Below are 56,863 nucleotides of genomic sequence, written 5' to 3'. Positions count from 1 at the left end.
CTCGTTCTGACGACCGAAAGCGATGCAGAGAAGAAGAACCGCGCCCGCCAGGCCGGTGCGACGGGCTGGATCGTCAAGCCGTTCGACCCTGCCAAACTCATCGATGCCATTGAGCGCGTAACCGCCTGATACGGGACATTTCACGATGGATATGAACGAAATCAAGGAAATCTTTTTCCAGGAATGCGAGGAGCAGCTCGCCGAACTGGAATCGGGGCTTCTTAAATTGAATGACGGCGACCGTGATCCGGAAACCGTCAACGCCGTTTTCCGTGCCGTTCATTCTATCAAGGGCGGGGCAGGTGCCTTCGGTCTCGATGATCTCGTGGCCTTTGCGCACGTCTTTGAAACGACCCTCGACTGCGTGCGTTCCAACAAGCTGGAACCGACGCAGGATGTTCTCAAAGTCATGCTGCGCTCTGCCGATGTGCTGGCAGACCTCACCAATGCCGCAAGAGACGGTGGCAGCGTCGATGAAAGCCGCACCCGTGGCCTCGTGAAGGAACTGGAGGCGCTGGCAAACGGCGAAGCCGTTCCGGCATCCGCGCCCGCTCCCGTCGCAGTAAAGGCGCCGGAATCCGTGAAGGCCAAACCGACGGATGAGAGCGGCTTCGAGCCGATCCCCTTCTCCTTCACGGACTTTGCCGACGAAACCACGCCGCTGATGGAAGCGCCATCCTTCCAGATCACCTTCAAGCCGCATGCATCGCTTTATTCAAAGGGCAACGAGGCGGCGCTTCTGCTGCGCGATCTTTCCCGCATTGGGGAGATGAGCATCAATTGCGACATGTCCGAGCTGCCTTCGCTCGACAAACTCGATCCTGAAGCATCCTATCTCTCCTGGACGGTTTCGATCACGACCGACAAGGGTGAAGAAGGTATCCGCAGCGTCTTCGAATTTGCCGAATGGGATTGCGATCTCGAAATCACGCCAGTTCTTTCGGAGGCCGCTGCCGACGAGGAAGAACTCCCGATGATCCCCGTGCCGTTCGACCTTTCGGCGCTTGATAGCGGCGCGGAAGAGCAGCCCGTTGTTGAAGTCACCACGGCGGAAGCGTCTTATGTTGCAGTAGCTGTCGAAACGGCCGTCGCAACGACGCAGATCGCCCAGAGCGTCAATGCCGCCATCGAAAAGCGTGAAGCTGCGGCAGCACCTGCCGCAGCGCAGGCAAACGCCAATGCCGCTGCCAATGCAAGTGCCGGCCAGACCATTCGCGTCGATCTCGACCGTGTCGATCGCCTGATCAATCTCGTCGGCGAGCTCGTCATCAATCAGGCGATGCTGTCGCAGAGCGTCATCGAAAACGATGCGAGCGGTACGTCAGCCGTCAATATGGGTCTCGACGAGCTGCAGCAGCTGACGCGCGAAATCCAGGACAGCGTCATGGCGATCCGTGCGCAGCCGGTAAAACCGGTGTTCCAGCGCATGTCGCGTATCGTTCGCGAAGTCGCCGACATGATCGGCAAGCAGATCCGTCTTGTCACCGAAGGTGAGAACACCGAAGTCGACAAGACGGTCATCGACAAGCTGGCCGAACCGCTGACGCATATGATCCGCAATGCCGTTGATCATGGCATCGAAACGCCCGAAAAGCGCGAAGCCGCTGGAAAGAACCCGGAAGGCACTATCAAGCTTTCGGCCAAACACCGCTCCGGCCGCATCCTTATCGAGCTTCAGGACGACGGTGCCGGCATCAATCGCGAGCGCGTGCGCCAGAAGGCGATCGACAACGATCTCATCGCTGCCGATGCGAACCTGACGGATGAAGAGATCGACAATCTCATCTTCGCCCCCGGCTTCTCGACCGCCGACAAGATTTCCGACATTTCCGGCCGCGGTGTGGGCATGGACGTGGTCAAGCGCTCCATTCAGGCGCTCGGCGGTCGCATCAACATCTCCTCGCGCCCCGGCCAAGGCTCCACCTTCACCATGAGCCTGCCGCTGACGCTTGCCGTTCTCGACGGCATGGTGGTGACGGTTGCCGGCCAGACACTGGTGGTGCCGTTGACCGCGATCGTGGAAACCCTGCAGCCGGAAGCGAAGAACATTCACTCCTTCGGTGCGAACCAGCGGCTGATCTCCATCCGCAACTCCTTCTGCCCGCTGGTGGATGTCGGCCGCGTGCTGAATTTCCGCCCGACCCAGGCCGATCCGGTCGAAGGCGTTGCTCTTTTGGTGGAATCGGAAGGCGGCGGCCAGCGTGCCCTGATGGTCGATGCGATCCAGGGTCAGCGCCAGGTTGTCATCAAGTCGTTGGAGGCCAACTATACCCATGTTCCGGGCATTGCCGCCGCAACGATTCTCGGCGACGGGCGCGTCGCTCTCATTCTGGATGTCGATGCCATCGTCAGCGCCTCGCGCGGACAGCCCTTGAAGCAGGAAATGTCGCTCGCGGCGGCGGGTTGAAAGCGGATTATTCATGGCAGCACTTAATTTCAACGACCAGCGCCAGTCTCCGGATGACGTTCTTGCCAGCGGTGAGTACCCGCTGACGAGACGTGACCTCTCGGAAATCGCGGCGATGATCTATGCCGATGCGGGCATCTATCTCAACGACACCAAGGCGTCGCTGGTTTACTCCCGCCTGTCGAAACACATCCGTAATCTCGGCCTTTCGGGCTTTCGTGAATATTGCGTTCTGGTGTCATCTCCAGATGGCGCGCAGGCGCGGCGCGAAATGCTGTCGCACCTGACCACGAATTTCACCCGCTTCTTCCGCGAAAACCATCATTTCGAACATTTGCGTGACGAGGTTCTTCCTGGCCTCATTGCAAGGGCTAAGAGCGGCGGGCGTGTTCGCATCTGGTCCGCTGCTTGCTCCGACGGACAGGAGCCCTATTCCATAGCGCTCACCGTGCTCGCCATGTTTCCGAATGCAGCCGATTACGACTTCAAAATCCTGGCCACGGATATCGACCCGAAAATATTGGCGCAGGCCCGTGCCGGGGTCTATGACGATAATGCGCTCGAAACCGTGTCTCCCGCCCTGCGCAAGCAATGGTTCACGGAAGTGGATGCTGGCGGCCGCCGCAAGTTCCAGATCGACGACAAGGTCAAGCGCCTCATCACCTTCAATGAATTGAACCTGATGACGCAATGGCCCTTCAAGGGCAATTTCGACGTCATCTTCTGCCGCAACGTCGTCATCTATTTCGACGAGCCGACGCAGATGCGCATCTGGTCGCGTTTTGCAGGCCTGCTGCCGGAAGGTGGTCATCTTTATATCGGTCATTCCGAACGTGTCTCCGGTGACGCCAAGAACCTGTTCGATAATACGGGTATCACCACCTATCGCTACATCGGTCACGCTTCGGGGAGGAAGGCATGAGCGCACTCGCACGGGTACTCGTCGTCGATGATAGTCCGACCATGCGCGGCCTGATTTCGGCTGTGCTCAAGGCCGATCCGGAGGTCGAGGTCGTCGGGCAGGCCGGCAACGCCATGGAAGCGCGTGCCGCCATCAAGCAGCTCAATCCCGATGTCGTGACACTCGACATCGAGATGCCGGAAATGAACGGGCTGGAGTTTCTCGAAAAGATCATGCGCCTGCGGCCCATGCCGGTCATCATGGTCTCGTCGCTGACACATCGCGGGGCGGACGCCTCGCTCGCGGCACTCGAAATCGGCGCCTTCGACTGTGTCGGCAAGCCGGCACCAGGCGATGCGCGCCCCTTCGGCGATCTGGCTGACAAGGTGAAGGCTGCCGCGCGCTCCCAACACGCTGCTTACCGTGCGGCGCGGCCGGAAGCCGCAGCCGCGCCGCAGCCGGTTCCGGTCAGCGAATATCGGGCGGGGCGCAAGGTCGTGGCCATCGGTTCGTCCACGGGGGGTGTCGAAGCGTTGATCGCGGTGCTGCAGAAATTCCCGGCCAATTGCCCGCCGACCGTAATTACCCAGCATATGCCGCCCACCTTCACGAAGAGCTTCGCAGAACGGCTGAACCGCATCTGCGCTCCCGTGGTGGAAGAGGCGACGGATGGTGCCCGCCTGCAGACCGGCAAGATCTACCTCGCGCCGGGCGGCGAGCGTCACCTGCAGATCGCCAATCGTTCGGCGCCCTGCTGCCGGCTCGTGGAGCGCGATCCCGTCAACGGCCATCGGCCCTCCGTCGATGTGTTGTTCGACTCTGTAGCCGAACTTGCCGGACGCAACGCCGTCGGCGTCATCCTGACCGGCATGGGGCGCGATGGTGCCGCCGGACTTCTGAAAATGCGCCATGCCGGTGCGCGTACCGTCGGCCAGAACGAAAAAACCTGTGTCGTCTATGGCATGCCCCGTGTGGCCTACGAGTTAGGCGCGGTTGAACAGCAATTGCCGCTGGGCTCCATCGGCGAAGAAATCCTCAAACTAACCACTGCCCGCAAAGAAGGTGCTGACTAATGTCTCTCGCAGAAAAGATCAAAGTTCTGATCGTTGACGATCAGGTGACCAGCCGGCTGCTCCTCAGCGATGCGCTGACACAGCTCGGCTTCAAGCAGATCACCGCCGCAGGTGACGGCGAGCAGGGAATGAAGATCATGGAGCAGCAGCCCCATCATCTCGTCATCTCCGATTTCAACATGCCGAAGATGGATGGCCTCGGTTTCCTGCACGCCGTGCGGGCCAATCCGACCACCAAGAAGGCCGCCTTCATCATTCTCACCGCGCAGGGCGACCGCGCGCTGGTGCAGAAGGCTGCCCAGCTCGGCGCCAACAACGTGCTGGCCAAGCCCTTCACCATCGACAAGATGCGTGCTGCCATCGAAGCGGTTTTCGGATCGCTGAAATGATTGAAGCTGCAGCCAAGCGCGTACATATAATTCAGGGCGAGTATAAGGTCGTCAGCGATCCCGATGTGGTGCTGACGACGATACTCGGTTCGTGCGTGGCTGCCTGTCTGAGAGACCCCGTTTCCGGCGTTGGAGGAATGAACCACTTCCTGCTGCCGGGAACCGGTAGCGTGACCGGCGGAGATGCGACGCGTTATGGCGTGCATCTCATGGAACTTCTGATCAACGGCCTGCTGAAGCAGGGCGCCCGTCGTGACCGGCTGGAGGCCAAGATTTTCGGCGGCGCGAAGACGATCGCCAGCTTCTCCAATGTCGGTGAGCAGAATGCCATATTCGCCATGAAGTTTCTCAAGGATGAAGGCATTCCAGTCATAAGCTCCTCCACGGGCGGGGAACATGGCCGCAAGATCGAATTCTGGCCGGTCTCGGGCCGCGCCCGCCAGCATCCGCTCAGCGGCGCGGAAACACAGAAGACGGTGGCCATGGAAACGCGTCCGGTGCCGGCGCCCAAACCCGTCGCCAACGATATCGAATTTTTCTAGTACGGAGTTTCCAATGCAGCTTGCAGAGCACACCGCCACCACTCCGTTCGAAGAAGCCCTGCCGGATGTTCTGATGCGTGTGGTATCGGAACTGCACGATGTCGCCTATCTCATCGAGCGCATCGAGCCGCAATTGCTTGAGGTGACCAGCGGCCAATTGTCGAGCGAAGGCGTCAAGCTGCTGCAGGGCATCGACCTTGCGGTCCAGAAGACGCGTGGCCTGGCCGAGTTCATAGACACCATCACCGGCTCCATCCCGGGTGACTGGATCGTGGATGTCTCCACCGCGCTCAGCCTCGTCAAGCTTGCTGAAATGCAGAAGGCGCTCGGCGCGGCCTTCCGCCACGGCCATTCCCAGCCGCTCGACAAGGCCTCCGGCGACTTCGACCTCTTCTAGCGCTGTTTCCAGCGGCGCCTGCCTCTTCGCAGAATGCGGAGAAAGGCAACGCTCGCGCAAGCTTCGCACCCTATTGTCATCACGGGGCCAAAAGGTCTCGGACTCTATGAATGACGGTGCGGAACAGAATGAATCTGTTAAATCAAATCCCTCAGGTCTTGAAGAATGTCGCGGCGCTGGGGCAGACGCGGCTGCTGATGTTGGGCGGCGTGGGCGTTGTGTCCATGGCCATTATCCTCGCTGCAGCGCTTTATGTGAACCGTCCCGCTTACGAGACCCTTTATGTGGGGCTTGAAAAGAGCGACCTCAACAAGATCAGCATTGCGCTCGCCGAGTCGGGTCTCGACTTTCAGGTGGGGACCGATGGTTCCAGCCTTCAGGTCCCGGTCGGGCTTACCAGCAAGGCGCGGCTGCTTCTGGCTGAACGTGGCCTGCCCGACAGCGCCAATGCCGGTTATGAACTTTTCGACAATGTCGGTTCTCTAGGCCTGACCTCCTTCATGCAGGAAGTGACGCGCGTTCGCGCCCTTGAGGGTGAGATCGGCCGCTCCATCCAGCAGATCGATGGCATCGCAGCCGCACGCGTGCATATCGTCATGCCTGACGTCGGCAATTTCCGCCGCGGCGAACAGAAGCCCACCGCATCTGTCATGATCCGTGCGAGCGCCTCCGCTGGCCGCAAGGCCTCCGCTTCCATTCGTCACCTCGTTGCCTCGGCCGTTCCCGGCCTTGAAGTCGACGATGTGACCCTGCTCGATTCCACGGGCCAGCTTCTGGCGTCCGGTGACGACGTCACCAATGCCGCCATGAACCGTTCGCTGACGCTGGCGCAGAACGTTCAGCAGGAAATCGAGACCAATATCGACAAGGCACTGGCGCCCTTCCTCGGCATGGACAATTTCCGCTCGAGCGTGACGGCGCAGCTCAATACCGACAGCCGCCAGATTCAGGAAACCGTCTACGATCCGGAATCGCGTGTCGAACGGTCGGTGCGGACCGTCAAAGAAGACCAGAAGTCGCAGGAAACGCAGCCCGACACGGCCGCGACGGTGGAGCAGAATGTTCCGCAGGCCGCACCTCAGGGCGGCGGCAGCACGCCGCAATCGTCGGACGAATCGGCGAAGAAAGAAGAACAGACCAACTACGAGATCAACTCGAAGACGGTCGCCACGGTGAAGAACGGCTATACGGTCGAAAAGATTTCCGTCGCGGTGGTCGTCAACAAGGGGCGTATCGCAAAGATGGTCGGTGAACCCGCCGATCAGGCCAAGATCGACGCCTACCTCGCCGAAATGCAGAAGATCGTCACCTCCGCCGCCGGCATTTCGTCCGACCGTGGCGACATGGTCACCCTGACTGCAATGGATTTCCTCGAAACCCAATTGCTTGACGAGGCCGCCAGCGGACCGGGTGTCATGGAAGTGCTGAGCCGCAATTCCGCCGGCATCATCAATTCCCTCGCCTTTGTCGCGGTCGCCTTCCTTGTCGTCTGGCTCGGTGTACGCCCGCTGGTCCGCACGGTTACCGGCAATGGCGCGGCTGCAGGCCAACTCAGCCAGGAAGCCGCCGGTCTCGAACTGCCGGACTTCTCTCCCGGCATGGATGCGGGCGCGGGCGGTCTCATGGAAGGGTTCGGGGCGGATTTCGGCTTCGACAGCACCGACGATCTTCTGGCGGGCGGCGATGGCGAAGGCACCTTCAACCGCCGGGTACGCGAAGGGCCCGAACGCAGGCTCTCTCGCATGGTGGAAATCAGCGAGGAAAGAGCCGCCAAGATTCTGCGCAAATGGGCAGTGGAAAAAGCAGCGTAATATCGAAAAGGCCGGAGTTTTACCCGGCCTTTTTTCCGTTTTTGGGCTTTTCGCTATCCTTGGCGGACGCATCGTGGCAATCTCGTTTTAGGACAGTGTTTACAAAAAATTCAGCAACGATACAGTTTGCTGGGAATTGGCTGAGAATGCCGTTTATGGATTGAACAGCTTTTCAGTATGTTTTTTTAGCAATAGACGAACGGTGAAATACGTGGAAAGGCTGGTGTCAGGTAATGGCAAATCCCAGTCCGTTCCATAAAATGAAATGATTCGGTCTCCGGGGGCTTGCCGTCCCATTTTGGTAAGCTTCTCGAATGGAATGATTCCATCCCGAGGTATAATCTCCCACTGGGAGCAAGAGGGCGTAGGCGATTGAAAGTCGATGTTGATATCCGCAGGCTGTCTGCCAAGCCTATGGAGGGCATGGGTAAGCCCCTGCCGCGTGATCAGCTTGCCAAGAACGTCGCAGCCACGGCTGCTGCCGGTAACGTTGCAGGCGCGCTTGATTTGCTCGTGACTTACGCTGGCGCCTCGCACTACCTGCTGGCGCGGGATGACCTTCTCGAAGAAACCGGGCTTAAATTCATAGTCACATCCGATTGGCCTTTCGATCTGGTGCGCCGGTTGGGCGTTGAGCTTGCCAATAGCCAGAACCGTTCGAGCGAAATGGAAAAATGCCTTTCGCTTCTGCAGCCGCGGCTGCTCTTGCTTCCAGAGGACGTTTCGGTTCCCTATGGCATAGACCGGCAGTATTCTGCGCTCTCTTTCTGCGTGGGGCGCATTCGCCTTTCTCTCCTGCTGCTGTTCCCCGAGGAAGCGGTTCCGTCGCCGGAACGCCTGCGTGAAATCGCGCTTCTGACGGGCTATTGCGTCAGTTTCGGCATTGCCAGCGAGGCAAAAGCCGTGCGCGATATCGACCTCACCGAGCGCGAGCTGGAGTGCCTTTTCTGGATCGCGGAAGGCAAGACGAGTGACGAAATTGCGATGATCCTTGGCATTTCACGCAATACGATCAATAATTACATCACAAGCGTGATGCGTAAAACTGCGACAAAAACCCGCTCGGAGGCAATTGCCTACGCCGTGCGCAACAACCTCGTATGATGGTCGGACGGATGGTACAGACGAAAGACAATGAGGGTACTGGTCAAACGGGCATGTTTTACCGCAGCCCTGTCGTGACGAGCCGGTCGGATCTGTTTCCGAAGCTTGTCGCCATGCAGAAGCTGGTCGGCGCGCGCAATTTCGTGGTGACGAAGGCGGCCGCTTCCGGTTTCCCCAACAAGAAGAAGCTGACCTGCGAGCTGGAAAACTGGGGCATGAATGCCGCGGAGCAGAGCACGCAGTTCATTCGCGCTGTCGGCGATATTCTTCTCGATCACATCGAGACGTCGCTTCTGCCGGTCATCTGGCGCAACAAGAATGCCGGCGGTTTTGCCGATCTCCCCGACGTGCCTGCGCTTCTGCGCCGGATCGAGAACGATACGTTGCCCTATGCGGGTCTGGCGCTACCGGTGCGCCTCGGCACCATTGGTAACGGCTATATCGTCTTCTGCGGCACCAATCTCGTTCTCGACAATGAAGTGGTGATCGAACAGCACATCAAGTGCTGCGAGATCATGGTCGATATGCTGGCGCTGGACGAGCGCAAGGCGGCGCCCTCGGAAGCGTTGAGCGAGAGGGAAATCGCCTGCCTGCAACTGGCGGGCGATGGCCGTATCAGCGAAGAAATCGCGGTCAAGCTCGGGCTGTCGGTCCACACCGTCAACGCCTATCTTGGTTCGGCGACTATCAAGCTTGATTCCGTCAACCGTATCCAGGCGATCGCGAAAGCCATCCGGCTCGGCTACATCCATTAACGGCGGGCGGGTCTACCGCCCACTTCGCCGGCACTTCGCGTTTTTTTAACAGTTGCCCATTAGAACTTTTATAAGTTTGGCTTTGGGGAACTGTTTCATGCACAACCGGCTCTTTAAGTCCGTTGCTGGCAAGGTCGTAGCTTTGACGATCGGTCTGATCGCGCTCAGCGTGGCGGCGGTTGGTTTTTCGACTTACATTCGCTTGAAGGACAATATCATCACCACCGCGCTGCGTGATACGCACAGCGCAATGCGCAGCATGGCGATCCTTTACGAACTGAAAGTTGGTGGTGTTGCCCTCGAATTGGTGGATGGCGACCTCAAGAGCGTGGGCCGCGCCAGCATCGGAACGATGCGCGATAATGATCTCGTTGACCGCACCGCAGCCGGAAACGGTGGCATCTCCACTGTTTTTGAAGCCAGAGGCGGCGAATTCATTCGCATGACCACCAATCTGAAGAACGAAAAGGGCGAGAGAGCAGCAGGAACCAAGCTTGCGACCGATCATCCCGCTTTCGAAAAAGTCTCCAAGGGTGAATCCTATTTTGGCACCGCGACGCTGTTCGGCACCAGCTACATGACGGGTTATATGCCCGTTACGAACAAAACCGGCGCAACCGTCGGCATTCTGTTCGTGGGTGTTCCCATGGATGTCTACGATGCGCAGATATACAGCCTGCGCGACATGATGCTGATCTGTGGCGGGCTCGCCATGCTTGGCGTCGGTTTGCTCGCCTATTTCGTCATCAAGCGTACGCTTCAGCCCCTGGGCAAGCTGACCGATGCAGTGAAGTCCCTTTCGGACGGCAATCTCGATACACCGATCCCCTATGCCACCAACACCAATGAGTTTGGCAACATTGCCCGCGCTTTGGTGATTTTCCGCGAAAATGCACTTGAGAAACTGGCGATTGAGGGCAAGAGCGCCGAGGAACGTGCTGCGGCCGAATCCGAACGTTACCGCAATGACGCCGAGAAACGGGAGCTGGACGGCCAGATCGAATTCGCGGTCGACGAGATTGCGTCCGGTCTCGGCAGGCTATCGCGTGGCGATCTTAGCCGTACGATTGATACGCCCTTCTCGGGTCGCCTCGACCGGCTGCGCACGGACTTCAACAGTTCCCTGCTCAACCTGCGGGATGCGCTGGGTCAGATCCGGGAGCGTACGCTCATCATTCAGCACAGCGGTATCGAAATCGAGCAATCTTCGGTCGATCTGTCGAAGCGTACCGAAAACCAGGCCGCCTCGCTGGAGGAGACCGCTGCCGCTGTCGAGGAAATCACCGCTACCGTCAAGTCATCGGCTGAAAGGGCGCGCGAGGCCAATGAGGCCGTTCGCATTACCAAGCAGAGCGCCGACAGCTCCGGTTCGGTCGTCAGCAATGCCGTCGACGCCATGGGCCGCATCGAAGACGCCTCGCGCAAGATCGAACAGATCATCGAGGTCATCGATGACATTGCTTTCCAGACCAACCTTCTGGCGCTCAATGCCGGTATCGAGGCCGCACGTGCTGGTGAGGCCGGCAAGGGCTTCGCCGTCGTGGCGCAGGAAGTGCGCGAGCTTGCACAGCGCTCCGCCGACGCAGCCCGCGAGATCAAGCAGCTCATCAACCAGTCGACGCATGAGGTCAGTTCCGGGTCGAAGCTGGTGCAGGAGGCGGGCACGGTTCTTTCCGCCATCAGCCAGCAGATCGTTACCGTCAGCCAGCATGTCGAAACCATTGCGACGGCAACGCAGGATCAGTCTTCCGCACTTCACAACGTCAACAGCTCCGTCAACCAGATGGACCAGATGACCCAGCAGAACGCAGCGCTTGCCGAACAGTCAAGCGCGGCCAGCATGATACTGTCCGGTGAAGTCAAGGCGCTTCTCGAACTCGTGCAGCGGTTCCAGATGGAGCAGGGCTCGGCGACAGGCCGAGACCGGTACAATCAAGCGGCCTGATACGCCGGTTTTTGAAGATAGATACCGCTCCCGGATCGCAAGGTCCGGGAGTTTTTACTCGGCCGCTGCCCGCACGGTACTGGATATCTGGTTGATATAGGCGCGCAGCGCCGCCGGTTTCACCGGTTTGTGCTGGACGGCAATCCCGTATTTTTCGGCATCGCTGCGCACTTCCGGGCTGCGATCCGCCGTTACCAGCAGAGCCGGGATCGTTTTGCCATAAAATGTCCTGATGAGGCGGATGGCGCTGATGCCATCGCCATCATCAAGATGATAATCAGCGACGATGACGTCGGGTGCTGCGGTCAGAGAAAGAAATGGTTCTTCCAGCGCCGCTACGGATCCCGCTGGTAAAACGTCGCAGCCCCATCCCGTCAGCAAGAGCGTCATGCCCTCAAGGATTTTCGGCTCGTTGTCGATGCACAGCACCCGCACGCCCTGGAGGCGATCGCTGGCAGCAGGATTGGCGATGGGGCCGCCCGACTTCGCGGGTGCGACACGATCTTCCTCACGCGTGAGGTGAATACGGAAGGTCGTGCCCTTGCCCGGCGTGGAAATCAGTTGAACCGGATGGTGCAGCATGCGCGACAACCGGTCGACGATGGAAAGACCAAGGCCGAGCCCCGAGGCCGTTTTTGCACCTTCGTCCAGCCGGGCAAATTCCTTGAAGACCGTGCGGAACTTGGAGGCGGGTATGCCGATGCCGGAGTCCGTCACCTGAATGACCACTTCGCCGCCCCGGCGGCGCGCGCCGACAACCACTTTGCCCTTCAACGTGTATTTGATGGCGTTGGAAACCAGGTTCTGTATCAGACGCCGCAGGAGGTTGGGATCAGACCGTACCGTCAGCGAAGTCGGCATGACCACGAGGTCGAGGTTCTTCTCCTGCGCCATCGGCGCAAAATCGGTCTCGATCCGCTTCAGCAAGTCGTTCAGCGGAACGGATGTCATGCGCGCCTTCATCGAGCCGGTATCCAGACGGGAAATATCGAGCACCGCGCCAAGGATGGTCTCGACCGATTCCAGCGCCGAGTCGATATTCTGCACGAGTTCGCTTTCTCCAGATTCTCCGAGGCGTTCGACCAGCGAGGATGAATAGAGACGGGCGGCATTCAGTGGCTGGAGAATATCGTGGCCGGCGGCGGCGAAAAACCGCGTCTTGCCGATATTCGCCTCGTCGGCTGCCGCTCTCGCCTCAGCCAGCGCGCGGTTGACGCGGGTCAGTTCGGCGGTCCGCTCCACCACGCGCTGTTCCAGCGTTTCATTCGCCTGTTTCAGCGCCTGATCGCTTGCCACCCTCTGGGTAATGTCGGTGAACGTTGCGACAATGCCCTTGTCCGGCATCGTGTTGGAGCGCACCTCGATGATGCGTTCGCCGCCCGCCAGCACCAGAGGGAATGGCAGGTCCATGGTCAGAAAGCTGGTGATCAACTGTTCCGTATCACCGGCCGGCATGTCGCCTCGTTCCTGCAGCATGGAGACGATATCGGTTAGTGGTACGCCCACCTGGCCGAACTGCTCGGGCAGGTCCAGAAGAGTGCGAAAGCGCCGGTTCCAGATCGTCAGCTGCTGGGAGCTATCGAAAACGGCGATACCCTGGTCCATCTGCGCCAGCGCCGTCTGCAACATGTCCTGATTATACTGCAGCGCTTCGCTTGCCTGGTCGAGCAGCCACGCCGTGTCTGCGCTGGTGTCTTCCGCCTTCTGCAGAATGATCGAGAGCACGAGGCGGGCGGAGGAAGAGCCGATGGCGCTGCCGAGTAACTGTTCGGAGAAGTGAATCAGCGCCATGTCCGCCGGCTGGTCGTCATTCAGCTTTCTGCCGGCCGTTTTTTCATAGGTGGCCAATGAACGGAGCATGCGCTCCTCGCCGAGATAGCGGGCGATCGCGCTTTTCAGATCGCCGACGCTGACACGGGTTTTCCAGCCGCGGGTGGCGAATTGCGATTTTGAATGACGCTTGACGAAGATACCGGACTGAATGCGTTCTACCGGTCTTGGATTGCGCGAAAGCGAGCCGAGCACAAACGCCATGCTGTTGACGAGAAGACTGAGAATGACTGCATTCACGAATGGATCGGCTTCAGGCCCGTTGAACACGGTGCTGCCGGAAAACAGGAAGCCGAGAATATTCGCCGCAACCTCGGAATTGTCAGGCCCGCCGAAGCTCGGCAGGAAAAGCAGATAGGCCCAGACGAAGAAGCCGGAACTCAACCCCGCGATTGCGCCGCGCGCATTGGCCCGCCGCCAGAAGAGGCCGCCGAAAAGGGCAGGGGCCATCTGGGCAATTGCAGCGAAGGCCAGCAGGCCGATGGAGGCGAGACCCGTGGCGCTGTCGGCGGCGCGATAATAACCATAACCTAGCAGCATAACGGCAAAGATCGCCGTTCTGCGGATGTTGAGCAGGGTCTTGGCGAAGTTGTCCCGGTGCGGTGAGCGATTCAACAGCTTCTGTCGCAGGAAGATCGGCATGACAATGTCATTGGAAATCATGATCGACAGCGCGACCGACGCGACGATTACCATCGCGGTCGCGGCCGAAAAACCGCCGATGAAGGTGATCAGGGACACGACCGGCATCTGATGGTTGAGCGGCAATTGCAGCACGTAGAGATCGGCGTCGCCATTGGCGCCGAGCGTCAGAATGCCGGCAAGAGCGATCGGCAGTACGAAGATGTTGATGGCGATGAGATAGAGCGGTAGCAGGAACCCCGCCATGCGCAACTCTTCCGGCGTCCGGTTTTCCACGACTGTGACATGGAACTGACGCGGCAGCAGGATGATGGCGAAGCCGGAAAGCAGGGTCATGACGATCCAGCGGCTGACGGGCGTGTGATAGGAGATGGCCTGCATCGCCTGTTCATTGGCGGAGGCGAGCTGCCATAGATGCGCGGGACCATCGAAGAGCACGAAGAGCACATAGAAGCCGACGGTGCACATGGCGACGAGCTTGACCAGCGATTCCATCGAGATCGCCAGTATGGAGCCCGTCCTGATGTTCGGTTGCATCCGTGTGGCGGGTGCCGAACATGACGGCGAAGCCCGCCATGACAATGGTGACAACAAGCGGCAGATCGAGGAAATAGAGGTTGCCGCTGCCGATGCCGTAATCACCGGGGTCGACCATCGTCGCCACCGAGCTGGAAACCGCTTTCAGCTGCAGCGCGATATAGGGAATGGCGCCGACGAGCGCGATGATGGCGACAATCATCGCCACGGTGGAATTCTTGCCATAACGGGCGGCAATGAAGTCTGCAACCGAGGTGAGTTTTTCCGTTTTGGCAAGCTCAACGATGCGTCGGATGATTGGCATGCCAAGGGTGAAGGCAAGGATAGGCCCGGTATAGATGCCAAGAAATTCCAGTCCCTTGTCGGCTGCAAGCCCAACACCACCGAAATAGGTCCAGGAGGTGCAATAGATCGCAAGGCTGAGCGCATAGACGAACGAACGCCCCTTTTTCGGCGCGTTTCTCTTACGGCTCTTCCTGTCCCCGTAGCTCGCAACAGCAAACAGCAGAAGGATATAGGCGAAAGCCGAACCGAATATGATCCACCCAGGAAGCACGCATCCTCCCATGCAAGAGTTCCCTGATATCAAGCATAGGCGAAATCCGCGCCATTGAGAATGAGCGCGGTCTGATCATAAAGTTCAAGATCAGCGCGCAAAAAACCCGATAAATGCAATCTTGACGAATTCCAAAAGTGTAAGGGAATCTGTATGGTTGAAGGTGTAGGGACAGTCACATAGCTTCAGCTCGCAAAGCACGAGAGGGACAATCTGAATGCTTAACGAATTTAAAACCTTCATTGCCCGCGGCAATGTCATGGACCTTGCCGTGGGTGTTATTATCGGTGCCGCTTTCAGCAAGATCGTCGACTCCGTCGTCAACGATCTTATCATGCCTATTGTCGGCGCAATCTTCGGCGGGTTCGACTTCTCGAACTACTTCCTGCCACTGAGCTCTAACGTCAATGCCACCTCGCTCGCCGCAGCCCGCGAGCAGGGCGCCGTTTTCGCTTACGGTAACTTTCTGACCGTTCTCATCAACTTCCTCATCCTCGCCTGGATCATTTTCTTGATGGTGAAGGGCGTCAATAAGCTTCGCGATTCCGTCGAACGCAAGAAGGTCGAGGAAAAGCCGGCAGCTGCCCCGCCGCCGGAGGACGTGAGGCTGCTTACCGAAATTCGCGATCTGCTGAAGACGCGCTGAGCCAGATATATCTGGTTTAACCGCCGGCCCATGCGGCCGGCGATCTCCTGCCGGGATGATCCATAAAGAAAATCCATGGCCGCCTCACGGATTATCATGCACATGGCGGGTGCGATGCGATAAGAAGGCACCAAACGGAGTGTCTTTAATGTCCATTTTGAACAGTCTGAGTGCGCGCTCTCTGGCGGCTCCCGAGAGCGGTATTGTCGAAGTCGTGAATTATGCCCGGGGGCGGGACAACCTCCTGCCGCTGTGGGTCGGCGAAGGCGATCTGCCAAGCCCCGACTTCATCAATCAGGCCGCCATCGATGGTCTGAACAATGGCGAGACCTTCTATACCTGGCAGCGCGGTATTCCAGAACTGCGCCAGGCGCTGAGCCGTTATTACGAACGCCATTTCGCGGCATCGCTGCCGCCGGAGCATTTTTATGCGACCGGTTCAGGTATGCAGGCGATTGTGCTTGCCGTTCAGGCATTGACGTCACCGGGCGACGAGATGGTGTATCTTTCACCCACATGGCCGAATATCGTTGCCGCCATCGGTGTGGCAGGGGCGAAGGCGGTTCCGGTCGGCATCGATTTTCGTGATGGCCGCTGGGATCTCGATATCGACAGGCTGGAAAGCGCGATTACCCGCAAGACGAAGGCGCTTTTCATCAATACGCCTTCCAACCCGACTGGATGGACAGCGACGGCAGACAATCTCCGTGATGTTCTGGCGCTTGCCCGCAAACATGATCTTTGGATCGTCGCCGACGAGATTTATGCGCTTTATCATTATTCCGGCAGCCGCGCGCCGTCCTTCCTCGATGTGATGGAGCCGGACGACAAGATCGTCTTCGCCAATTCCTTCTCGAAGAACTGGTCGATGACCGGCTGGCGGGTCGGCTGGCTTGTCGCCCCGCCAGTCATCGGCCAGGTGATCGAAAACCTTATCCAATATTCCACGTCAGGCGTGGCGCAATTCATGCAGCGCGGCGCGATCGCGGCCCTCGAGAAGGGCGATGGTTTCATTCGCGAGAATTACGAGCGCGCTTTGACCTCACGCGATATTCTCTGTGACGCCTTGATTGCAACGAACCGTGTCGAAACTCTGAAACCGGATGGCGCTCTTTATGCCTTCCTCAAGGTCGATGGAGTGACGGACAGCCGCGCAACCGCGATTGATATCGTCGATAAGACCGGCGTCGGCCTTGCGCCCGGAACTGCCTTCGGCCCAGGGGGAGAATTGTTCCTCCGCGCCTGCTTCCTGCGCAACCCCAGGCAGATAGAAGACGCGGCCGACAGGCTGGCCTCTTACATCCTTAGTCGGTAAGCCTCGCTCACCGGCATCTCTGCCCTTTCGCGGCGCCTACATAGCATCGGCACGCCTCTGTCCGGCTCGCCTTTGGGCATCACGCCGAAGCGCGAAAATTACAACCCCACGGCGTAGCCATCGACGTGCGGGTTTTTTTGTGCTAATGCGCCCTCGTTCCGTCTATGAGAACATTTTCATACAATAAATAAAATGCCTTGCATCGCACTAACCAATCGTAAGCCACCTTTTCACAGAGGCGGAGGATTGGTTGGGTATTCGCTGTGCAAGTAATCAATGATGAAGAATTATTGGCTTTGATGAGCTCAAGAAAAGCAAACAGGGAAGTAGTGTCATGGCTGTTCTGGTCACGGGTGGGGCCGGTTATATAGGAAGCCACATGGTGTGGGCTTTGCTCGATGCCGGGGAAGAAGTCGTCGTTGTCGATCGGCTTTCGACCGGATCGCGCTGGGCCGTCGCGCCAGCGGCGCGTTTTTATCTCGGCGATGCGGCGGATCCCGCGTTGCTCGACCAGATTTTCGAAGAAAACCAGATCGAGACCATTTTCCATTTCGCCGGCTCCGTCAGCGTTCCCGAATCCATCAGCCGGCCGCTCGAATATTACGAAAACAACACCGGCACCACCCGCGCGCTTGTCGCTGCCGCGGTGCGGAATGATATCCGCAATTTCATCTTCTCCTCCACAGCCGCTGTGTATGGAAACCAGCCTTTCGAAGGCCCGGTGCCGGAAACGTCGGTCCTCAGCCCCGAAAATCCCTACGGTCTGTCGAAACTCGCTTCTGAAATCATGCTGCGCGATGTCGTGCGCGCACATGACTTCAACTACGTGGCGTTGCGTTACTTCAATGTGGCCGGAGCCGACCCCCAGGGTCGCGCCGGACCTTCGCCAACAGGCGTCGCTAATCTCATAAAGGTGGCATGCGAAGCTGCAACCGGGCGCCGGGATCACGTGGAGGTTTACGGGACGGATTATCCTACAGCCGATGGCACCGGCGTTCGCGACTATATCCATGTCAGCGACCTCATCGAAGCGCACATGCTGGCCATGGCCCATTTGCGCGCCGGCGGCGGCACAAGAACGCTCAACTGCGGTTATGGCGTCGGTTATTCGGTGCTTGACGTCCTGCATGCCGTGCAGCGGGAATCCGGACATGATTTTCCGGTCATCCACTGTCCGCGCCGGGCCGGCGACATCGCCACCATGGTGGCGGATTCGGGACGCATCCAGTCGGAATTTGGTTGGCGTCCGCGCTTCAACGATCTTTCGACCATCGTCCGCACCGCGTTGCAATGGGAGGCCAAGCGCCAGGCCCAGAAAAACGAGATGATTCCGCCGATACGGCGTAAACTGGCGGCGATAGGATGAACCGGCTGCGCATTACCTTGCCCTGTTTTTCTTGACTGAACGATAGTCAGTCGGGCGGTCTGACGCGCTGGCGGGGCGAAGCCATCGACCACGATCGAAGAAACTGCGTGTCAGCTTCAGCCCGGCCGAAGTTTCGGTCGCGAGCAAAATCACATTCACGCGGTGCGGCGCAGTGGATTCCGGCTTCACGGAGGCCGAAATGCCGAAGTGTCGCGCCTGATACGGTTGCATCTTCTGCGCCGGTTCAAGCACCGAGCCAATATCTCTCCAACGGGTCTGCTCGATAATCATGGCAAGTGCTGCCGCAAGCTTCGCGTTGACAGCGCGTCCGGCCGATGTCTGCGGCGCAACTGCCTTCAGCCTCACGGACCGGATTTCCCCGGAAACCTCACCGCGGATTTCCAGGAAAAGCGATGCCGCGCCAGCCGGGTCCGCCGTCGTTGCCTCGCCCAGATCGGCCATACATTCGAAGCTGCGGTTATTCACCGGACTAGGGTGCCAGCCTCGCGGGCTGGTGAAGCCTTCGGCCGTGAACCGGTCGCAAAGGTCTTTGCCGGAGATGATGAAATCGCGGGCGAAAGACGCTCTGGCGCCATTGCGCTCGAATTTCAGCAGGTGAGGTGGCAGATAAATGGTTCTCGCGGCAGGCTTCTGCCGTTTGACGGGTTTTGCCCTGGCAGATGGTACGGCGGAAAGAGGAGCGGGCGCCAGATTGAGATAGGTGAGCAGGCTTCTCAGATGCTTTTTGTCATTGGCGAGCAGAACCGTGGCCGATATGGCGAAACAGACGACGAGCACCGCAACAAGCAGCGCGCGGAGACTGACTCTCTTTTGCGGGCCTGCGTCCATCATGGGACCCTGTTGGCTGTCTGTTATAGGCATCAGCCGGTTTGGAGCGAATTATCGGACCATTGGCGGTCCGGCGAATATCAATTGCGAGTAAAAGTTCTAAAATATCTGGTTCCGCCGAAATGTCCGGCGGATGTCCTCAGTCGGAGGAATTCTTGTCACTATCCCGTCCGCCGGCGCTGCTCTCATCATCCGCTACGGGAATGGCGTAGGAACCGTTCAGCCAGCGGGCGAGATCGAGCGAGCGGCAGCGATCCGAGCAGAACGGGTAGTCTTCCCGCGTCGATGGTCGGCCGCATTCCGGGCACGGTTGGGATTTGCGGAGCGGCGTAACGTTTCCAGCGCCTTCGGTGGAGGATTTTGCCACAGCCTATCCCTCCAGCCAGCCAGACGTCACCTCGAACCCTTCACCGGCAAGAAGCGACATGGTCTCATAGAGCGGCAGACCGACGACATTGGTGTAAGAGCCCGTCAATTTCTGCACAAACGCGCCGGCGATGCCCTGAATACCATAAGCGCCCGCTTTGCCGCGCCATTGCCCGGAGGCGATATAGGCATCGATCTCACGGGTCGACAGGCGTTTGAAGCGTACCTTGGTCTCCGCCACTTTCTGCCGGATCTTGCCGCCCGGGGTTACGAGGCAGATGCCGGTATAGACCCAATGGCTGCGCCCGGAAAGAAGATGCAGGGCCGCTGAAGCCTCTTCCGTATATTCGGCCTTGCCCACGATACGTCGACCGACAGCAACGACCGTGTCGGACCCCAGAACATAGGCGTCCTTCCAGGCCTGCTCGTTTTTCAGCGCCGCCTGCGCCGCTTCCGCTTTCTGCAAGGAAAGACGGCGGCAGAGCGTTCGCGGATGCTCGAGCTTGACGGGCGTCTCGTCAATATCCATCGGCATCAGGCGAGCCGGCTCGATGCCGATCTGATGCAGCAGCTCCAGACGCCGCGGCGATCCAGAAGCCAGAACGAGCTTTTGTTTTGAATTCGTCATTGCGCTGCCGGGCGTAGGATGCGGAAACGGATTACTTGAAGCGATAGGTGATGCGGCCCTTGGTCAGGTCGTAAGGCGTCATTTCGACCAGAACCTTGTCGCCTGCGAGAACGCGGATGCGGTTCTTGCGCATGCGGCCCGCCGTATGGGCGATGATTTCATGGTCGTTCTCAAGCTTCACGCGGAATGTTGCGTTCGGCAGCAATTCGGTTACGATGCCCGGGAATTCAAGGACTTCTTCTTTTGTCATGTAAGGGTTTTCTTCCTGTTGATAGTGCCGGACCGTGTCCTGTCCGGGAAAATTGCGCGGAAACTACACAATCCCGGCACATTTGTGAACCTCTAAAGCATCGGCTTGAAAATCGCGATCGATTTTAACAGGCCGAGGCAGTTTTCAGTCTTTTGAAAGCGTATCCGCCACCGGCTGTTGTCGCTTCGGCAGGCGTTCGGCAATCAGTTTTGCAAGATGGTCCCGCACCTCACGATAGGCGTCGAGTATTTGCTCCCGCGTGCCAGTGACCACCGTCGGATCCATGGTGGGCCAATAGACCACATCGAGAGAGTTCGAGCGCGTCAGTTCCAGTGCGGCGTGATGAGCTTCTGGTGTTAATGTAATGATCAGATCGAAAAAATCATCCTCGATCTCTTCCAGAGTACGCGGTTTGTGCTTGCCGAGCGAAAAACCCTGCTCCTCCAGCACCGCATCCACGAAGGGGTCGCGCTCGCCCGCCCGCACACCTGCCGACTGGATGTAGATGCCGGGCGCGACCAATCGTTTGGCGATCACCTCGGCCATGGGGGAGCGGATGGAATTCATGCCGCACATGAACAGGACCGATTTCGGCGCTCGTCCCTCGTTTGGCGCTGCGGCAGGATCGCTCATCTCTAACCCCGCCAATAAAGCACACAGACAAGGGTGAAGAGCCGGCGCGCCGTGTCGAAATCCACCTTTATCTTGCCGGACAGCCGGTCCATCAGCGTCTGCGACCCGTCATTGTGGATGCCGCGCCGGCCCATGTCGATCGCCTCGATCTGGCTCGGCGTGGAAGAGCGGATCGCCTCGTAATAGCTTTCGCAGATCAGGAAATAATCCTTGATGATGCGTCGGAACGGCGTCAGCGACAGGATATGGGTGGAGACATCCCTGTCGTCCTCGGTCTTGATGGAGAAAACCAGTTTGGAATCGACGAGCGATATATAAAGCCGGTACGGCCCGCCGTCATGTCCGGCAGGCTCAAAGGTATTTTCTTCGATCAGGTCGAAAATAGCGACGGCGCGTTCATGCTCCACGTCGGGCGTGGACCGGCCGATGCTGTCGTCCAGTACCACGTCGCAGAGCCGGAAGTCGCCTGACGCCATCGTTTAACTTTCCGGGTTGAGGCGGATGGAGACGGAGCGCGCATGCGCGTCCAGCCCCTCGGAACGGGCAAGGGTGATGGCTGCCGGCGCAAGCTGGCGCAGCTGCTCGGGACCAAGCCGCAGGATGGACGTGCGCTTGACGAAGTCCAGCACCGAAAGGCCTGAGGAAAAACGGGCCGAGCGCGCCGTCGGCAGAACATGGTTGGAACCGCCCACATAATCGCCGATCACTTCGGGGGTGTGGCGCCCGACAAAAATCGCCCCGGCATTGCGGATGTGGGCCATTAGCGCATCCGGGTCATCGATGGCAAGTTCCAGGTGTTCGGCGGCGATCCGATTGGCCAACGGAATGGCATCGGTGAGCTTTTCGACCAGAATGATCGCGCCGAAATCCGCCCAGCTCGCCGCTGCTGTTTCGGAACGCGAGAGACGCTTCAGCTGCCGTTCGACGGCTGCTCCCACCGCCTTGCCGAGCTCGGCATCATCGGTGATCAGGATGGATTGCGCACCACGATCATGCTCCGCCTGTGCCAGAAGATCGGCAGCAAGCCAGTCGGGGTCGTTATCCCTGTCGGCGATGACAAGCACTTCGGAAGGGCCGGCGATCATGTCGATGCCGACAGTGCCGAAGACCTGACGCTTGGCGGCCGCCACATAAGCATTGCCCGGGCCGACGATCTTGGCGACCGGCGCGATGGTTTCAGTGCCATAAGCCAGTGCCGCCACAGCCTGCGCGCCACCGATGCGATAGATTTCCTCGACGCCCGCAATACGCGCGGCAGCCAGAACGGCCGGATTGACCGCGCCGCCATTCGCGGGCACGACCATGACGATGCGCTCCACACCGGCAACCTTGGCGGGCACGGCATTCATCAGCACTGAGCTTGGATAGCTGGCCGTGCCGCCTGGCACATAAAGGCCCACGGCCTCGATTGCGGTCCAGCGCGAGCCGAGGCCGACGCCGATATCGTCCTCGTAGATATCGTCCTTCGGCATCTGTCGCGCATGGTGTTTTTCGATACGCCGGGCTGCGAGTTCAAGCGCTTCGATCACGCTCGTGTCGACGGTGGCAATCGCCGCATCGATTTCATCAGTCGTTACCCGCATCGGCACCGCGGCAAAATCGATGCCGTCGAATTTCCGGGAATAATGGGCAAGGGCCGCATCGCCGCGATGTCGGACATCATTGATGATGTCGCGAACGGTCGCATTGACGTCTTCGGAAACTTCTCTCTTGGTTGTCAGGAAGGCAGCGAATTTCTGTTCGAAATCAGCCGATGCCTGCTCCAGCCAGATTGCCACGCCATTACCCTTTCATTGTCCCCACGGGGTGCACGACTTACCGCAGAACGATTGCGGCTCTGGTATGTGGCATAAATCGAAACGGGACGGAAAGGCAACCGTCCCGACAGTCCGGAAAGCTTATTCGCTGTCGGGATGATGCGGTTTGGTGGCGGTTTCCCACGCACCGCTCACATCAGTCAACTGCGCCTCGATGCATTCGACATCAAGCGCGATGGTGCCGCCGCCGGAAAGGGCCAGTTCCACAAGGCCATCCGGGCCTTCGCCATTCGGTGTGAAACGTATCGCCAGAAGCGAAAGAACCTGCTCCCTGTCGGCCAGGTTGATGGACTGCGAACGAACGGCGGAGACACGCTTCAGGAAAACAACTGTGCGGCAGCGTTCCGGCGGCAGGTGCTTTTTATCGGCGCTTTCCCAGACGAAACGGTTGGCGGAAAAGGTGAACTGGCCGTGTTTCGGCTCGAAGGCAACATCCTTCAGCTTGAAGACACTGTCCTGCATATGGGTCGAGATGACGGAGAGATCTTCAGTATCCAGCGCGAGCAATTTCAGGCCGCTCATCTTTTTCTTCCTTCTTGTGCGGTGCGGACCGCTATTTCCATGACTTACAATGGAAATAGGCAGTCCCGGCCCGCTGTGCAACGGGTAGAAAACGGATGAGCGGCGGTGAATGGATCAATCGCTGACGCGCTCGACCAACGCGCCGCAGCGGGTGAGCTTTTCCTCGAGGCGTTCGAAGCCGCGGTCTAGATGATAGACGCGCGACACCATGGTCTCGCCCTCGGCCACGAGGCCGGCAATGACCAGCGACACGGAAGCGCGCAGATCGGTCGCCATCACAGGCGCACCCTTGAGGCGGGAAACGCCTTCGATGCGAGCCATCTGACCGGAAAGCGAAATCTTCGCACCGAGCCGGGCAAGCTCCTGCACATGCATGAAGCGGTTTTCGAAGATCGTTTCGGTAATGTGGGAAACGCCCTGGGAACGGGTCATCAGCGCCATGAACTGCGCCTGCAGGTCTGTCGGGAAGCCGGGGAACGGTTCAGTGACGACATCGACCGGCTGAATGCCATTGCCGTTGCGCACCACGCGCAGGCCGGTTTCCGTCTCGCTGATCGTGGCGCCCGCGAGCCTGAGCGTATCGAGTGCATTGTCGAGCAGCGATGCGCGCGTGCCTTCCAGCACCACATCACCGCCGGTCATGGCCACTGCCATGGCATAGGTGCCGGTTTCAATACGATCGGGCAAAACCCGGTGGCGCGCGCCGGAAAGCGAGGTGACGCCTTCGATGGTGATGGTGGAGGTGCCGGCGCCTTCGATCTTCGCGCCCATTGCGATCAGGCAGTGCGCCAGATCGACAACCTCGGGCTCGCGGGCGGCGTTGTGGATGACGGTTGTGCCGCGGGCAAGGCTTGCAGCCATCAGCATCACATGCGTTGCGCCAACCGAAACTTTGGGGAAGGTATAGACCGCGCCGATGAGGCCGCCCTTGGGGGCCGAGGCATTGATGTAGCCGCCATCGATCTCCATCGTCGCGCCGAGCGCCTGCAGGCCCTCGATGAACAGGTCAACGGGACGCGTGCCGATGGCGCAGCCGCCAGGCAGGGAGACGCGGGCGCGGCCCTCACGCGCCAGAAGCGGGCCGATGACCCAGAAGCTTGCACGCATCTTGGAGACCAGCTCGTACGGAGCGGTGGTATCGACAATGGTGCGGCAGGTGAAATGCACGGTACGGGAATAAGCTTCGCCCTGGCTTTCGCGGCGGCCATTCACGGAAATATCCACGCCGTGATTGCCGAGGATACGGATCAGCTGCTCCACGTCAGCCAGATGCGGCACGTTTTCGAGCGTCAGCGTATCGCTGGTCAGCAGCGATGCGATCATCAGCGGCAAGGCGGCGTTTTTGGCGCCGGAGATGGGGATGATGCCGTTGAGCTTGTTGCCACCCGTAATTCTGATGCGATCCATGCGTCCCTACGGGCCTGTGCCCGCCTTTCTTTATCGTGCCTTGCGGAAAGGCGCGTCCTTAGACGAATTTCCGCGGCGTTTCAATTTTATGCTGTGAATTCTCTATGAGGATGATTCGTCCGTTTTTGCGGCAGGCAGGCCAATGGTGTCGTCTGCGTCGCCGGCACGGCGCGCGCGAACCTGTTGTTTGCGCTTCAAAAGATTTTCGCGAAGTTTCTTCGCGGCACGCGCCTTCCGTTCCGCCTCGCGCTGGCGCGCCTTTTCGCCGGGCCCCGCCTGCGGCTTGCCGCTGGCCGCCGCGTCGGATGCGCCCGCGGAAAAGTCCCCGCAGAGCGCTGTCTTCACCTGTTTGTCGTGATGTTCGGTCATAGATTCAGCAATATCTGAAAAATGCTGTTTTCAACAGGGGGGGCGCTTTTTTGCGCCGCTTGATGAAGAATATCGTTTTGCGACTTGCGCTCGTCAAAAACCTGTGGCAATAGGCCGCCACGCTTGATGCTGAAGTGATCGCTTCGGCACCGGATGCTGCTATAGCTCAGGGGTAGAGCACTCCCTTGGTAAGGGAGAGGCCGAGAGTTCAAATCTCTCTAGCAGCACCATTTTACCTTAACAATTCAAGAAGTTGCGCGCTTACTCAAGCCCTGCACCCCGCATGTTGCTCACCGCATTCCGGAGTGTTGCCGCTTGGTGAAAGCTTCGCAAAAGCGAAAACCGCGCCCCTTGCGAAGCGCGGTTTCCACATCCGAATATTCTGTTGCTGCCAGAGCGGGACGAAACCGCCCGTAGCCAACGGGCGCCGCTTACTGACGGAATAGCGACAGGATATTTTCGGAACTGGTATTGGCGATGGAAAGCGACTGGATCGCCAGCTGCTGCTGCGTCTGGAGAGCCTTGAGCTTGGTGGATTCCTCGTTCATGTCCGCATCGACGAGGCGGCCGATGCCCTTGTCGATGGAGTCTGTCAGCTTGGAGACGAAGTCTTCCTGCAGATCGAGGCGCATCTTGATCGAGCCGAGATCGGCGCTTGCGCTGATGAGCGATTCCAGCTGGGTGTTGACGAACTGGATCATGTTATCGAGACCTTCGTTTTCGGTCAGCGGCTGTCCCTTTGAATTGGTCAGGCCGGCCAGGTCCTTCGTGATGTCGAGGTCGATCAGCGAGTAGTCGAGCTTCTGCGCCATCTGCGAATCCGCTGCGGCGGTTTCCAGATAGATATTGTTGCCGGACGTTCCACCGGTGCCGATCGCGGTTACCGTGGTACCGGCAGGTGTCGGCGCCGTGTTGTTGGCCTTCACGTAAAGCGCTTCGCCGGCGGCGTTTTCACCGATCTTGAAGTAGGTGCCGTTGTTTCGTGCAGTGGTGGCGGCAGCGACTGTAACGAGGCCGGTTACCGGGTCTGCGGCGGAAACCGTGGTTGTCGTGCCCGAGGGGAAACCGAGAAGCTGCGCTTCGGTAAACACCTTTGCGGTATAGGGTGTTGTTGTGGGGACACCTGCGGGCGTCGTTGTCGTGATCTCGAAATCGCGAAGAGCGCCGGTATCGGAGTAATAGGCGGCGCTGTCGAGAATGCCGTTTTTCGTCGCGCCGGTGGTCGTATCGAAAAGCGCGGTCTTGTTGTCGACCTGGATGTTGATGGTCTTGACGGCGACATTACCTGCACCGTCACGGATGAAGGAGCCGACGACCTGCTTGGTGATGGGCGTCAGATTGCCGGACGCGTCGCTGATCTTGCCCTTCAGCCAGTTTTCACCGGAGAAGGAGGCGGATTCGCCAATGCTCTTCAACTGGTCCTGAAGCTGGCGGATTTCTTCCTGGATCTTGGCCTTGTCAACGCCTGCTTCGCGGGCGGCAACCAGCTTCTTGCTGATTTCCTTGACGACATCGACGGTGGTTTCCATGGCGGAATAGGCGGTATCAACCTTTGCGGCGCCGAGGCCGAGAGCGTCCTGTACGGCGGAGAGGGCGCCATTATCAGAACGCATGGTGGTCGCGATCGACCAGTAGGCGGCATTGTCGGATGCGGTCTTGACGCGCATGCCGGAGGAAACGCGCGACTGGGTTTCTTCCATGTTGCTGCCGATGGCGCGAAGAGTCTGGAGGGCGGCCATGGCCGCAACGTTGGTCAAAATGCTGGTCATAATGATTTGCCCCTTGATTGGCTGAAATGAAAAGGGACATTCCGGATTGCCGCCGGGAACGATCGAGCGGCTTGATGCCTGTTAACCTCTTTTTCGTCTTGGTTAACCAATCGTTTCGATGACCAGTTTTTAGGGCGCGAATGGTTAACAAAGCCTAAACCTGTATTAATAAAATTAGGAAATAATAATTTCTATTAACGATAACAAAAAAACCGCGCCGTTTCGGGCGCGGTTCGCATTTGACGATCGAGTGTCGGAATTAACGGAAGAGCGAGAGAATGCTCTGCGAGTCGTTGTTGGCGATCGACAGGGCCTGAACAGCGAGCTGCTGCTGGGTCTGAAGGGCCTTCAGCTTGGTGGATTCTTCGTTCATTTCCGCGTCGACGAGGCGGCCGATGCCCTTGTCGAGCGAGTCGGTCAGCTTGTTGACGAAGTTTTCCTGCAATTCGATGCGCATCTTGACCGAGCCGAGGTCGGCGGCGGCGGATGTCATGCTCTGGAGCTGCTTGTCGACGAAGGAAACCATGGCGTCGAGCGCCTGCTCGGGCGTCAGGGTCACGGTGGCGGGACCAACGAGATCCTTGGTGATGTCCAGCGAGGTCAGGGAGTAGGACAGTGACTTTGCGAGCTGATTGTTGGCGCCGGTTTGAAGGTAGACGTTTTGGCCATCTTTCGTGGTGCCGATTGCGGAGGTGCCGAGCGCTTTCTGAGCGGTGTCGATGGCGGCGGTACCCGTCGAGGCAGTCGCTGCGGTGCCGTCGCCCATGACCTTGACATACTGATCGTCACCGATTTTCAGGTATGCGCCGTTTTCCGGTGTGCCAGCGCCCAATGCGACAACATAGAGGCCGGTGGTCGCGTCCGGGGTAACAGTGACCGGGGTTCCTGCCGTTGCAGGGGTCAAGCCCTTAAGCTGTGCTTCGGTGAAGACGACGGCTGCCTTAACCGTGGTGGCCTTTGCGGCGCCGACGCCTGTCGTGATTTCGAAGTTCTTGTATGAACCCGTCGAGGAATAGACGGCGTAGGCATCGAGAATACCCTGCTTGTCTTTTGCCGCGCCGGACGAGGTGTCGAACAGAACCGTCTCGTTGCTCAATGCGACATTGATGGTCTTGACGGAAACGTTGCCGCTGTTATCGCGGATGAAGGAGCCGACGACCGCCTTGGTGATGTCGGAGAGGTTGCCCGTGCCATCGCTGATCTTGGCCTGCAGCCAGTTCTCACCGGAGAAGGAGGAGGAGCTGGAGATGGACTTCAGCTGGTCCTGCAGCTGGGAGATTTCTTCCTGGATCTTGGTCCGGTCGACGCCTGCTTCGCGGGCGGCCACCAGCTTGTTCTTGATCTGCTTGACGACCTCGATCGAGGATTCCATGCCGGCATAGGCGGTGTCGACCTTGGCGGCGCCGAGGCCGAGGGCGTCCTGAACGGCGGAAAGGGCGCCATTATCCGAACGCATCGTGGTCGCGATGGACCAGTAAGCGGCATTGTCGGAAGCTTCCCGGACGCGCTGGCCGGAGGACACGCGGTCCTGCGTGGCTTCCATGTTCTGGCCGATGGAGCGCAGGGTCTGGAGTGCAGTCATCGCTGCGATGTTTGTCAAAATACTCGTCATGTAAATTGCCCCTGTAATGGCTGATTAGAAAAGGGACATTCCGGCTCACCGGGAGCGGCGTACAGCATCATGCCTGCTGACCGGCTACTTTCTTGAAGGTCAGCCCGCCGCTTCGATGGCTTCAGCTAAACGCTGTCGAATTAAAAAATACTTAAAGTAGAAAATAGTTGAGAATAAAATTTATACGTGCATACCATCTAAAAAACTGAAACGTAATATTTGCCATCCGCGTCGGACGGGCTGCCTTGAACGGTCTTCACGATCATCGCTTTGAAACGCGGGCGATAAAACGAAAAAACCGCGCCCTTTCGGGCGCGGTTCGCATTTGACGATCGGTGTCGGAATTAACGGAAGAGCGAGAGAATGCTCTGCGAGTCGTTGTTGGCGATCGACAGGGCCTGAACAGCGAGCTGCTGCTGGGTCTGAAGGGCCTTCAGCTTGGTGGATTCTTCGTTCATTTCCGCGTCGACGAGGCGGCCGATGCCCTTGTCGAGCGAGTCGGTCAGCTTGTTGACGAAGTTTTCCTGCAATTCGATGCGCATCTTGACCGAGCCGAGGTCGGCGGCGGCGGATGTCATGCTCTGGAGCTGCTTGTCGACGAAGGAAACCATGGCGTCGAGCGCCTGCTCGGGCGTCAGGGTCACGGTGGCGGGACCAACGAGATCCTTGGTGATGTCCAGCGAGGTCAGGGAGTAGGACAGTGACTTTGCGAGCTGACCGTTGGCATCCGTTCTCAGGTAGACGTTTTGGCCATCTTTCGTGGTGCCGATTGCGGAGGTGCCGAGCGCTTTCTGAGCGGTGTCGATGGCGGCGGTACCCGTCGAGGCAGTCGCTGCGGTGCCGTCGCCCATGACCTTGACATACTGATCGTCACCGATTTTCAGGTATGCGCCGTTTTCCGGTGTGCCAGCGCCCAATGCGACAACATAGAGGCCGGTGGTCGCGTCCGGGGTAACAGTGACCGGGGTTCCTGCCGTTGCAGGGGTCAAGCCCTTAAGCTGTGCTTCGGTGAAGACGACGGCTGCCTTAACCGTGGTGGCCTTTGCGGCGCCGACGCCTGTCGTGATTTCGAAGTTCTTGTATGAACCCGTCGAGGAATAGACGGCGTAGGCATCGAGAATACCCTGCTTGTCTTTTGCCGCGCCGGACGAGGTGTCGAACAGAACCGTCTCGTTGCTCAATGCGACATTGATGGTCTTGACGGAAACGTTGCCGCTGTTATCGCGGATGAAGGAGCCGACGACCGCCTTGGTGATGTCGGAGAGGTTGCCCGTGCCATCGCTGATCTTGGCCTGCAGCCAGTTCTCACCGGAGAAGGAGGAGGAGCTGGAGATGGACTTCAGCTGGTCCTGCAGCTGGGAGATCTCTTCCTGGATCTTGGTCCGGTCGACGCCTGCTTCGCGGGCGGCCACCAGCTTGTTCTTGATCTGCTTGACGACCTCGATCGAGGATTCCATGCCGGAATAGGCGGTGTCGACCTTGGCGGCGCCGAGGCCGAGGGCGTCCTGGACGGCGGAAAGGGCGCCATTATCGGAACGCATCGTGGTCGCGATGGACCAGTAAGCGGCATTGTTGGAAGCTTCCCGGACGCGCTGGCCGGAGGATACGCGGTCCTGCGTGGCTTCCATGCTTTGGCCGATGGAGCGCAGGGTCTGGAGTGCAGACATGGCTGCGATGTTTGTCAAAATGCTCGTCATAATAAATTGCCCCTTGAATGGCTGATTAGAAAAGGGACATTCCGGCTCACCGGGAGCGGCGCACAGCATCATGCCTGCTAACTGGCTGATTTTAAAAGGTTAGCTCACCGCTTCGATGGCTCTAGCTAACTGCCTTATGGTTAACAAATACTTAAAGTAGTAAAAATCTAGCGATAAAATTTATACGTGCATACCATCTAAAAAACTGAAACGTAATATTTGCCATCCGCGTCGGACGGGCTGCCTTGAGCGGTCTTCACGATCATCGCTTTGAAACGCGGGCGATAAAACGAAAAAAAACCGCGCCCTTTCGGGCGCGGTTCGCATTTGACGATTGAGTGTCGGAATTAACGGAAGAGCGAGAGAATGCTCTGCGAGTCGTTGTTGGCGATCGACAGGGCCTGAACAGCGAGCTGCTGCTGGGTCTGAAGAGCCTTGAGGCGAGTCGATTCTTCGTTCATTTCCGCGTCCACCAGACGGCCAACGCCCTTGTCGAGCGAGTCGGTCAGCTTGTTGACGAAGTTTTCCTGCAGTTCGATGCGCATCTTGACCGAGCCGAGGTCGGCGGCGGCGGATGTCATGCTCTGGAGCTGCTTGTCGACGAAGGAAACCATCGCGTCGAGATACTGGTTTTCCGAGACTGCCGAGCCGTCACTGTTCTTGAACGTGCCGGTCAGGTCCTTGGTGATGTCCAGCGACGTCAGCGAGTAGGTGAGCTGCGTTGCGAGCTGGGCGTCAGCGCCTTCTTCCAGGTAGATCTTGGTGGTGCCGTCGAGGCCCACGGCAATGCTGGTCTTGGTTGCCGGAGCTGTCGGCGCAGTCGTGTTGATTTTCACGTACTGGTCGTTGCCAAGATTGAAGTAGGTGCCGTTGACGTTGGGGACCGTCGTGTCGGCGTTAGCGATCGTGACGATACCCGTTGCGGCGGCGGTGGTGAAGGTGACGGCGGTACCGGCAGTTGCTTCCTTCAGGCCCTTCAGCTGAGCTTCGGTGTAAACCTTGGCTGCGGCAACCTTGGTTACCGGCTGTGCGGCGCCTGCGCCGTCCGAGTCATTGGTGATTTCGAACAGCTTGTAGCTGCCGGTGGAAGAAAAGTAGGCAAAGGAGTCGAGAACGCCCTGCTTGTCTTTTGCAGCGCCCGAAGACGTGTCGAACAGTACCGTGTTGCGGCTCAGGTCAACGTTAACGGTCTTTACGGAGACATTACCGGCGGCATCGCGAATGAAGGAACCAACGATCTGCTTGGTGACGTTCTTCAGTTCGCCGGCACCGTTGCTGATGGTTGCCTGTAACCAGTTTTCACCGGAGAAGGAAGAGGAGCTGGAGATCGACTTCAGCTGATCCTGAAGCTGCGAGATTTCTTCCTGGATCTTCGACTTGTCTACGCCGGGTTCGCGAGCAGCGACCAGCTTGTTCTTGATTTCCTTAACGACGTCAATGGACGATTCCATACCGGAATAGGCGGTATCAACCTTGGCAGCGCCGAGGCCGAGGGCATCCTGCACGGCAGAAAGGGCGCCGTTATCGGAACGCATCGTGGTCGCGATCGACCAGTAAGCAGCGTTATCGGAAGCTTCGCCGACGCGCTGGCCGGAGGAAACGCGGTCCTGCGTCGTTTCCATGTTCTGGCCGATAGAACGCAGGGTCTGGAGTGCAGACATGGCTGCGACGTTAGTGAGAATGCTCGTCATGGTAGATTTGCCCCTTGAATGGCTGATTAGAAAAGGGACATTCCGGACTCACCGGGAACGGCGCACAGCATCATGCCTGCTAACCGGCTGATTTTTAAAGGTTAGCTCACCGTTTCGATGGCTTTAGCTAACCTTTATATAGTTAATGAACACCTAAGGATTTTCTAAAAAATGCATTCCGAAGATTTGTTTTGCAACCCTTACGCGTGCGCGCGCGTATTCTGAAATGTTTAAAAAAAAATGAAGCCGCACCCGTTGCCGGATGCGGCTTTGTCGACAGGTGGTGTGCTCGGGTCAGCCTCCCTTGCACTCGCCCCATTCACGCGATCGCGAGACGGTCAGCCCCCGCTTGCAATCGCGTCATTCATGTCATTCTGGTCGCGGCTATCCGCTGTCCGTGGGTAAAATCTGACAGCCGGTGCTTTCCAAATCACTAATTTAGACGAGTACCAAAGCGCTTGCTGGGATCGTGGTAAATCCTTCGAAAATAAGGATGGTAAACAAATTCTGCCGGGGATTTGGCAGTATGCAACAAACAAAACCGCGCCCTTTCGGGCGCGGCTTGCATTTCGTCATTTACGATCCGATTAACGGAAGAGCGACAGGATGTTCTGCGAGTCGCTGTTGGCGATCGAGAGAGCCTGGATTGCCAGCTGCTGCTGTGTCTGCAGAGCCTTGAGGCGGGTGGACTCTTCGTTCATGTCGGCGTCGACCAGGCGGCCGATACCCTTTTCCATCGTGTCGGACAGCTTGGTAACGAAGTCTTCCTGCATGGAGATGCGGTTGGAGACTGCACCCAGATCAGCAGCGGCGCTGTTGAGGGTTTCAAGCTGCTTGTCGACGTGGCTGATGAGCTTGTCGAGGATGTCGTTGTCCGTGGCAGCGGCGGTGCCGAGCATCGTGGCGCCGGCGCCCTTGTAGATCGACAGGTCCGAAATATCGAGGTTCGAAATGGACTGCTTTACACCGTCTGCGACTGCAGCCTTGTCGAGAATGCCCGTGCCCTTGCCGTCCGTTACAGCGCCGGTGTCGAACAGAACGTTCGAGCCGCTGAGCTGCACGTCAACGCGCTGAACCTTGACGGCGCCAGCGGAGTCACGGGTGAAGGATGCGACAACCTGCTTCTTCAGGTTCGCGATAGCCGCGTCGTCGGTGCCGGCAGCGAACGCTACGCCATCGTTGGACGCCTTGGTCTTCAGCCAGTTTTCGCCGTTGAAGGTCGCGGAGTCGGCGATGGAGGTCAGCTGCTTCTGGAGCTGGCCGATTTCCTTCTGGATCTTTTTCTTGTCGGCGGTCGGGTCCTGGGCAAGGATGAGCTTGTCCTTGATTTCCTGAACGACCTTGATGGTGGCTTCCATGCCCGCATAGGCAGTGTCGACCTTGGCGGCGCCAATGCCGAGAGCGTCGGAAACGGTGGAAAGGGCGGAATTGTCCGAACGCATGGTCGTTGCGATGGACCAGTAAGCAGCGTTGTCGGCGGCGGAGCTTACCTTCTGGCCGGTCGAGATGCGGCCCTGCGTCGTTTCCATGTTCTGGCCGATAGAGCGCAGGGTCTGGAGTGCAGCCATAGAGGAGGCGTTGGTGAGAATGCTTGCCATAGTATTTGTCCCTTGTGTTTACGAGATACTGGAGTTGGGGACATTCCGGACTGTGTATTACCGGTCACAACGTTTCGGCTTCATGCCACTCGGTTCAGAATTACTTGCTTCTGGAAACCAAACCCGCTGTGTGTGAGGCGAATTTCGCAGTCAAAACTTACATAATTATTAATTTACGAATGAAGAAATATTAGAAAATACATATGGTTACTGGTTTGTTTCTATGAAAGGTAAGTTTTTAATTTAAAATTATAGTTATTCATCCGCTAGCGAAGCTGGTAACCAAAGTCTTAAAACGCCAAAACCCCGCGGCCTTGGGCACGCGGGGTTAAGAAACAGGGTTAATGGGTGTCAGTTCGGCACGAATGCCCGTCAGTTGAACGATCTGACGAGGCTGCCGACAAGCAGGTTCCAGCCGTCGATCAGCACGAAAAACAGGATCTTGAAGGGCAGGGAGATGGAAGTCGGCGGCAGCATCATCATGCCCATGGCCATGGTGATGGTGGCGACGATCAGATCAATGACCAGGAACGGCAGGATGATAAGGAAACCGATCTCGAAACCGCGCCGGATTTCCGACAGCATGAAGGCCGGAACCAGCACTCGATAATCGACGACGTTGTCGGTCATCACTTCCTGGCCGCGTTCGCGGGCAATATCCACGAACAGCTTCAGATCCTTGTCACGCGTATTGGCGTTCATGAAGGTGCGAAAGGGCTCGGCGATGCGCTGCACGGCCTGCTGCTCGTTGATCTGGTTCTGCAACAGCGGTTGCACGCCGTCGGTCCAGGCTTTGTCGAAGGTGGGCGACATGACGTAGAAGGTCATGAACATCGCCATCGACAGAAGGATCATGTTCGACGGCGTGGAAGCGAGCCCCATGCCGGAGCGCAGGATAGAGAAAGCGATCACGAAGCGCGGAAAGCTCGTGACCATGATCAGGATGCCGGGCGCGACGGAAAGAACCGTCAAAAGCCCGAAGGTGCGGATGATCCATGCCGCGACAGACCCGTCTATCTGCGTGTTGAACAGATCGGACGGAAATTGCTGGGCATTGGCAAGGCCCGGCAAAGCGAGGAGGACGGCGATGGTTACAAGAAATCGAATCATTCGATGACAAAGGTCCGGAACATGACCTTGGATACGCGCCCTTGAGAGCGCAGGTCAACTCGTTCCTGAATGTCATCCTTAAGATATTGAAAGCCGCGCGGCCCTTCCAGCTGCTGAAGGGAAACGGTGCGGACATAGGCCATGATATCCTGATGGATATCCTCGGCCAGTCCGACTTCCACCGGCCCCTTGAACATCAGCGCCACCTCCAGCCGCACCCAGTTCGTCGAGGGGTAGGCGAGATTGGTGGTGATGGGATCGAGCTGGACGATACCGTTCGGTTCCGCCGCGATTTTCTCGACACCCTCTTCCTTCTTCTCGCCATGACCACCGGCCGCAGCGGTGGCATGGGCCTCGGTTGCGGCAATCTTCGGTGCGATCATGCCGCCGACGAGCCAGCCTCCGCCCACGCCGAGCAGGGTGAGGATCACAACACCTGCGATGGTCATGATCAGAGGGGAGGATTTCTTCTTGCCCTCTGCCTGTTCGTTTTCCATGGATCAGTCCGTTCCCCGTGTGCGGCGTCAGAGCGGCGAGAACAGGTCGACGACCTGCTGCCCGACCGGAGGCTGCTGCACTTCCGTCAGACGGCCGCGACCGCCGTAGGAGATGCGCGCTTCGGCAATGCGCTCGTAGGAGATCATGTTCTGAGCATCCACATCCTGCGGCCGGACGATACCGCCAACGTTGAGGATGCGGATTTCATGGTTCACGCGCACTTCCTGCGAGCCGCTGATGATGAGGTTGCCGTTTTCGAGAATACCCGTCACGACGGCGGCCACGAGCAGCGTCAGCTTTTCAGACCGCTTGGTCTTGCCCTTGGCCTGGGTATCGGTGTCGGAGCCGTATTTGATGTTGGAATCCGCGTCCGGCGTCCAGCCAAGGATCTGGGCTTTGGCCTTCCAGTTCAAGCCGCTGGAGTTGGTGCGGTTACGCTCGGTTTCGTTGTCGAAATCGGCCTTGTCGTTGATCTGGATGTTGACGGTCAGGATGTCGCCGATGTTCAGCGCGCGCAGGTCTTTGAAAAGTGCGCCCTGGCTGTCGCTCCACAGTGAATAGCCGCTTGCCATGTGTTTCGGCTGCTTGGGATACATGCCCATCTGCGGTGTCTGGCTGAATTGCAGACCGCTGCCGATCGGGCTCATCGCCGGTGCGTTACCGATTTCCTTCAGGGTCTGGTTGTTCTGGCAGCCTGCCAGGAGAGCGAGCGGCAGGAGGAGGGCCGGAAGACGACGCGTGCTCATGAAGGATCCTTCGAAGTGTTTTTGTCGATTGCCTGCGACATGATGCCGGCGACGGTGGCAGCTTTCTGCGCGTCCATCTCGCTGAGGATGAGGCCGGATTGACGCGGCGGCAGCTGCATGATGATGGCGGCAGCAATCTCCACATGCATCTTCTCAAGCTGCGGTGCGGCGGCATCCGCCTTCATCGTCTTGTAGATGTCGACGAGGTTGCTTTTGGCCTGGTTGAGGAAATGTTCGCGGCGCGCCAGCCAGTCTTCATATTCAGCCTTGCGGTTTTCCAGCACGGAAATGCGCTCGTTCACGTCGGACTGGAGCTTCTCGAGCTCCTGCTTCTGCATCAGGTAACGCTGATCCCGGGCCGCATCGGCAATGTTGGTGCAGAATTTCTGGATTTCATCCTGCGTGCTGAGTTCTGAAACCACGTTCTGCTGGCTCTCCGCGCCGGCGGCCGGCAGCAGGAACAGCAGCGACGCGACCGCCGCGAAGCGGACGAGGCCATTCGAAAGCGGATTTTTGGTCTGACGTTCCATCATTGCAGCACAAGCTCCGCCTGAAGGGCGCCGGCGGATTTGATGCCTTGCAGGATGGCGATGATACCATCCGCCTTGAGCCCGATGCTGTTGAGACCGGCAACCAGCGTGCGAAGGTCAGGCCCTTCGACAATGGCGACCTTGCTGCCTTCCTGCATGGCCATGATATCCGTCTGCGGCTGCACCGCCGTTTGGCCACGCGAGAAGGGTGCCGGCTGAATGACCTGCGGTGATTCGGTCACCTGCACGGTCAGCGTGCCGTAGCTGACGGCGACGCGCGAAATCCGCACATCCGCACCGATGACGATCGTGCCGGTGCGTTCGTTGATGACGACCTTGGCCGGGGTATCCGTCTCGACGGTCAGGTTTTCGATTTCCGCCATCAGCCGGGTGAGATCCGCGACGCGAGGCTTTTGCACCGCGATTTCCTGCGAATCGCGCGGTTCGGCGATCGGATCGCCATAGCGGGCGCGGGCAAAGGCGTTGACGACGTCTGCGACGCGCACGGCCGTCGAAAAGTCGGGGTTGCGCAGCTGAAGGACCAGATTGACCGAATCCTTGAACTTCGACGGCAGCTCCCGTTCGATGATCGCGCCGTTTGGCACGCGCGCCGACGTGGTGACACCCTGGGTCAGCGTTGCCGCATCGCCCTGCGCCGAAAAGCCGTTGACGATCAGTGCGCCCTGCGCGACCGCGTAAATCTGCCCGTCGGCGCCGGAAAGCGACGTCATGATGAGGTTGCCGCCGCGCAGCGAAGAGGCATCGCCGAGCGAGCTCACCGTCACGTCGACGCGGCTGCCGGGGCTCGCGAAGGGCGGCAGATTGGCCGTCACCATCACGGCGGCGATGTTCTTGGCATTCGACTGGCCGCCCTGCGTGGTGATGCCGAGATTCTGCAACATCGCGCGCATGGATTGCTCGGTAAACGGCGAAGAACGCAGGCTGTCGCCCGTGCCCTGCAGGCCGACCACGAGACCGTAACCGATGAGCTGGTTGTCACGCCCCGCCTGCAGCGATGCGATATCCTTGATGCGGGACGTATCCGCATGGGCTGCCGGAACGGGAAGGAAGGGCTGGGCCGAAAACAGGATGGCCGCGGCCAGGATACGAAGCACTCTCATTTCGCCATCACCTGAATGGTTCCGTCCTTCATGACCGTGCCGTTGACGATGACGCCGGAATCGATGTTGCGTACCCGTACCACTTCGCCGAGCGAGCCATCGGTCATCGGTGTTCCCGAAGCCATCAGCGTCATATTGCCGATGGTGAAGACGAGCTTGACGCTGGTGCCGCGCGTGACGAGCGAGGGTTCGCGCAGGGCGGCAACGGGGATCGTGCGGCCGGGAAGCAGGGTCTGCTTGGAGATCATGCCTTCCACTTCGCTGATGTCGCTCGCGTAACCCGCGGAAATATTGGGATTGGTCACCTCCACCGGCTTCACCTGTTCGGACGTGATCGTCTCGCCCGGATAGATGGTACGCACGGGAACCAGCGCCATTGGCGCCTGCGAGAAGGCAGGCGCGAAAGCGCCGATTGAAAAGGCAGACGCCAGGCACATACGGGCGAGCGCCCTTTTGCAGCTGTTATTTTTCCGGCCAAACCTCATGTTCGCCTGCCTTTCCGTTCTTACTTCAGGTTCTTGCTGACAATCGAAGCCATTTCGTCAGCGGTGGTGATGACCTTGGAATTCATCTCATAGGCGCGCTGCGCCGTGATGAGGTCGGTGATTTCCTTGACGGCGTCGACGTTCGAGCCTTCGAGGTAGGATTGCTTGATATAGCCGTAGCTCGGATCGTCGGGCACGCCGATGACGGCGTCGCCGGAAGCCGGTGTCTGGGCGAAGAGGTTGTCGCCGAGCGGCTTCAGGCCGGCTTCGTTGGCGAAGTTGGCGATGGTCAGCTGGCCAAGCTCGGTGAAGTCGGCGGCGTTGCCGATACGGGCCGTCACCTGACCCGTGCGGGTAACGGTGATGTCCTGCGCATCGGTCGGGATATTGATATTCGGAATGACGTTATAGCCATCCACCGTCACGAGATTACCATCGGCATTCTTGTTGAAGGCGCCAGCGCGGCTGTAGAGCGTCGAACCATCGGCCGCCTCGATCTGGAACCAGCCCTGACCGATGATCGCGACGTCGAGCTTGTTGCCGGTCTCGATCAGGTTGCCCTGGGTGTGGATGTTGCGCACGGCCGAGGTCTGCACGCCGAGGCCAATATTGGCGCCCTCGGGCACGATCGCCTGGTTGGCGCGGTTTGGCACACCCTGCATGCGCTCGGTCTGATAGAGAAGATCGGTGAACTCCGCCCGCGCGCGCTTGTAACCGGTGGTGTTGATGTTGGCGATGTTGTTGGCGATGACTTCCAGATTGGTCTGCTGGGCGTCCATACCGGTGGCAGCGATGGCAAGAGCTCTCATGTCAATATTCCTGCTGGGCTAGATCTGCATCTTGGTAATGTCGAGATAGGCCGACACGATCTTGTCTCGGAGCGCGATGGCGGTTTGCAGCGACTGCTCGGCCGAAAGCATGGCATCGACGACTTCACGCGTATTCGCCTTGCCCTGAATGCCTTCAAAAGAAGCGACTTCGGCCTTCTTGAGGTTGTTCATCGCGTCAACGGAAACATTACCGAGAACGCTTGCGAAGCTCTGACCGGTCTGCTGCGCTGGTGTCGTCTGCTCGCTGCCGAAAATATTGTCGGTGAGCGAGGAAACGCTGCCGGCGCCGCGCGTCAGCGAGAGGGAGCCGAGTTGCTTGATGCCGTCGATCATTGCGATGCCTTCAGAAGGTCGATGGTGGAGGCGACGAGGTCGCGTGTCTGGCGGATGACCTGAAGATTGGCGTCGTAGCTGCGGTTTGCTTCGCGCATGTCTGCCATTTCGATCAGGATGTTGACGTTCGGCATCTTCACCATGCCGTTTGCGTCGGCGGCCGGATTGCCGGGGTCGTATTCGTTGATGAAGTCGCCGCGATCGACGCCGAGCTTTTTCACCGTCACGCGCTCGACGCCGCTGACACGGTCGAGTTCCGAACCGAAGGTGACCGTCTTGCGGCGATAGGGGTCCGCGCCGGGTGTGTCACCCGTCGATCTGGCATTGGCGATGTTTTCAGACACGATGCGCAGTCGGGTGGACTGCACTTCCAGGCCGCTGCCGGCGATCTTGCTCGCCGCACTCAAGGGATCCATGGCTTACCTCTTAACCGTCATCAGCATCATGCGATGGAAGGATTTGACGAGATTGGCATTCAGCTCGTACTGCCGCTTGATCTCGCCGGTCTTGGTCATTTCTTCCGCAAGCGCGACCGAATTGCCCGATTCCTGCATGCCGATCTCGTTGTTGACCGGGTTGTCGCGCACCGCGATATTGTCGCTGAGTGTGCTCTCGCCGAAGTGGGCAGGGTTGGTCCTCGCCATGCCGACCTGCTGGCTGGTGGCCTGCATGACCGCTTCGAATGGGCTGACATCCTTGGCGTGGAACTTGGGTGTGTTGGCGTTGGCGATGTTGGTCGCCACGACTTCCTGCCGCACGCTCAGCCATTCCGCTTGGCGGGATGCCAGTTCGAACAGTTGAATCGGTTGCATAGACTTCTCCATCTCGTATGCCCCGAACCTACGGGGCTAATCTTGCGTCAGACTTGCGGAGAAGACGAAGGGGTGCGACGACGGGAAAAGGCGCATGGATGCGCGGCCTGCACAAAGAAAAAAGGCGCGCCAGCAGATGCCGCGCGCCTTTTGATCGGAAGAAATTTCTTTTATTTTTCGGGGTGATAGGTTTTTCCAGAGGATGTCTCTATCAACCACTCGCCGTTGCGTTGCTCGATTTTCGTCAGCAGCGCATTATCAGGCAGGGTCGAGCCGACCCTCACCATATACATGCCCGAACCGTCTTCGATCAGGGCGCGGCCGTTGGAGACATGCAGCAGACGGAAGGCGGTCTGGCCGGGGAAGGGCTGGTCCTCGACCCCGGCTGCGAGATTGTTCTGTTTTTCCTTGCCGCCTGCGTTCACGGTCGCCGTCGTCAGCATGTCGGGCAGTTCGGCCGGCGGTGGGGTGTCTTCCTTGTTGCGATTGGTCATCGCCATCGGAGAAACACTGAAGACTTCCCGCGGGCCGGTATGGGGCAGATCGCGGGTGCGGTCGCCGCCCGCCACCTTCATGCCGAATTTTTCCTCATTGAAGAACACGTACCAGGGGAAGAAGGCTGCTGCAGCGGCAAGCGTGATGCCTGTCCATGCCAGAATACGGTCGGGTGTGAAGAAAACGGGCTTGGGCAGCACGTCTTCATCGTAGCTATCGTTATTCCGCTTTTTCTTCACGGTCAGCCTCTCATTCTCGGGGTTACCTGCGGCTGGCCGTTCTGCGCGCCGCCGCGCAATGCGGTCGCAAGGTCAGCATAGGCATCCTGTGCCGCCGGTTCGTTCGGCAGCTGTTTCAGCGTTTCATAGATGATCGGAACCTGCTTCACCGCCATGTCGAGGTCTGGGTCGGTGCCCGGCCGGTAACCGCCGATGAGGCGAAGATCCCGCGTTTCCTCGAAGCGATGGACCAGCGCCTTGAGGCGCGAGACCAGCTTTTCCTGATCCGGCGTCCATGCTTTCTTGGCGAGACGCGAGATCGAGGCGAGCGGATTGATCGGCGGGTAGCGGCCTTCTTCTGCAAGGCTGCGGTCGAGCACAATGTGACCATCGAGAATACCGCGGGTCGAATCGGCGATCGGATCGTTATGATTGTCTCCATCCACCAGAATGGAAACGATGGCGGTGATGGTGCCGGTGCCTTCGGCGCCCGGTCCCGCCCGCTCTAGAAGACGCGGCAGCTCGGTGAAGACGGAGGCGGGGTAACCGCGCGCCACCGGCGGTTCACCCGAAGCAACGGCCACTTCGCGGATCGCATGGGCAAATCGCGTCACGCTGTCAATGATGAGGAGGACATTGTCGCCCTGATCGCGGAAATGCTCTGCAATGGTGACGGCGGAAAGTGGCGCCATCTTGCGCAGCATTGGGCTTTCATCGCTCGTCGCGACAACGGCGATGGACTTGCTCATGTTCTCGCCCATCGTATCTTCAATGAATTCGCGCACTTCACGTCCGCGCTCGCCGACCAGTGCAATCACCACCTTGTCGAAGGCGTCAGCCTTTGCAAGCATGGACAGCAGCGTGGATTTGCCGACGCCCGAGCCGGCGAAAATGCCAAGGCGCTGGCCGAGACACAGCGGCGAAAAAATATCGATTGCCCGCACCCCGGTCTTGAACGGGGTCTCCACCCTCTTGCGGGTCATTGAGGGTGGCGCATTGTTGGAAATCGAACGGCGTTCAATGCCCGCGGCAAGCGGTCCCTGGCCGTCGATAGGTTCACCAAGCGCATTGATGGTGCGTCCGCACCAGCTATCATCAGGCGCGACACGGAAGGCGCCCTTGCGGATGACGGAATCGTGAATGCCGATCGGTTCGCCCGGCTCGATAGGGCACACGTAGCAGATATCCGGCTCAACGCGCACCACTTCGCCGAGATGGATGCCGGTCGGGCTGCGATGGGCAACAAACTCGCCAAGCCGCACATGCCGGGACAGGCCGGACACGGTATAGTGCCCGGCGGCGATGGTGCGAACGTGGCCGCCCGGCGCCACCGAAAATTCCGGATCGGCATAATGTCCGGCAAGGCCGGCAAGTTGGGCGAGCTTCGGTGAAATGGCTTCAGCCGAAAGCATGGATACCGGCATTGTCATCGGTCAGCTCCTCAGCGCGCGCCACCAAGCGTCTTGATGCCCTCGCCGAACGTCGATTCGGTATCGCGCATCAGAGAGGAGATGCTTTCGAAGGCACGGTTGACCTGGATGAGCTGCGTCATCTGGGAAATCCCGTTGACGTTCGACTGTTCGAGATAACCCTGAACGACGCCGACCTCGTGATTGTTGACGACGGGGACCGGCTGAGCCACGGGCTTCACGCCGCTATTGGGGTGGCGCAGGAAACCTTGCGAAAAATCCGCCTGGAAGATGCCAAGCGTGGCGACGATGTTTTCGTTCTGCCTGATGGCTCCGTCAAGACCCACGGTAATCGGGCCGCCATTCGGATTGAGCTGGATCGGGCCGCCGCCGGCGTCGAGGACCGGGTAACCGCTGGAGGAAATGAGCGCGCCGTCAGGCCGCATGGTGAAGCGGCCGTCACGGGTCAGAATCTGACCGTCGGGCGTATCCAGCGAGAACCAGGCATCGCCCTTGATGGCGAAATCGAAGGAATTGCCGGTCTGCTCGAAAGCGCCCTGGCGCGTGGAGAGATAGTCGTTGCCCTGGGACACGAAGGCGATCTTGGCATTCATGTCATTATGGTTCTTGGCGACCATTTCGTCGAATTTCACTTCGGAACCGCGGAAGCCGACCGTGTTCACATTCGCCATATTGTCGGAAATGGTGGTAAGACGACGCTCCAGCGCGATCTGCGAGGACAGGGCGACGTATAGTCCGGATTGCATATCATTTGCCTCCGAGTTTCAGGGAGTTGATGGATATCAGCAGATCGGCGGAGATACCGTAGCCGCTGGAGGAGCCGAAGACGGCGAGGGGATCGTAGGTCGTCGAGGGGTTTTGCATTTCCCACATGATGGTGAAACGCTCCAGCAGCTTGCCGACCTTTTCAGGATCCTGCAGGTCCTTGACATCCATCGTTTTTTCGATGAGGGCGGCCTGTTTCTCGACATCTGCCCCGGCGAATTCGTCGGGCAGGTTATAGGCCGTGCGAAACACCTGCGCGAGCGCATCGTCGGCCAGAAAGTCGAGGCCGGATTTGATCGTCGGCGCCTTGCGCTCGAAATAAAGGGCGAGACGAACACCGTTATTGTCGTCGCCCGCTTCCTGTTCCAGCGTCTGCCGGGTGTATTTGGTAATGACGCCCGACTGGGCTGCATCGACCGAAGTCGCCGCCGCACCCAGATCCGCGAAATTCAGCGATTTCGCGAAATCCGCGTAACGGCTGTCAGAAAGCTTGTTGGCGAAGGCATTCTTGTCGGTCGTGCCTTCTGTCAGGACCTTGCGGATGAAGGCTTTCGCATAGGCCATATCCTCGAGCCCGTGCGCCTTGAGCGCGTAATTGTAAAGGCGGGTATCCGCCATGAAATCGTCTATGGATTTCACGTCGCCGATCTTTGCGCGGTAATATTCGGTCTCACGCGCCACGTCCGGCTGCTTCGACACCCGCTCAAGCGACTTGCCGATATCCTGACTGATCAGTCTGTAGCTGGTGTAGGTGGAAGTCACTGAACCGCCGCTCTCGTTTGATCCCGATCTCAAGGCGCACGTCCGCCTTTGCCGGCATAGTGCCGCGGCTTGCTTGTGCGAAACTGGCTGGAGGCTGAAGCGCGGAGAGGCTTTGCGGACAGGTTCACGCAAGCCACATTTTTTAGACATGGCGGCATGGAACACTGTTCGGGCGTGGTCGATCAATGAATATTGTAATTGGACTTATAATCACCTTCGGCTGCATCATCGGCGGCTACATGGCGATGGGCGGTCATCTGGACGTGCTGATTCAGCCGTTCGAATTGATGATCATCGGCGGCGCCGGTCTCGGCGGCTTCATCATGGCGAACCCGATGAAGGTCGTGAAGGATTCTGGCAAGGCGCTCGGCGAGGCCTTCAAGCACTCGGTTCCGAAGGAGCGCAACTATCTCGACGTGCTCGGCGTGCTTTATTCGCTGATGCGAGACCTGCGCACGAAATCGCGCAACGAGATCGAGGCCCATATCGACAATCCCGAGGAATCCTCGATCTTCCAGAGCGCGCCATCGGTTTTGAAGAACAAGGAACTGACCTCGTTCATTTGTGACTATGTCCGCCTCATCATCATCGGCAATGCCCGCAGCCACGAAATCGAGGCGCTGATGGATGAAGAAATCGAGACCATCCTCCACGACAAGCTGAAGCCTTACCACGCGATCACCACCATGGGCGATTCCTTCCCTGCCATCGGTATCGTCGCAGCGGTTCTCGGCGTCATCAAGGCGATGGGCAAGATCAATGAATCGCCTGAAGTGCTGGGCGGCCTCATCGGCGCCGCGCTGGTCGGCACCATGCTCGGTATCATCCTGTCCTATTCGATCTGCAATCCGCTCGCCTCGCAGGTCAAGATCGTCCGCACCAAGCAGCATCGCCTCTACATCATCGTCAAGCAGACGCTGATCGCCTACATGAACGGTTCGGTGCCGCAGGTTGCGCTTGAATATGGCCGCAAGACCATCTCCAACTACGAGCGGCCGTCCATCGACGCCGTCGAGCAGGAGATGATGAATCCCGGCGGCGAGAACAAGGCGGCATGACCATGGCAAAAGCTGCAGCGCAAAAAGCTCCCGCCATCGACACCGCCTTGCTCGCGAAACTCACCGGCGGGCTTTCCGACCGCAGGACGATCGCGAAGATCGGTTCCGATATCGGCCACCTCTACAGCGAATTCCTGCCGGATATTTTTCACAGCGAGACCGGCATTGCGATAGACGTCGAATATATCGGCTCCGAATCGGGGCTCATGACCGACCTGATCGCCAATGTCGGGCAGAATGTCGCGGTGGCCGATTGTTCCCTGCGCAACTGGTGCCCGAACTTCATGATGACGGTCGGTAATGGCTTCGTCATCGCGCTCATGGAGCGCATGCTCGGTGCAGCACCGGACAGCATCGGCGAACCCGATGAGCGCAGTCTTTCCCATATCGAGCTCGATCTGGCTGCCATGGTCCTTGGACGTATCGGTGGCGTGCTCCGTTCCGGAGTCAACGCGCCGGGCGGTTTTGAAGCGGCTATCGAGCCGCCGTTCAATTCCGATGGCAAAAGTGCCTTCGACGAGATGATTGCGGGCCTCTACGGCGTTAACATCCGCATGAAAATCGACATTGGCAAAGTGTCGTCGGAATTCTCGCTGATCATACCGCAGCGTCCGTTGCTCAAGACATCCATCGTCGCTCCCAAGGCTTCAGCGCAGGCGCTGAAGAAGCAGGAAGAGTGGATGGAGATGATCTCGGAACAGGTGAAGAGATCGCAGGTCACGCTTGAGGCGCGCATCAAGCTCGAAACGCTGACACTCCGTACGATTTCGAAGCTGGTGGCCGGCGATGTCATTCCGTTTCAGGCCCTCAACCAGGACGATATCGGCGTTGAGGTCAGTGCTAACGGTTCCAAGCTCTATAATTGCGAATTCGGCAAGTCAGGCGACCGCTACATGGTTCGGGTCAAGAACAATGTCAGCACGGACGACGAGATCTTACGACATTTGATGGGTTAAAATCCTGCCCGACCTTTTTGGGTTTGGGCAGGCTGACGCAAGTTTCAAAGGGAATAATCAGCGCATGGCTACGAAGAAAACACCTGTGACCGATGATGCGGCGTTGCCGTCGTTTGAAGACGGCGGGGACCTCGACCAGGCTATCGGCGATCTGCGTGGCGTCCTCAAGACGGATGCGGAAGGCTCGCTCTCCGATTTTGGCGACTTCGGCGATTTCGGAAGTACGGACGAGGTTTCTACGCATACCGACCTTTCCGCCTTCGGTGGCGGAGCGGCCGATTTTGCGATGGACGATTTTGCCGCCGCCCCGCAGGTTGCGGGCGTAAAGGCACCGCTGGGCAGCGGCCTGTCCGAAAACATCGACCTGATCATGGATATCCCGATCGATGTCCAGATCGTTCTCGGCACCAGCCGAATGCTCGTCTCGGGGCTGATGAGCCTGGAGGAGGGCGCGACGATCGCACTCGACCGCAAGATCGGCGAGCCGGTCGAGATCATGGTGAATGGCCGCCGTATTGCGCGCGGTGAAATAACGGTTCTGGAAGACGACGATACGCGCTTCGGCGTAAAATTGATTGAAGTACTGAGTACGAAGAAAGCCTGATCCCTGTGGGGACGGAGAGGAAAGACCATGATGGACTTTGAAGATTTCGGTAACCCAATTGCGGGCAAGCCGTTGTCTCAGGCCGACAAGGCGGCCGCGGTGCTTCTTGCCATGGGCAAGGGCGTCGCCGGCAAGCTGCTGAAGTTTTTCACGCAGCACGAATTGCAGATGATCATTTCCTCGGCCCAGACCCTTCGCGTCATTCCTCCCGATGAACTTGCGCAGATCGTGGCCGAGTTCGAGGACCTGTTCACCGAAGGAACGGGTCTGATGGACAATGCCAAGGCAATCGAGAGCATTCTCGAAGAAGGTCTGACCCCTGAAGAAGTGGACAGCCTTCTCGGCCGCCGCGCTGCGTTCCAGGCCTATGAAGCATCGATCTGGGACCGCCTGCAGGAAGCAGAGCCGGAATTCGTCGGCAAGTTCCTGCTGCGCGAACATCCGCAGACCATTGCCTATATTCTCTCCATGCTGCCCTCGTCCTTCGGTGCCAAGGTTCTTTTGACCATTCCGGAAGAGCAGCGCGCCGATATCATGAACCGCACGGTGAACATGAAGGAGGTGAGCCCGACGGCCGCCCAGATCATCGAGAAGCGTGTGGTCAACCTCATCAACGAAATCGAAGCCGAGCGCAATGCCGGCGGTTCCACGAAGGTTGCCGACCTGATGAACGAACTGGACAAGCCGCAGGTCGATACGTTGCTCAGCTCGCTCGAGACGCTCAGCAAGGAAGCCGCAAACAAGGTCAAGCCGAAGATCTTCCTCTTCGACGACCTCATGTTCATGCCGCAGCGCAGCCGTGTCATGCTGCTGAACGATGTGTCGGCCGATGTTCTGACGATGGCGCTGCGCGGCGCCACGATGGAAATCAAGGAATGTGTGCTTTCCAGCATCAGTCCGCGCCAGCGCCGCATGATCGAATCGGACCTTGCGGTGCCGCAGGCCTCGATCAACACCCGCGAAGTAGCGATTGCCCGCCGTGCCGTTGCACAGGAGGCGATCCGGCTGGCCAATTCCGGCCAGATCCAGCTGAAGGACGCTGCCGCGGAAGAACAATCGGCTGCGGCCTGAGTGGAAGCCGGTTGATAACCGGCCATCTGCTGCAGGCGGCCATTGCGGTGGCCAGCCCCCGGCGCTAGTTTCGGGACGACGGCCTGCCGGGATCGGCGGGCCTTTTTTTATCCCGGGAACGTGCCTTGGCAGACGATCAGGACAAGGACAGTAAAACAGAAGCCCCAACGGAGAAAAAACTCCGTGATGCGGCGGAAAAGGGCAATCTGCCCTTTTCCCGTGAAGTGCCGATCTTTGCGTCGTCACTGGCCTTTTACTGTTATCTCGTTTTCTTTCTGCCCGACGGTGCCAGCCGCATCGGCGAGACGCTGAAGGACCTGTTCGGCCAGCCCGAACAATGGGACCTCAGCACCAGGCCAGACGCCCTGTCGCTTTTGTACTTCCTCGGCACGTCCATGGCCTATCTGCTCATGCCGGCCATGATCATGTTCATCGTCTTCGGCCTCGCCTCTTCGTTTTTCCAGAACCTGCCGTCGCCGGTGCTGGAACGGGTGCGCCCGCAATGGTCCCGCGTATCGCCCGCCAAGGGTTTCACGCGCATCTATAGCAAGCAGGGTTTCGTGGAATTCGGAAAGTCCGTTTTCAAGATCATGATCGTCTCGACCATCATGTTCTTCGCTCTGCGCGGCGAGTTCTACAGCCTCATCGATCTGATGTTTTCCGATCCGCAGGTTATTTTTGTCCGGGTCGTCGAGATCGTCAAAAAGATGATGATCGTAATCCTGCTTTCGACCGCATTGCTCGCCGCCGTGGACGTTTTATGGACGCGCCATCACTGGTTCACCCAGCTGAAAATGACGAAGCATGAGGTGAAGGAAGAATACAAGCAGTCGCAGGGCGACCCGGTTGTCAAATCCCGTCAGCGATCGATTGCCCGCGACCGTGCCCGCCGCCGTATGATCAACAACGTGCCTCGCGCGACCCTCGTCATCGCCAACCCGACACACTTTGCGGTGGCGTTGCGTTACGTGCGTGAAGAAAGCGACGCGCCTGTTGTCGTTGCCAAGGGCCAGGACCTTATCGCATTGAAAATCCGCGAGATTGCGGAAGAAAATAATATCCCCGTTTTTGAGGACCCGCCGCTTGCGCGCTCCATGTTTGCGCAAGTCTCGATCGATAGTGTGATTCCACCAGCCTTTTACAAGGCTGTGGCTGAGCTTGTTCATCGGGTTTACGCCATGAAGTCATCGAAAATACGGGTTCAATAAGACCAATGAAAAAATCCGCCTATTCTGAACAGCGGGAAATGATCGTCGCAGAGGCGATCAACCCGATCGCTACAGAACTACGATTGCTAGACCCGGCCGACCTGATTTCGCTGCTCAGATTCGAGTGCTACGGCAGCATTGCCGATCTCGTGTCATCGGCTGCGGAGCTTTATTATCATCCCGGTACGATCAATTTCGGCGCCGGCGGCGAATATAAACTCGAATGGGAAGGCGCGCCGGAGATCGTTCTCGATCTCGAAATCAAACCGATCGGCGCCACGGTCTATGCACAATTGATCTTGGCCAATGAACATGCGGCGGTCGAAATCAATCATGTGTCGTTTCAGAACCCTTCGGAAAATCCCGACGAAAACACCGAGTTCCTCCGCCATAGCCTGATGGCCGCCCGATTCGTTTCGACCCACCAGGGCGAAGCGGCCTGAACCATCCGCCGAATATCCAGTCGATGACCGGTTGCGACTGCCGAAATGGCGGTCGCGACGGTTTTGCCTGATCGCTTTTTCACCCGACCTTGCCCGAAGCCTGCCACCGCGCGCAAAACCGTTATGGGAAAGCGAGGAACGCCTTGCAAATCAGCGTTGTTGTTTGGTACCTATCGAATTAACGATTTGTTAACGAACGGCAGGTCGCGGTGGATCATTTCAACCACCGCCGATGCGCATGATGCCTCTGCTCGTTTCCGGCGCAGCGCCGGATTATTTCTTACATTTTGAATTGGGTGGAACCCATGACCAGCATTATGACCAATGCGGCGGCAATGGCCGCGCTGCAAACCTTGCGCATGATCGACAAGAACCTCGAGACCACGCAGGCGCGCGTCTCCTCCGGTTACCGCGTCGAGACGGCAGCGGATAACGCGGCCTATTGGTCTATCTCCACGACCATGCGCTCGGACAATGCTGCGCTTTCGGCCGTTCAGGACGCACTTGGTCTCGGCGCCGCCAAGGTCGACACCGCCTTCGAAGCCGTGGAAAGTGCTATTGAGACGGTCAAATCGCTGAAGGCGAAGCTGGTTGCCGCTTATGGTGTGGGCAGCAACCGGACGAAGATCCAGGAAGAAATCAAGCAGCTTCAGGATCAGCTGAAGAGCATCTCCGAATCGGCGTCTTTCTCCGGCGAAAACTGGCTCCAGGCGAAGATCGGCGACGGCAAGACGCCGCCCGCGGAAGAGCCGGTCATCAAGAAGGTCGTCGCTTCATTTACCCGCACCGCCGCAGGCGCAGTCGGGGTGACGACGGTCGATTATTCACTCGATTCGAGCACGGTGCTTTTCGATCTGAGCGGCGGCAAGTTCGGCATTCTCGACACCGAAGCGCGATTCCTGCGCAAGAACGAGACGATCGTGACGATGCGCACGACCGATACGCCCGCGGCACCCGCCGCTCCCACCGTCACCGACAAGGATTATGTCGTTCCGACGCTAAAGGATAGCGAAGTGGCGGCACTGGCAGGTTTTTCCGTCAAGGCGACCGGCATCTATACCAATGCCGCCAATACGGAGGGTTATTTGAAGATCGGTGATGGTGTGTGGGTAAAGCTCACCTCCACCGATCCGGCAGCGGCAGGCGCTCCGGCGACCGACAGCACTACCCCCGTCGCGACCACGACATCGCCGAGCACCAACTGGTATTACGATGTCACTGCGGCAATTGACCCCGACAATCGTAAACTCGGAATCTCCGTCTCCACGCTCGACATCAACAAGCTCACCGATCTCGCCCAGAAAATGGGAACGATGACGGGAGAGCAATATACCGAAGCCGACGTGCTGGATGCGATGATGTCCTTTGTCGACGGTCAGCTCGAAGCGATGACCAGCGCGGCGTCCAGCCTGGGCTCGCTGCAGAGCCGTATCGACATGCAGGAGAACTTCGTGTCGAGCCTGATGGACGTGATCGACAAGGGCATCGGTCGTCTTGTCGATGCTGACATGAACGAGGAATCGACCAAGCTGAAGGCGCTCCAGACACAGCAGCAGCTCGGTATCCAGTCACTCTCCATCGCCAACGCCAATGCGGAAAATATTCTTCAGCTCTTCAAGTAATGGAGCTTCCTCGCACGGGCATGCGCGGAAACGTGGCGCAGACGTGCTGAACAGTTCCGCCTTCATCCTCGCACAAGTTTGAACACCTAACGTCGGGGCAATATGGGGCGGATCGCATGGCGCGGTCCTCCGGCAATCATGGAAGAGACGGGCAGGGTAGCAAGGATGACGGTGGTGCCGCCAAACGGCTTAGAGCATTTCCAGGAAAAGCGGACTCCGGTTTTCTGCCCGGAAATGCGACAGAACGTTCCAGATCGCAGGCAGCGAAACATGTCTCGTCCCCTGTTTTGCCGGGGGCGTGCATGACCACCTCCATCGCAAGATATCTGAAGGACTTCGGTGACGCTCAGCCGGCAGGACTGGCCTTCGGCGATCCCCTGGCGGATACCGATGGCGTTTCGCCATTTGCCGACGCTGCATCCGGTTTCGATGAATTCGAAACCGTCGACGTGGAGAGTGAAAGGCAGGCCGCTTACGCCCGTGGCCATGAGGATGCGACACGCGAAATCACCGAAAAGATGCAGGCGGAACGCGACGAGCTGCTGGCCGCCCATTCGGCTGAGCTGGAGGCGCTGCGATCCGCCTATCTCGAGGAAATCGCGGTCTTTCTGTCGCGCGGGCTGCGAGAGGGCATTGATGCGATTGCCGCCACCCTCAGCGAACAGACCGCCGCAATCCTTGCTCCGATTTTGACGGAAGAACTGTCGCTTAAAGCAGTCTCGGCGCTGGCGGATGTGGTGCGCGCTTCCATGCCGGATGGTGACGCCGTCACGCTTGTCGTGAAAGGTCCGAAGGATTTGTTCGAGCAGTTGAAGACCCAGCCCGGCTTTGAAGAAGAGACGATGAAGTTTACCGAGACCGCCGATATCGATCTTTCAGTCGAGCTGGGTGAGAGCGTCTTCGTGACGCGCATGTCCGCCTGGGCCTCCAGTCTTCGCAAGGTGATGAAATGAGTGAAGGCGAAAACCATCACCACGGCAAAAACGAGATCATCATCGTCAAACGCCATAAAGGTGGCCACGATGGTGCGCATGGTGGTGCGTGGAAGATCGCCTACGCCGACTTCATGACGGCGATGATGGCGTTCTTCCTCGTCATGTGGCTGGTCAATGCCGCCAATGAGGAAACCAAGGCCTCGGTCGCGAGCTATTTCAATCCGATAAAACTGTCCGATGAGAAACCCTCGTCCAAGGGGCTGGAAAAGCCCGTGGACAAGGAAGAGGGCGTCCAGAAAAAGGACCAGTCCAACATTCAGGCAGAGAAAGTGACCAAGGGATCCGCCGCGGCGACGGGCGAAGACCTGACGTCCCAGACAGGTGAACAGTCGAATTTCTCCGAAGCGGACTTTTTCGAAAATCCCTATTCCGTGCTGGCGGAAATCGCCCAGCAGGTCGGGCAGCAGGCCAATGTCAGCGCCAAGGGCGAGGGCGGTGCTGCCGATTCCGGTCCTGCAACCGGCGCAAGCGGCGGCGAGGCCTATCGCGATCCCTTCGATCCTGATTTCTGGACGCAACAGGTGAAAATCACCCGCGCCGATCAGCAACAAAAACCGGTTGAGCAGCAGGCCGCCGAAAACAAGCAGGAGAATGCTGCCGACAGCGCTCAGGCCGTTGCGGTTACATCGTCTCAGGCGCCGGAAGACAAGGCGCAAGACGGCAAGCCCATGGACGTCGCCGCGGTTGTACCGCAGCAACGGCCGGATGCCGCCGAGCAGGCAGCGCTTGTACGGCCCAGGCCCGAGCAGCAGCAAGAGGCGAAGGATGTTCAGCAAAAAGCGAGCGATGCTGAATGGGAAAAGGCCGATACGCTGCGCGAAGAAATCGAGAAACAGATATCCGGCATAACCGGCAGGCTCTCGGAAGGGCTGGTCGTGACGCCTGCGGAAGGCGGATTGCTGCTGACCATTTCCGACCAGACGGAAACACCGATGTTCAATATCGGATCGGCCGTTCCCCGGCGCGAAATGGTTCTCGCCATGGAAAAGATCGGCAAACTGCTTCAGGAGCGCGGTGGCAGCGTGGTAATCCGCGGCCATACGGATGGGCGGCAGTTCAAGGGCGAGGCCAACGACAATTGGCGGCTCTCCATGGACCGCGCGCACAGTGCCTATTACATGCTGGTGCGCGGCGGCCTGTCGGAAGAGCGGGTGAAGCAGGTTTCTGGGTTTGCGGACCGCAGATTGCAGGTCCCGGCAGATCCCCTGGCGGATGCCAACCGCCGTATCGAAATCCTGCTTGAGGCTGATCGGGGGTGAGTGTGACGAAAACCTCGAAACGCTGGCTTCTTCTTGCGGCGACGCTTTGTGGTCTCGGTGCCGGACCATTCAAGGCGTTTTCGCAGTCGCAAGACAATCTCATGCCCTATTCCATGCTGCGCTCCCTGCAATTCGTGCAGGATTCGGTTGCCAAGGGAGACCATTCGGCAACGGAAATGCAGCGGTTCCTGCTCCAGACCATAGATGAGCGGCTGAAAAGCGCGCCTTCGGCGATCTTCAAGGATCCACGCAATGTCGATGCGGCGCTGATTTATGCGATGAGCGGCGGCAATCCCGCCACGCTTGAATTGCTGGTCGCGCGCGATGTGGACGGCAATTTCGACAGCCGCGTCGCCGATATCCTGCGCAAGTATCTGTCGGGCAAGGGGACGCTGGTGGCGCAGAGCATCGCGGCAATGGTGCCTGAATATCGCGGCACCCGGATAGGCGCCTATCTCGCTCTGATCGGTGGCAATGTGACGATCCCGCGCGATCCTCTGGCCGCGCTCGGCTTTTACGACATTGCCCGGCTTGAAGCGCCCGGGACAATCGTTGAGGAGGCGGCATTGCGCCGCTCGCTCGCCATTGCGGTTGAAGACGGCGATGCAAAACGCGGCGTCGAATACGCACAGCGTTACGCGCGGCGGTTCCTGCATTCGCCCTATGCAAGCCAGTTCGCGGATCTTCTGGTCTCGCTGGTGGTCAAACGCTCTGATTCCCTCGGCGAAGACGCGATAGTGGAGACCTTCGCGATGATGGATGCGGAAAGGCAGAAGGAAGCCTATCTGCGTCTTTCGCGTCTTGCGGCGATCAGCGGCAAGGATTCGCTGGCCCGCATGGCGGCGCTTAAAGCGAAGACGCTGTCGTCCGCCGCGCCGGATCAACCGGAAGCGCAGGCCAATCTCTACGAAAGCCTTTCCAACATTGGAACACCCGATGTGGTGAGCGCGATCGAGACGATCGGACAAATTCCCGAAACGCAGCTTTCGGACCGGGACAGGGCCCTCAGAGATGCCGCAAGGGCGATCGCCGAACAGGTGGTTCGTCCTCCCTCGCTATCAGGTGCTGATGTCGACGCGGCGGCGCAGGGCGCCAGACAGAACGCAGCCAAAAATGATGCGGTGGCTGGCGGGGAAAAAAGCATATGGCGGGTTGAAACCCACAAGGCCGACGATGGCGGTGAGAATGTCCGGCAGCTCGTGACAAGCGGCCGCAGCAAGCTCGATGAAATCGACAGCCTGTTGAAGAAAGGCGAGGGGGCACCATGATCGACGCAACCATCAATGCGCTAACGAATGCGCCACCGTCCGATCCGCGCGCAGGCAGTGCTGCCGCACGTGACGAGGCGAGAGGCGGCAGCTTTGGCGATGCCCTTTCCACGGTTCGTGACGAGCGACCGCCGCAGGCGCCGCATTCGCGGTCGGACGATTCTGGTTCAGCCGGGCAACAGCACGGACAGGCCGACGGCGAGGGGGAAAAGATGGACGTTCCGGTCAAACGGCCTGCAGCCTTCCTGAATGTCATCGTCAACGAGCATGCCGGGGACGGTCGAGTTCACGACACAGCTGCCGAGTTCCAGAACGCGGTCAAATCCTCGCGGGCACAATTGGGGGACGGCAAGCCTGGCAAGAAGCTCAAAGATGAGGCGGATAAGGATGCCGAGGCGATAACGGATACTCTCGATCCGAAGCTCGCCGAACAGCAGCTGGTTACGGCCAGCGCCGGGGCAATGGCCACGGCCAAGACGCCGCTGGAAGAAATTGCGCAGGCAATTGCCGGCAAGACCGACACGGTTAAGTCCGACAGGGCTGAACCTGTCCGCAGCAAGGCTGAACATCCGGCCAAGGACATGCCGACTGGGGTTGCAGCTGCCAATGATGCGGCGGGTTCGGCTTCGGAAAACGAAGGCGATGCCTCGTCATTCCGCTTCGCGTCTCCGCGTTCGGGTGCAGCCCGCGCTCTCGATATGAGCACGGTTCAGCGCGAAGGCCGCGTGGAGTTCGACACGCGGGAAAGCAGCGGCAAGGCGGCCGATACCGTAACGGTTCTCGATTCCCGGCGCTTCATCGGTCTGGCGCCCTCCTCCAATGCCTCGGCTCTGACCGGCCTGATCGCCAATGATCCGGAATGGGTCAGCGCCATGCAGCCCGGTTCGGCGCTGTCCAACGCAGCCGCCCAGAGCAGCACCGGCAAGGTCGTGCATACGCTGAAGCTGCATATGACGCCGATCGAGCTTGGATCGGTGACGATGTCACTGCGTCTTGCCGGTGACGAACTCGCCGTGCACATGACTGTGGAGAGCGTCGCGGCCTATAAAAAGCTCCAGGAAGACAGCAAGAGCATCCTTGATGGCCTCAAGGCGCAGGGTCTGACGGTCGATAACATCACGATCAGCATCGCTTCTTCCGATAAGAGTGACCAAACGGGCACACAAGCCAACAATCAGCAAAATCAGCAGGCGCAGCAGCAGGGCCAGCAGGCGGCTGCGGGCCGCAACCGTGACGAGTCCGGTGCACGAGGCGGCCGGCAAGGCAATGGCGATAATTTGGGGGTGCATAATGAAGGCATGGACGGCGCTCTTGGCTCTGCCCGCACTTCTGCTGACAATGGCGTCTATCTCTGAAAACGCATCGGCCTCGGCAACGTCAGGCGTGTGTGAAAGAGAGATCCAGTCTGCGGCACGCAAATACGGCGTGCCGGAGGGAATTCTCTATTCAGTGGGCCTGACGGAGACCGGCCGCAAGGGGCGGCTCGACCCCAACGCCATGAATATCGAAGGAAAACCGGTATTTGCGGCCTCTACCGAAGAGGCCTTGATGACTTTTGAGGCTGCCAAACGCAATGGCGCCAAGCTGATCGACCTTGGATGCATGCAGATAAATCATTATTTCCACGGCGAAAATTTCACATCTGCGCGCGAAATGTTCGATCCACGTCGCAATGTCGAATATGCCGCCATGTTCCTGCGTAACCTCCACAACAGGCACGAGACCTGGACGATGGCGGTTGCCCGCTATCACGCAGGGCCCAATAATGACCCGGCCCAGAAGAAATATGTCTGCCGGGTCATCGCCAATCTGGTGGCGACGGGCTACGGGAAATGGACGCCCAACGCTAAAAATTTCTGCGAAGGATAACAACCTGAAATTGCTTTATCAGGGGTTGGGACTCGTTATCGGAAATGTGGCGAGACAAAGCCCGAAAAAAGGCGTTTCAAGCGTTTTTTAGCGATTTCGGAAATTTTTACACAAAAATTTTGTGCCATATATGGTTAATACCCACTATATATAGATCAAATCGGCACAAAATGGTTAATCAATTATTAATAACTATCGATGATTTCCTACAGTTGTCGCTGAATCCCCCGATTCGTACCAATGCCTCATTGGAAAACACCACACTGATTCGGAGGCGGACGAATGATCGTAGTGGTTGATGAGCGCGAGCTCGTTAAAGACGGCTATACATCTCTATTTGGGCGTGAGGGCATTCCCTCGACCGGGTTCGATCCGGTCGAATTCGGGGAATGGGTCTCGACGGCGGCGGAAAGCGATCTTGCGGCTGTGGAAGCCTTCCTGATCGGCCAGGGCGACCGGAGCTTCTCCTTGCCAAAGGCGATCAGGGATCGCACGACGGCGCCTGTCATCGCGGTGAGCGACCAGCCCTCGCTGGAAGCGACACTCGCGCTGTTCGACAGCGGCGTCGATGATGTCGTGCGCAAGCCCGTTCACCCTCGGGAAATCCTCGCACGTGCGGCGGCTATTCGCCGCCGGCTGCAGGTCATTTCGAATTTCACCGACGCCGGTCCGATCCGGGTCTTCTCCGATGGACGCGACCCGGAAGTGGGCGGCGAGGTATTTCCCCTGCCGCGCCGCGAGCGCCGCATTCTTGAATATTTGATCGCCAATCGCGGACGCCGCGTTTCCAAGGCGCAGATTTTCAATGCCATCTACGGCATCTTCGATGATGACGTCGAAGAAAACGTCGTCGAAAGCCACATCAGCAAGCTGCGCAAGAAGCTGCGCAAGAAACTTGGCTACGACCCGGTCGATTCCAAGCGGTTCCTCGGCTACAGCATTGATTGGCAA

The 56,863-nt window shown here is 58.7% G+C and carries 55 protein-coding genes, 1 tRNA gene and 2 pseudogenes (2 of these 58 running past the window's edge); 28 read left to right on the top strand and 30 right to left on the bottom strand.

From position 1 onward, the window contains the following. The 11 genes from cheY1 to BLU28_RS02505 form a co-directional block, all read left to right on the top strand. Nucleotides 1-129: the end of a chemotaxis response regulator CheY1 gene (cheY1, locus tag BLU28_RS02555; protein ID WP_004439870.1), read on the top strand. Its footprint begins 237 nt before the window's first position; the window shows 129 of its 366 coding nt (coding positions 238-366); its start codon lies beyond the left edge, outside the window; its stop codon occupies nt 127-129. Nucleotides 130-145: 16 nt separating this feature from the next. Then, nucleotides 146-2,407: a chemotaxis protein CheA gene (locus BLU28_RS02550; protein WP_077986629.1), complete on the top strand. Its 2,262-nt coding sequence runs from the start codon at nt 146-148 to the stop codon at nt 2,405-2,407. A 13-nt stretch (nt 2,408-2,420) separates the two neighbouring features. Beyond that, on the top strand, nt 2,421-3,329 hold the full coding sequence (gene cheR / locus BLU28_RS02545; RefSeq protein WP_077986630.1) for a protein-glutamate O-methyltransferase CheR: 909 nt from the start codon (nt 2,421-2,423) through the stop codon (nt 3,327-3,329). Then, nucleotides 3,326-4,381 (top strand): protein-glutamate O-methylesterase CheB, encoded by a 1,056-nt coding sequence (gene cheB / locus BLU28_RS02540; RefSeq protein WP_004439876.1) that lies wholly within the window; start codon nt 3,326-3,328, stop codon nt 4,379-4,381. Before cheR ends, cheB begins: the two co-directional genes overlap by 4 nt. Next, on the top strand, nt 4,381-4,770 hold the full coding sequence (gene cheY2 / locus BLU28_RS02535) for a chemotaxis response regulator CheY2 (RefSeq protein WP_003503467.1): 390 nt from the start codon (nt 4,381-4,383) through the stop codon (nt 4,768-4,770). Before cheB ends, cheY2 begins: the two co-directional genes overlap by 1 nt. Continuing rightward, nucleotides 4,767-5,312 carry a chemoreceptor glutamine deamidase CheD gene (gene cheD, locus BLU28_RS02530; RefSeq protein WP_004439878.1) on the top strand — a complete coding sequence of 182 codons (546 nt, stop codon included), beginning with the start codon at nt 4,767-4,769 and terminating at the stop codon, nt 5,310-5,312. The genes cheY2 and cheD overlap by 4 nt, the downstream gene beginning before the upstream one ends. A gap of 13 nt (nt 5,313-5,325) precedes the next feature. After that, nucleotides 5,326-5,709: a chemotaxis protein CheT gene (gene cheT / locus BLU28_RS02525; protein WP_004439880.1), complete on the top strand. Its 384-nt coding sequence runs from the start codon at nt 5,326-5,328 to the stop codon at nt 5,707-5,709. A gap of 128 nt (nt 5,710-5,837) precedes the next feature. After that, nucleotides 5,838-7,520 carry a flagellar basal-body MS-ring/collar protein FliF gene (gene fliF / locus BLU28_RS02520; RefSeq protein ID WP_004439882.1) on the top strand — a complete coding sequence of 561 codons (1,683 nt, stop codon included), beginning with the start codon at nt 5,838-5,840 and terminating at the stop codon, nt 7,518-7,520. Nucleotides 7,521-7,892: 372 nt separating this feature from the next. Continuing rightward, nucleotides 7,893-8,624 carry a transcriptional regulator VisN gene (gene visN / locus BLU28_RS02515; protein ID WP_004439885.1) on the top strand — a complete coding sequence of 244 codons (732 nt, stop codon included), beginning with the start codon at nt 7,893-7,895 and terminating at the stop codon, nt 8,622-8,624. 53 nt (nt 8,625-8,677) lie between these two features. After that, nucleotides 8,678-9,379 carry a transcriptional regulator VisR gene (gene visR, locus BLU28_RS02510; RefSeq protein ID WP_034496317.1) on the top strand — a complete coding sequence of 234 codons (702 nt, stop codon included), beginning with the start codon at nt 8,678-8,680 and terminating at the stop codon, nt 9,377-9,379. Nucleotides 9,380-9,476: 97 nt separating this feature from the next. Then, nucleotides 9,477-11,324 (top strand): methyl-accepting chemotaxis protein, encoded by a 1,848-nt coding sequence (locus BLU28_RS02505; protein WP_006697661.1) that lies wholly within the window; start codon nt 9,477-9,479, stop codon nt 11,322-11,324. Between the two features lie 54 nt (nt 11,325-11,378). Here BLU28_RS02505 and BLU28_RS02500 read toward each other — a convergent pair. Then, nucleotides 11,379-14,889: pseudogene (locus tag BLU28_RS02500) on the bottom strand (PAS domain-containing hybrid sensor histidine kinase/response regulator). Nucleotides 14,890-15,106: 217 nt separating this feature from the next. Here BLU28_RS02500 and mscL point away from each other — a divergent pair. The 3 genes from mscL to galE all read left to right on the top strand — a co-directional run bounded on the left by mscL (nt 15,107) and on the right by galE (nt 18,216). Beyond that, nucleotides 15,107-15,535 carry a large conductance mechanosensitive channel protein MscL gene (gene mscL / locus BLU28_RS02495; RefSeq protein ID WP_004439896.1) on the top strand — a complete coding sequence of 143 codons (429 nt, stop codon included), beginning with the start codon at nt 15,107-15,109 and terminating at the stop codon, nt 15,533-15,535. Between the two features lie 148 nt (nt 15,536-15,683). Next, nucleotides 15,684-16,850, top strand: coding sequence for a pyridoxal phosphate-dependent aminotransferase (locus BLU28_RS02490; RefSeq protein WP_077986632.1), 1,167 nt, complete (start codon nt 15,684-15,686; stop codon nt 16,848-16,850). A gap of 334 nt (nt 16,851-17,184) precedes the next feature. Then, a complete protein-coding gene (gene galE, locus BLU28_RS02485) occupies nt 17,185-18,216 on the top strand; it encodes a UDP-glucose 4-epimerase GalE (protein WP_045532834.1) in 1,032 nt (343 codons plus the stop codon). A 12-nt stretch (nt 18,217-18,228) separates the two neighbouring features. Here the strand turns inward: galE and BLU28_RS02480 are convergent, their stop codons facing one another. The 10 genes from BLU28_RS02480 to BLU28_RS02435 form a co-directional block, all read right to left on the bottom strand. After that, nucleotides 18,229-19,065, bottom strand: a complete 837-nt coding sequence (locus tag BLU28_RS02480) for a DUF6030 family protein (protein WP_077986833.1) — start codon at nt 19,063-19,065, stop codon at nt 18,229-18,231. Between the two features lie 139 nt (nt 19,066-19,204). Then, on the bottom strand, nt 19,205-19,432 hold the full coding sequence (gene yacG / locus BLU28_RS02475) for a DNA gyrase inhibitor YacG (RefSeq protein ID WP_077986633.1): 228 nt from the start codon (nt 19,430-19,432) through the stop codon (nt 19,205-19,207). A 3-nt stretch (nt 19,433-19,435) separates the two neighbouring features. Beyond that, nucleotides 19,436-20,059 carry a Maf-like protein gene (locus BLU28_RS02470; RefSeq protein ID WP_004439909.1) on the bottom strand — a complete coding sequence of 208 codons (624 nt, stop codon included), beginning with the start codon at nt 20,057-20,059 and terminating at the stop codon, nt 19,436-19,438. A 31-nt stretch (nt 20,060-20,090) separates the two neighbouring features. Continuing rightward, nucleotides 20,091-20,309: a translation initiation factor IF-1 gene (infA, locus tag BLU28_RS02465; protein ID WP_003503453.1), complete on the bottom strand. Its 219-nt coding sequence runs from the start codon at nt 20,307-20,309 to the stop codon at nt 20,091-20,093. 144 nt (nt 20,310-20,453) lie between these two features. After that, nucleotides 20,454-20,942 (bottom strand): arsenate-mycothiol transferase ArsC, encoded by a 489-nt coding sequence (locus tag BLU28_RS02460; RefSeq protein ID WP_077986634.1) that lies wholly within the window; start codon nt 20,940-20,942, stop codon nt 20,454-20,456. A 2-nt stretch (nt 20,943-20,944) separates the two neighbouring features. Next, nucleotides 20,945-21,418 carry a UPF0262 family protein gene (locus BLU28_RS02455; protein WP_004439916.1) on the bottom strand — a complete coding sequence of 158 codons (474 nt, stop codon included), beginning with the start codon at nt 21,416-21,418 and terminating at the stop codon, nt 20,945-20,947. Between the two features lie 3 nt (nt 21,419-21,421). Beyond that, a complete protein-coding gene (gene hisD, locus BLU28_RS02450) occupies nt 21,422-22,720 on the bottom strand; it encodes a histidinol dehydrogenase (RefSeq protein WP_077986635.1) in 1,299 nt (432 codons plus the stop codon). Nucleotides 22,721-22,840: 120 nt separating this feature from the next. Then, nucleotides 22,841-23,281, bottom strand: a complete 441-nt coding sequence (locus BLU28_RS02445; RefSeq protein ID WP_004439923.1) for a DUF2948 family protein — start codon at nt 23,279-23,281, stop codon at nt 22,841-22,843. Between the two features lie 114 nt (nt 23,282-23,395). Continuing rightward, nucleotides 23,396-24,688 carry a UDP-N-acetylglucosamine 1-carboxyvinyltransferase gene (gene murA / locus BLU28_RS02440; protein WP_004439925.1) on the bottom strand — a complete coding sequence of 431 codons (1,293 nt, stop codon included), beginning with the start codon at nt 24,686-24,688 and terminating at the stop codon, nt 23,396-23,398. A gap of 102 nt (nt 24,689-24,790) precedes the next feature. Next, nucleotides 24,791-25,057 (bottom strand): hypothetical protein, encoded by a 267-nt coding sequence (locus BLU28_RS02435; RefSeq protein ID WP_004439927.1) that lies wholly within the window; start codon nt 25,055-25,057, stop codon nt 24,791-24,793. Nucleotides 25,058-25,212: 155 nt separating this feature from the next. On the opposite strand from BLU28_RS02435, the gene BLU28_RS02430 reads away from it, so the two are divergent. Next, a tRNA-Thr gene (locus BLU28_RS02430) sits at nt 25,213-25,287 on the top strand. 201 nt (nt 25,288-25,488) lie between these two features. Here BLU28_RS02430 and BLU28_RS02425 read toward each other — a convergent pair. From BLU28_RS02425 to BLU28_RS02330, 19 genes and pseudogenes are all read right to left on the bottom strand, one after another. Beyond that, nucleotides 25,489-26,826 (bottom strand): flagellin N-terminal helical domain-containing protein, encoded by a 1,338-nt coding sequence (locus BLU28_RS02425; RefSeq protein ID WP_004439930.1) that lies wholly within the window; start codon nt 26,824-26,826, stop codon nt 25,489-25,491. A 259-nt stretch (nt 26,827-27,085) separates the two neighbouring features. Next, entirely contained in the window at nt 27,086-28,438 is a 1,353-nt protein-coding gene (locus BLU28_RS02420) for a flagellin N-terminal helical domain-containing protein (protein ID WP_092651152.1), read from the bottom strand. A gap of 344 nt (nt 28,439-28,782) precedes the next feature. Then, nucleotides 28,783-30,135 (bottom strand): flagellin N-terminal helical domain-containing protein, encoded by a 1,353-nt coding sequence (locus BLU28_RS02415; protein WP_077986834.1) that lies wholly within the window; start codon nt 30,133-30,135, stop codon nt 28,783-28,785. A 347-nt stretch (nt 30,136-30,482) separates the two neighbouring features. Continuing rightward, nucleotides 30,483-31,826, bottom strand: coding sequence for a flagellin N-terminal helical domain-containing protein (locus BLU28_RS02410; protein WP_037090919.1), 1,344 nt, complete (start codon nt 31,824-31,826; stop codon nt 30,483-30,485). Nucleotides 31,827-32,413: 587 nt separating this feature from the next. Then, on the bottom strand, nt 32,414-33,424 hold the full coding sequence (locus BLU28_RS02400; RefSeq protein ID WP_006698203.1) for a flagellin N-terminal helical domain-containing protein: 1,011 nt from the start codon (nt 33,422-33,424) through the stop codon (nt 32,414-32,416). A 372-nt stretch (nt 33,425-33,796) separates the two neighbouring features. Next, nucleotides 33,797-34,534, bottom strand: coding sequence for a flagellar type III secretion system pore protein FliP (fliP, locus tag BLU28_RS02395; RefSeq protein WP_004439940.1), 738 nt, complete (start codon nt 34,532-34,534; stop codon nt 33,797-33,799). After that, the gene (locus tag BLU28_RS02390) at nt 34,531-35,031 is read right to left on the bottom strand and encodes a flagellar basal body-associated FliL family protein (RefSeq protein WP_006698201.1); all 501 of its coding nucleotides are present in this window, start codon (nt 35,029-35,031) and stop codon (nt 34,531-34,533) included. Before BLU28_RS02390 ends, fliP begins: the two co-directional genes overlap by 4 nt. A 27-nt stretch (nt 35,032-35,058) precedes the next feature. Beyond that, the gene (flgH, locus tag BLU28_RS02385; RefSeq protein ID WP_004439948.1) at nt 35,059-35,778 is read right to left on the bottom strand and encodes a flagellar basal body L-ring protein FlgH; all 720 of its coding nucleotides are present in this window, start codon (nt 35,776-35,778) and stop codon (nt 35,059-35,061) included. Continuing rightward, on the bottom strand, nt 35,775-36,311 hold the full coding sequence (locus tag BLU28_RS02380; RefSeq protein ID WP_004439951.1) for a MotE family protein: 537 nt from the start codon (nt 36,309-36,311) through the stop codon (nt 35,775-35,777). Before BLU28_RS02380 ends, flgH begins: the two co-directional genes overlap by 4 nt. Further along, nucleotides 36,308-37,363: pseudogene (locus tag BLU28_RS02375) on the bottom strand (flagellar basal body P-ring protein FlgI); the annotation flags it as partial. The gene BLU28_RS02380 and the pseudogene BLU28_RS02375, both read right to left, overlap by 4 nt. 62 nt (nt 37,364-37,425) lie before the next feature. Continuing rightward, on the bottom strand, nt 37,426-37,914 hold the full coding sequence (gene flgA, locus BLU28_RS02370) for a flagellar basal body P-ring formation chaperone FlgA (RefSeq protein ID WP_004439958.1): 489 nt from the start codon (nt 37,912-37,914) through the stop codon (nt 37,426-37,428). Between the two features lie 20 nt (nt 37,915-37,934). After that, complete coding sequence (gene flgG, locus BLU28_RS02365) at nt 37,935-38,723, bottom strand: flagellar basal-body rod protein FlgG (protein WP_003503427.1); 789 nt, start codon at nt 38,721-38,723, stop codon at nt 37,935-37,937. Between the two features lie 18 nt (nt 38,724-38,741). Beyond that, the gene (locus BLU28_RS02360) at nt 38,742-39,077 is read right to left on the bottom strand and encodes a flagellar hook-basal body complex protein FliE (RefSeq protein WP_006698199.1); all 336 of its coding nucleotides are present in this window, start codon (nt 39,075-39,077) and stop codon (nt 38,742-38,744) included. Beyond that, the gene (flgC, locus tag BLU28_RS02355) at nt 39,074-39,493 is read right to left on the bottom strand and encodes a flagellar basal body rod protein FlgC (protein ID WP_004439964.1); all 420 of its coding nucleotides are present in this window, start codon (nt 39,491-39,493) and stop codon (nt 39,074-39,076) included. The genes BLU28_RS02360 and flgC overlap by 4 nt, the downstream gene beginning before the upstream one ends. Nucleotides 39,494-39,496: 3 nt before the next feature. Further along, entirely contained in the window at nt 39,497-39,889 is a 393-nt protein-coding gene (flgB, locus tag BLU28_RS02350) for a flagellar basal body rod protein FlgB (protein ID WP_004439967.1), read from the bottom strand. Nucleotides 39,890-40,059: 170 nt separating this feature from the next. Continuing rightward, nucleotides 40,060-40,584 carry a hypothetical protein gene (locus BLU28_RS02345; RefSeq protein WP_373969202.1) on the bottom strand — a complete coding sequence of 175 codons (525 nt, stop codon included), beginning with the start codon at nt 40,582-40,584 and terminating at the stop codon, nt 40,060-40,062. A gap of 41 nt (nt 40,585-40,625) precedes the next feature. Continuing rightward, the gene (gene fliI / locus BLU28_RS02340) at nt 40,626-42,032 is read right to left on the bottom strand and encodes a flagellar protein export ATPase FliI (protein ID WP_077986637.1); all 1,407 of its coding nucleotides are present in this window, start codon (nt 42,030-42,032) and stop codon (nt 40,626-40,628) included. An 11-nt stretch (nt 42,033-42,043) separates the two neighbouring features. Next, a complete protein-coding gene (flgF, locus tag BLU28_RS02335; RefSeq protein ID WP_004439975.1) occupies nt 42,044-42,778 on the bottom strand; it encodes a flagellar basal-body rod protein FlgF in 735 nt (244 codons plus the stop codon). Nucleotide 42,779: 1 nt separating this feature from the next. Next, a complete protein-coding gene (locus BLU28_RS02330; protein WP_092651149.1) occupies nt 42,780-43,559 on the bottom strand; it encodes a DUF1217 domain-containing protein in 780 nt (259 codons plus the stop codon). Nucleotides 43,560-43,744: 185 nt separating this feature from the next. On the opposite strand from BLU28_RS02330, the gene motA reads away from it, so the two are divergent. The 13 genes from motA to BLU28_RS02260 all read left to right on the top strand — a co-directional run. Continuing rightward, complete coding sequence (motA, locus tag BLU28_RS02325) at nt 43,745-44,617, top strand: flagellar motor stator protein MotA (protein WP_004439982.1); 873 nt, start codon at nt 43,745-43,747, stop codon at nt 44,615-44,617. Further along, nucleotides 44,614-45,573, top strand: a complete 960-nt coding sequence (locus tag BLU28_RS02320; RefSeq protein ID WP_168247072.1) for a FliM/FliN family flagellar motor switch protein — start codon at nt 44,614-44,616, stop codon at nt 45,571-45,573. The genes motA and BLU28_RS02320 overlap by 4 nt, the downstream gene beginning before the upstream one ends. Before the next feature lie 64 nt (nt 45,574-45,637). Further along, nucleotides 45,638-46,177 (top strand): flagellar motor switch protein FliN, encoded by a 540-nt coding sequence (gene fliN / locus BLU28_RS02315; RefSeq protein ID WP_077986638.1) that lies wholly within the window; start codon nt 45,638-45,640, stop codon nt 46,175-46,177. Between the two features lie 27 nt (nt 46,178-46,204). Continuing rightward, nucleotides 46,205-47,248, top strand: a complete 1,044-nt coding sequence (fliG, locus tag BLU28_RS02310; protein ID WP_004439994.1) for a flagellar motor switch protein FliG — start codon at nt 46,205-46,207, stop codon at nt 47,246-47,248. A gap of 125 nt (nt 47,249-47,373) precedes the next feature. After that, the gene (gene flhB / locus BLU28_RS02305; protein ID WP_004439997.1) at nt 47,374-48,456 is read left to right on the top strand and encodes a flagellar biosynthesis protein FlhB; all 1,083 of its coding nucleotides are present in this window, start codon (nt 47,374-47,376) and stop codon (nt 48,454-48,456) included. A gap of 5 nt (nt 48,457-48,461) precedes the next feature. Then, nucleotides 48,462-48,899, top strand: a complete 438-nt coding sequence (locus tag BLU28_RS02300; RefSeq protein ID WP_004439999.1) for a hypothetical protein — start codon at nt 48,462-48,464, stop codon at nt 48,897-48,899. 305 nt (nt 48,900-49,204) lie between these two features. Further along, entirely contained in the window at nt 49,205-50,521 is a 1,317-nt protein-coding gene (locus tag BLU28_RS02290) for a flagellin N-terminal helical domain-containing protein (protein ID WP_077986639.1), read from the top strand. A gap of 302 nt (nt 50,522-50,823) precedes the next feature. Then, the gene (locus BLU28_RS02285) at nt 50,824-51,474 is read left to right on the top strand and encodes a hypothetical protein (RefSeq protein ID WP_077986640.1); all 651 of its coding nucleotides are present in this window, start codon (nt 50,824-50,826) and stop codon (nt 51,472-51,474) included. After that, on the top strand, nt 51,471-52,775 hold the full coding sequence (locus BLU28_RS02280; RefSeq protein WP_077986641.1) for a MotB family protein: 1,305 nt from the start codon (nt 51,471-51,473) through the stop codon (nt 52,773-52,775). Before BLU28_RS02285 ends, BLU28_RS02280 begins: the two co-directional genes overlap by 4 nt. After that, the gene (gene motC / locus BLU28_RS02275; RefSeq protein ID WP_034496027.1) at nt 52,772-54,043 is read left to right on the top strand and encodes a chemotaxis protein MotC; all 1,272 of its coding nucleotides are present in this window, start codon (nt 52,772-52,774) and stop codon (nt 54,041-54,043) included. The genes BLU28_RS02280 and motC overlap by 4 nt, the downstream gene beginning before the upstream one ends. After that, complete coding sequence (gene fliK / locus BLU28_RS02270; RefSeq protein WP_035209054.1) at nt 54,040-55,398, top strand: flagellar hook-length control protein FliK; 1,359 nt, start codon at nt 54,040-54,042, stop codon at nt 55,396-55,398. Before motC ends, fliK begins: the two co-directional genes overlap by 4 nt. Further along, a complete protein-coding gene (locus tag BLU28_RS02265) occupies nt 55,382-55,912 on the top strand; it encodes a lytic transglycosylase domain-containing protein (RefSeq protein ID WP_374709461.1) in 531 nt (176 codons plus the stop codon). The genes fliK and BLU28_RS02265 overlap by 17 nt, the downstream gene beginning before the upstream one ends. A 282-nt stretch (nt 55,913-56,194) precedes the next feature. Continuing rightward, nucleotides 56,195-56,863: the 5' portion of a response regulator transcription factor gene (locus BLU28_RS02260; RefSeq protein WP_006698188.1), read on the top strand. Its footprint extends 3 nt past the window's final position; the window shows 669 of its 672 coding nt (coding positions 1-669); its start codon is at nt 56,195-56,197; its stop codon lies beyond the right edge, outside the window.

The organism is Agrobacterium pusense, from assembly GCF_900102105.1.
Taxonomy (GTDB): domain Bacteria; phylum Pseudomonadota; class Alphaproteobacteria; order Rhizobiales; family Rhizobiaceae; genus Agrobacterium; species Agrobacterium pusense.
This window is presented reverse-complemented; position numbering and strand designations above follow the sequence as displayed.

What these genes read in the sequence shown, in the direction of transcription:
- BLU28_RS02550 (WP_077986629.1), top strand. Translation starts at nt 146, where the DNA reads ATGGATATGAACGAAATCAAGGAAATCTTTTTCCAGGAATGCGAGGAG.
- cheR (WP_077986630.1), top strand. Translation starts at nt 2,421, where the DNA reads ATGGCAGCACTTAATTTCAACGACCAGCGCCAGTCTCCGGATGACGTT.
- cheB (WP_004439876.1), top strand. Translation starts at nt 3,326, where the DNA reads ATGAGCGCACTCGCACGGGTACTCGTCGTCGATGATAGTCCGACCATG.
- cheY2 (WP_003503467.1), top strand. Translation starts at nt 4,381, where the DNA reads ATGTCTCTCGCAGAAAAGATCAAAGTTCTGATCGTTGACGATCAGGTG.
- cheD (WP_004439878.1), top strand. Translation starts at nt 4,767, where the DNA reads ATGATTGAAGCTGCAGCCAAGCGCGTACATATAATTCAGGGCGAGTAT.
- cheT (WP_004439880.1), top strand. Translation starts at nt 5,326, where the DNA reads ATGCAGCTTGCAGAGCACACCGCCACCACTCCGTTCGAAGAAGCCCTG.
- fliF (WP_004439882.1), top strand. Translation starts at nt 5,838, where the DNA reads ATGAATCTGTTAAATCAAATCCCTCAGGTCTTGAAGAATGTCGCGGCG.
- visR (WP_034496317.1), top strand. Translation starts at nt 8,678, where the DNA reads ATGTTTTACCGCAGCCCTGTCGTGACGAGCCGGTCGGATCTGTTTCCG.
- BLU28_RS02505 (WP_006697661.1), top strand. Translation starts at nt 9,477, where the DNA reads ATGCACAACCGGCTCTTTAAGTCCGTTGCTGGCAAGGTCGTAGCTTTG.
- mscL (WP_004439896.1), top strand. Translation starts at nt 15,107, where the DNA reads ATGCTTAACGAATTTAAAACCTTCATTGCCCGCGGCAATGTCATGGAC.
- BLU28_RS02490 (WP_077986632.1), top strand. Translation starts at nt 15,684, where the DNA reads ATGTCCATTTTGAACAGTCTGAGTGCGCGCTCTCTGGCGGCTCCCGAG.
- galE (WP_045532834.1), top strand. Translation starts at nt 17,185, where the DNA reads ATGGCTGTTCTGGTCACGGGTGGGGCCGGTTATATAGGAAGCCACATG.
- BLU28_RS02480 (WP_077986833.1), bottom strand. Translation starts at nt 19,065, where the DNA reads ATGGACGCAGGCCCGCAAAAGAGAGTCAGTCTCCGCGCGCTGCTTGTT.
- BLU28_RS02470 (WP_004439909.1), bottom strand. Translation starts at nt 20,059, where the DNA reads ATGACGAATTCAAAACAAAAGCTCGTTCTGGCTTCTGGATCGCCGCGG.
- infA (WP_003503453.1), bottom strand. Translation starts at nt 20,309, where the DNA reads ATGACAAAAGAAGAAGTCCTTGAATTCCCGGGCATCGTAACCGAATTG.
- BLU28_RS02460 (WP_077986634.1), bottom strand. Translation starts at nt 20,942, where the DNA reads ATGAGCGATCCTGCCGCAGCGCCAAACGAGGGACGAGCGCCGAAATCG.
- BLU28_RS02455 (WP_004439916.1), bottom strand. Translation starts at nt 21,418, where the DNA reads ATGGCGTCAGGCGACTTCCGGCTCTGCGACGTGGTACTGGACGACAGC.
- BLU28_RS02445 (WP_004439923.1), bottom strand. Translation starts at nt 23,281, where the DNA reads ATGAGCGGCCTGAAATTGCTCGCGCTGGATACTGAAGATCTCTCCGTC.
- murA (WP_004439925.1), bottom strand. Translation starts at nt 24,688, where the DNA reads ATGGATCGCATCAGAATTACGGGTGGCAACAAGCTCAACGGCATCATC.
- BLU28_RS02435 (WP_004439927.1), bottom strand. Translation starts at nt 25,057, where the DNA reads ATGACCGAACATCACGACAAACAGGTGAAGACAGCGCTCTGCGGGGAC.
- BLU28_RS02425 (WP_004439930.1), bottom strand. Translation starts at nt 26,826, where the DNA reads ATGACCAGCATTTTGACCAACGTTGCGGCCATGGCCGCCCTCCAGACT.
- BLU28_RS02420 (WP_092651152.1), bottom strand. Translation starts at nt 28,438, where the DNA reads ATGACGAGTATTTTGACAAACATCGCAGCGATGACTGCACTCCAGACC.
- BLU28_RS02415 (WP_077986834.1), bottom strand. Translation starts at nt 30,135, where the DNA reads ATGACGAGCATTTTGACAAACATCGCAGCCATGTCTGCACTCCAGACC.
- BLU28_RS02410 (WP_037090919.1), bottom strand. Translation starts at nt 31,826, where the DNA reads ATGACGAGCATTCTCACTAACGTCGCAGCCATGTCTGCACTCCAGACC.
- BLU28_RS02400 (WP_006698203.1), bottom strand. Translation starts at nt 33,424, where the DNA reads ATGGCAAGCATTCTCACCAACGCCTCCTCTATGGCTGCACTCCAGACC.
- fliP (WP_004439940.1), bottom strand. Translation starts at nt 34,534, where the DNA reads ATGATTCGATTTCTTGTAACCATCGCCGTCCTCCTCGCTTTGCCGGGC.
- BLU28_RS02390 (WP_006698201.1), bottom strand. Translation starts at nt 35,031, where the DNA reads ATGGAAAACGAACAGGCAGAGGGCAAGAAGAAATCCTCCCCTCTGATC.
- flgH (WP_004439948.1), bottom strand. Translation starts at nt 35,778, where the DNA reads ATGAGCACGCGTCGTCTTCCGGCCCTCCTCCTGCCGCTCGCTCTCCTG.
- BLU28_RS02380 (WP_004439951.1), bottom strand. Translation starts at nt 36,311, where the DNA reads ATGATGGAACGTCAGACCAAAAATCCGCTTTCGAATGGCCTCGTCCGC.
- flgA (WP_004439958.1), bottom strand. Translation starts at nt 37,914, where the DNA reads ATGAGGTTTGGCCGGAAAAATAACAGCTGCAAAAGGGCGCTCGCCCGT.
- flgG (WP_003503427.1), bottom strand. Translation starts at nt 38,723, where the DNA reads ATGAGAGCTCTTGCCATCGCTGCCACCGGTATGGACGCCCAGCAGACC.
- BLU28_RS02360 (WP_006698199.1), bottom strand. Translation starts at nt 39,077, where the DNA reads ATGATCGACGGCATCAAGCAACTCGGCTCCCTCTCGCTGACGCGCGGC.
- flgC (WP_004439964.1), bottom strand. Translation starts at nt 39,493, where the DNA reads ATGGATCCCTTGAGTGCGGCGAGCAAGATCGCCGGCAGCGGCCTGGAA.
- flgB (WP_004439967.1), bottom strand. Translation starts at nt 39,889, where the DNA reads ATGCAACCGATTCAACTGTTCGAACTGGCATCCCGCCAAGCGGAATGG.
- fliI (WP_077986637.1), bottom strand. Translation starts at nt 42,032, where the DNA reads ATGACAATGCCGGTATCCATGCTTTCGGCTGAAGCCATTTCACCGAAG.
- flgF (WP_004439975.1), bottom strand. Translation starts at nt 42,778, where the DNA reads ATGCAATCCGGACTATACGTCGCCCTGTCCTCGCAGATCGCGCTGGAG.
- motA (WP_004439982.1), top strand. Translation starts at nt 43,745, where the DNA reads ATGAATATTGTAATTGGACTTATAATCACCTTCGGCTGCATCATCGGC.
- BLU28_RS02320 (WP_168247072.1), top strand. Translation starts at nt 44,614, where the DNA reads ATGACCATGGCAAAAGCTGCAGCGCAAAAAGCTCCCGCCATCGACACC.
- fliN (WP_077986638.1), top strand. Translation starts at nt 45,638, where the DNA reads ATGGCTACGAAGAAAACACCTGTGACCGATGATGCGGCGTTGCCGTCG.
- fliG (WP_004439994.1), top strand. Translation starts at nt 46,205, where the DNA reads ATGATGGACTTTGAAGATTTCGGTAACCCAATTGCGGGCAAGCCGTTG.
- BLU28_RS02300 (WP_004439999.1), top strand. Translation starts at nt 48,462, where the DNA reads ATGAAAAAATCCGCCTATTCTGAACAGCGGGAAATGATCGTCGCAGAG.
- BLU28_RS02290 (WP_077986639.1), top strand. Translation starts at nt 49,205, where the DNA reads ATGACCAGCATTATGACCAATGCGGCGGCAATGGCCGCGCTGCAAACC.
- BLU28_RS02285 (WP_077986640.1), top strand. Translation starts at nt 50,824, where the DNA reads ATGACCACCTCCATCGCAAGATATCTGAAGGACTTCGGTGACGCTCAG.
- BLU28_RS02280 (WP_077986641.1), top strand. Translation starts at nt 51,471, where the DNA reads ATGAGTGAAGGCGAAAACCATCACCACGGCAAAAACGAGATCATCATC.
- fliK (WP_035209054.1), top strand. Translation starts at nt 54,040, where the DNA reads ATGATCGACGCAACCATCAATGCGCTAACGAATGCGCCACCGTCCGAT.
- BLU28_RS02265 (WP_374709461.1), top strand. Translation starts at nt 55,382, where the DNA reads ATGGCGTCTATCTCTGAAAACGCATCGGCCTCGGCAACGTCAGGCGTG.